Origin of the sequence: Nocardiopsis sp. CNT312 (genome assembly GCF_000515115.1) — a bacterium.
GTDB lineage: Bacteria > Actinomycetota > Actinomycetes > Streptosporangiales > Streptosporangiaceae > Nocardiopsis.
Window position 1 is genome coordinate 113,413 of the sequence record NZ_KI911537.1, and the last position, 54,922, is coordinate 168,334.

Consider the following 54,922-nt stretch of genomic DNA (forward strand, 5'->3'; position numbering starts at 1 on the left):
CCGCAGTACGTTCGCGATCAGTTGTCCTTCGTCTCGGACTGCACGCGCGCCCCGAGGCCGGGGGCGATGTGGTGCCGCCCGGTGTGCCGTGCGCGCTCGGTCCGTCGACCATGGAGGGAATCCTTCGTCATCTCGCGCGATCGGCGCCCGCGCGGGCCACGGGCCTCCCCGGAGGCGTTCCGTCTCTCCTGCGGTCGCGACCCACCCTGAGCCGGGCAAAGCCACGGTCAACACGAGCGCCCGAGCCCATGGGACTCCGGAGACGGGGCTCTACCGGGGGCGGCCCCGGGCTCGGTCAACAGCGCGGCGGTGCCCATGGCCAGCAGCAGCTCGGCCATCGCCTCACGGGGCAGCTCGCCGTGGCTGTGCGGGGTGGAGTTGAGCAACCCGAAGACGGCGTGCACGGCTGCGCGCAGGCGCACGCGTCCAGTGCCGGGCCGCAGCCGTGCGAGTACGTCGACCCACACCTCCACGTAGCCGCGCTGGAGGCGGCGCACCCGGTGCCGGTCGCCCTCGGCGAGGTGGCCGAGTTCGCGGTCGTGCACCGTGATGAGCGCCGGCTCGTCCAGAGCGAAGGCGATGTGCCCGCGCAGCAGGGACTCCAGGGCCTGCTCCGGTGTACCGGAGCAGGCGACCAGTTCTCCGCCCCACCGGGACAGCCGCTCGCTGACGTCCACCAGAACCGCCGCGAGCAGCGCCTCCTTGCCCGCGAAGTGACGGTACAGCGCCGGACCGGAGGTCCCCACGGCCCGGCCGAGTTCGTCGATGGTCGCACCGTGGAAGCCGCGTTCGGCGAAGAGCACGGCGGCGGCCCCGAGGATCGCCGCCCGGCGCTCGGATACCGGTCCGGACACCGTCGCCACCCCCGTTCCCGATCGCACCACGCCGACGCTGGACACCCATGTTAGTAGTTACTAACATCACAGTGGTTAGTGTGCGTTAACACCCTCCCCGAGAGGACGCCATGAGCAGGGCACCCGTGCTCACCTCGGCAGTGGACACCGCCGACCCCGCGTTCACCGCCAACGCGGAGTCCCACCGCGCCCTCGCCCGCCTGTTGCGCGAACGGATCGCGAAAGCCGCGCTGGGCGGACCACAACGGGTACGGACGCGCCACGTCGAACGCGGCAAACTCCTGCCGCGCGACCGCGTCGACCTCCTCCTGGACCCCGGATCCCCCTTCCTGGAGATCGCCCCGCTGGCCGGCTACGGGCTCTACGGCGAGGACGGCCACGACGCGCCCGGCGCCGGGATGATCGCGGGCGTGGGACGCGTGTCGGGCCGCACCGTCGTCGTGGTCGCCAACGACGCCACCGTCAAGGGCGGCAGCTACTACCCCGTGACGGTCAAGAAGCACCTGCGCGCACAGGAGGTGGCCCTGCACAACCACCTCCCGTGCGTCTACCTCGCCGACTCCGGTGGAGCGTTCCTCCCCATGCAGGACGAGGTGTTCCCCGACCGCGAGCACTTCGGCCGCATCTTCTACAACCAGGCCACCCTGTCCCGGCTGGGCATCCCGCAAATCGCGGCGGTCCTGGGATCGTGCACGGCCGGCGGCGCCTACGTCCCCGCCATGAGCGACGAGGCGGTCATCGTGCGCGACCAGGGCACCGTCTTCCTCGGCGGCCCGCCCCTGGTCAGGGCCGCCACCGGCGAAGTCGTCACCGCTGAGGAACTAGGCGGCGGAGACCTGCACTCACGCGTCTCCGGCGTCACCGACCACCTGGCCGACGACGACGCCCATGCCCTGACCATCGTCCGCCGCATCGCCGACACCCTGGGGCCGACCGGCCCGCCCGCCTGGGAGGTGCGCGAACCCCGCCCGCCCAGCATGGACCCCGCCGAGCTCCAGGGGGTGGTGCCCGCCGACACCCGTGTCCCCTACGACGTGCGCGAAGTCGTCGGACGGCTGGTGGACGGCAGCGAGTTCACCGAGTTCAAGGCCGAGTACGGCACCACCCTGGTCACCGGGTTCGCGCACTTGCACGGCCACCCCGTGGGGATCGTCGCCAACAACGGCATCCTGTTCGCCGAGTCCGCGCTCAAGGGCGCCCACTTCATCGAACTGTGCGACCGGCGCTCCGTCCCCCTGGTCTTCCTCCAGAACATCTCCGGGTTCATGGTCGGCCGCGACTACGAGGCCGGAGGCATCGCCAAGCACGGCGCCAAGATGGTCACCGCCGTGGCGTGCGCGCGCGTACCCAAGTTCACCGTGGTCATCGGCGGCTCCTTCGGCGCAGGAAACTACAGCATGTGCGGCCGCGCCTACTCCCCCAGGTTCCTGTGGATGTGGCCGAACGCCCGCGTCTCGGTCATGGGCGGTGAACAGGCCGCCTCGGTGCTGTCCACAGTCCGGCGCGACCGGCTGGCGGCGCGAGGAGAGGCGTGGTCCGATGAAGAGGAGGAGGCGTTCAAGGCGCCCGTCCGTGAGCAGTACGAGCGCCAGGGCGACCCCTACTACTCCACGGCCCGCCTGTGGGACGACGGCGTCATCGACCCCGCCCACACCCGCGACGTGCTCGCCCTGGCCCTGTCCGCCGCCCGCCACGCACCGCTGGAGCCGGTGGGCTACGGCGTCTTCCGGATGTGAGGACCCGACATGACGACGACGACACCCCCGACCCCGGACCGCACGGCGGCCGTCCTGGTGGCCAACCGCGGTGAGATCGCCCTGCGCGTCATGCGCACCCTGCGCCGTATGGGCCTGGGCTCGGTGGCCGTGTACACCGACGCCGACGCCCGCGCCCCGCACACCCTGGCGGCCGACCGGGCGCTGCGCGTCCCCGACTACCTGGACGCCTCAGCGATCACCGCCGCCGCGGTGGAGGGTGGTGCGACGATGGTCCACCCCGGCTACGGATTCCTGTCGGAGAACGCCGCCTTCGCCCGCGCCTGCGCCGACGCCGGACTGGTGTTCGTCGGCCCTCCCCCCGCGGCCATCGACGCCATGGGCGACAAGATCCGCGCCAAGGAGACCGTCACCGGGGCCGGGGTCCCGGTCCTGCCCGGCTTCACCGAGGCGCCCGGGCGCCCCCTCACCGACGCCGAGCTCCTCTCCGCCGCCGAGCGGACCGGCTACCCGCTGCTCGTCAAACCCTCCGCCGGAGGCGGTGGCAAGGGCATGCGCGCCGTCCACTCCCCCGAGGACCTGCCCGCTGCGGCCGCCGCCGCACGCAGGGAGGCCACCGCCGCCTTCGGCGACCCCACCCTGCTGGTGGAGCGCCTCGTCCGGCGACCCCGCCACATCGAGGTCCAGGTCCTGGCCGACACCCACGGCACTACCCTCCACCTGGGCGAACGCGAGTGCAGCCTGCAACGGCGCCACCAGAAGATCGTCGAGGAGGCGCCCTCCCCGCTCTTGAGCGCCGACCAGCGCGCCCTCATGGGCGAGTCCGCCGTGGCCGCCGCCCGCGCCTGCGGCTACACGGGCGCGGGCACGGTGGAGTTCATCGCCGAGGCCGCCGCCGACGGCTCCCTGTCCTTCTCCTTCCTGGAGATGAACACCCGCCTCCAGGTGGAGCACCCCGTCACGGAGGAGGTCGTGGCCATCGACGGGGTGCGCGGTATCGACCTGGTGGAACTGCAACTGCGGGTGGCCCTGGGCGAGCCCCTGCCCTTCGGCCAGGCCGACGTGTCCCTGCGCGGGCACGCGGTGGAGGCACGCGTCTACGCCGAGGACGCCGACCGCGGCTTCCTTCCCAGCGGCGGCCCCGTCCTGTCACTGACCGAGCCCCGCGGCCCGCTGGTGCGCGTGGAGTCGGGGATCGTCGAGGGCGGCGAGGTCACCTCCTCGTTCGACCCCATGCTGGCCAAGGTCGTCACCTGGGGGACCGACCGCGCCCAGGCACTGCTGCGGATGCAGGACGCCCTGTCCGGATACCTGCTGCTGGGGTGCGTCACCAACACCGCGTTCCTGCGCCGCCTGCTGCGCCACCCCCGCGTGGTGTCGGGAGACCTGTCCACCGACCTCGTCGAGACCGACCCGCCCGAGCCCGCCCCGGAGACCGTCCCGCCCGAGGTGTACGCGGCCGCCGCGCTCGACCACCACCTGGATCTGGCTGCTGACGGCCCCGCACCGGCCGACCGGTTCGCCGTCCCGGACAACTGGCGGATCGGCGGCCCCGCCTGGACCCGCTGGCGGCTGCGCGCGCCCCGCCTCGACTCCACGGTCGTGCACGTCCGGCACAGCGGCCCCGGGACGTTCCTGGTCCGAGTGGGGGACGGCCCGCCCGAACCCGCCCGCGCCCACCGCTCCGCCGACGGCACCCGTCTGACCGTGGACCACGGCGGGCGACTGCGCACCTACGCGCGCGCCCACGATCCGGCCACCGCCCACCGGTGGCTCGGCGCGGACGGCACCGCCTGGACCCTCCACGAGGAGCCGGTGGCCGCCGCCCTGCGCTCCGACGCCGACACCGCCGACGGGACCGTGCGCAGCCCCATGCCCGGGACGGTGCTGGCCGTGCCCGTCAGGGTCGGCCAGCGCGTCACCGTCGGCACCCCCGTGGCGGTGGTCGAGGCCATGAAGATGGAGCACTCCGTGCCCTCCCCCGTCGACGGGACCGTCGCGGCCGTCGCGGTCGCACCCGGGGCGTCCGTACCCATGGACGCCCCGCTCGTCACCGTCGAACAGCACGGCGACGGATCCGCCGCGGCCCCGTCCGCGACCACCAGCGAGGAGCACCGGGATTGAACCGTCACGAACTGTCCACCGAGCACGCCGACCTGCGGGCCGCCGTGGAGGAGTTCGCCCGAACCGAGGTGGCACCGGTGATCGGCGACTTCTACGAGCGCGGCGCCTTCCCCTACGGCATCGTCGCCAAGATGGGGCGGATGGGGCTGTTCGGGCTGCCCTTCCCCGAGGAGTACGGCGGGATGGGCGGGGACTACTTCGCGCTGTGCCTGGCCCTGGAGGAGCTGGCGCGGGTGGACTCCTCCGTGGCCATCACCCTGGAGGCCGGGGTGTCGCTGGGGGCGATGCCGATCCACCGGTTCGGCTCGCGGGAACAGAAGGAGGCCTACCTTCCGGCGCTGTGCCGAGGCGAAGCACTGGGGGCGTTCGGCCTGACCGAGCCGGACGGGGGTTCGGACGCGGGCGCCACGAAGACCACCGCGCACGTGGCGGAGGGGCAGTGGGTGATCAACGGGACCAAGGCGTTCATCACCAACTCCGGCACCGACATCACCTCCCTGGTCACCGTCACCGCGGTGACCGGCGAGCGGGAGGGCGGGGGGCCGGAGATCTCCGCCATCCTGGTCCCGGCGGGCACCCCCGGGTTCACGGTCGGGCAGCACTACTCCAAGGTGGGGTGGAACGCCTCCGACACCAACGAGCTGGTGTTCGACGGCTGCCGGGTGCCGGAGGCCAACCTGGTCGGCGAACGCGGGCGGGGGTACGCCCAGTTCCTGCGCATCCTGGACGAGGGGCGCATCGCGATCGCGGCGCTCTCCGTCGGACTGGCCCAGGGGTGCGTGGACGAGAGCGTGCGCTACGCCCGTGAGCGCCGGGCGTTCGGGCACAGCATCGGGGCCTACCAGGCGATCCAGTTCAAGATCGCCGACATGGAGAGCCGCGCGCACACCGCCCGCCTGGCCTACTACGACGCTGCCTCCAGGATGCTGGCGGGCGAGCCGTTCAAGAGACAGGCCGCGATCGCCAAGCTGGTGGCCTCGAACGCGGCGATGGACAACGCGCGCGAGGCCACCCAGGTGTTCGGCGGGTACGGGTTCATGAACGACTTCCCGGTGGGCCGGTTCTACCGGGACGCCAAGATCCTGGAGATCGGCGAGGGCACCAGTGAGGTGCAGCGCATGCTCATCGCCCGCGACCTGGGGCTTCCGGCGTAGGAATCGACGAAAGACGTGAGCGGGACCGGCCCGTGCCCCGGGTGAGGGGCAGGGAACCGCGGACCGGCTTTCCCGGGTGTTCCACGCCGTGGCCGAATCCGGCCCGGCCTGTTCGGTCATCCGGCGAACAAGGGGTGACAACCGGCCCACCGAGGAACACAATGGGTCCGTACGGCCACACCGGGACCCCTGACCACCGGGCCCCTCCCGTTCCGCTGCCAGCGGCCCCGCCACGGGTGCACGGCCGATCCCTGTTCCCCGTCGGAGGAGTACCCGATGGAAGGCGTTCTGTCGGCGATCTCGCTGGCGGCCGTCGTGCTGGCCGCCGCCGCGATCGTGTTCGGCGCACACTTCCCACAGAACCGCGCGGCCTGGCTCCGCGCCTGGGCCCACGAGCACGGCTGGCACTACAGCGAGCACAGAGCAGCGCCGCTCGACGGCTCCCACCTGCCCCAGGCGGCCGGCAGCCGGGGCGGGCGCTCCCGGCACGTGCTCACCGGGAGGCGGGGCGGCCACGAGGTGACCGTCTTCGAGCACACGCACACACGCCCGGCTGCAGCGGCCGGGGACAAGCGCCACCGGCACACCTGCCGGATCGTGGCGGTGCGCACCCCCGGCCCCAACGCCGAGCTGGAGATCCGGCGACGGGACCCGTCACGGTCCGCGGAACCGGGGAGTGGTCTGGACGCCGTGTTCGACAAGACCTTCCACACCAACGGCAGCGACACCGCCTTCACCCGGGCCCTCCTGCGCAGGCGCGTCACGGACTGGCTGCTGGCCGATCCGCGATCCCGCTCACTGCCGGTGCGCTTCTCCGGCGACCACGTCCTCACCTGGACCGCCACGACCCGTCTGGACCCCGAGCGGGCCCTGACCGCCGCCGACTACCTGATCGACCTGGTCGGGCGCGTTCCCCCGGAGGTCTGGACCGGGCGTCCCACCAGCCGCTGACCGGTGGAGCAGGCGGTACCCCCTGTACAGGGCGGTTAAAATCCGCCGTATGAGCGATCCAGACTCCACACACCGCATCTCCCGCGAGGACCTCTTCAAGGACGAGGACGAGGAAACCGCACCGGACCCCAATTCCACCGCCCGCATCTCCCGTGAAGACCTCTTCAAGGACGAGGACGAGGAAACCGCACCGGACCCCGAACCCAACCCCGGCACCTACCGCAAGGGCCTGTTCAGAGACGACTGAGGGCACGGCACCGAGCGCCCGCCCGGAACTCCGGGCCGGAACTCCGGGCGGGCGCTCGCGGTCGGTGTCAGCGGCGCTCGCGCACGGCCGCCACGATCTCGGCGACCGCCTCGTCGACCGGCACCCCGTTGTTCTGGGAGCCGTCGCGGTAGCGGAAGGACACGGCGTTCTTGCCGATGTCGTCGTCGCCGGCCAGCAGCATGAAGGGCACCTTCTGCTTCTGGGCGTTGCGGATCTTCTTCTGCATGCGGTCGTCGCCGGCGTCCACCTCCACGCGGATGCCCTCCGCGCGCAGCTTCGCCTGGACCTCGCGCAGGTAGGGCACGTGCTCGTCGGCGATGGGGATGCCGACCGCCTGCACCGGGGCGAGCCAGGCCGGGAAGGCGCCCGCGTAGTGCTCCAGCAGGACGGCGAAGAACCGCTCGATCGAGCCGAACAGGGCACGGTGGATCATCACCGGCCGCTGACGGGTGCCGTCGGCGGCGGTGTACTCCAGGTCGAACAGCTCGGGCAGGTTGAAGTCCAACTGGATGGTGGACATCTGCCAGGTGCGGCCGATGGCGTCCTTGGCCTGCACCGAGATCTTCGGACCGTAGAAGGCGGCGCCACCCGGGTCCATGACCAGTTCCAGGCCCTGCTTCTCGGCGGCCTGGCGCAGGGTGTCGGTGGCCTCGGACCACACCTCGTCCCCGCCCACGTACTTCTCCGGGTCCTTGGTGGACAGCTCCAGGTAGAAGTCCTCCAGGCCGTAGTCGCGCAGCAGGTCCAACACGAAGGTCAGCAGAGAGTCCAGCTCGTCGGCCATCTGCTCCTTGGTGCAGTAGATGTGCGCGTCGTCCTGGGTGAAGCCGCGGGCGCGGGTGAGGCCGTGCACCACACCCGACTTCTCGTACCGGTACACGGTGCCGAACTCGAACAGGCGCAGCGGCAGCTCGCGGTAGGAGCGTCCGCGCGCGTCGAAGATCAGGTTGTGCATCGGACAGTTCATCGGCTTCAGGTAGTAGTCCTGACCGCCGTCGAGCTGCATGGGGGGGTACATGCCGTCCGCGTACCAGGAGAGGTGCTGGGACTTCTCGAAGAGCGTGCTCTTGGTGGCGTGCGGGGTGTAGACGAACTCGTAGCCGGACTCCTCGTGGCGCTTGCGCGAGTAGTCCTCCATCACTCGGCGGATGACACCGCCCTTGGGGTGGAAGACCGCCAGGCCGGAGCCGATCTCGTCGGGGATGGAGAACAGGTCCAGCTCGGAGCCGAGCTTGCGGTGGTCGCGCTTCTCCGCCTCCTCCAGGAAGGTGAGGTAGGCCTTGAGCGCGTCCTTGGTCTCCCAGGCGGTGCCGTACACGCGCTGGAGCTGCGGGTTGGTCTCCTTGCCGCGCCAGTAGGCCGCGGCGGTGCGCATGAGCTTGAAGGCCGGGACGACCCTGGTGGTGGGCAGGTGCGGGCCGCGGCACAGGTCCTTCCAGCACTGCTCACCGGTGCGCGGGTGGACGTTGTCGTAGATGGTCAGCTCGCCCGCGCCGACCTCGGCGGAGGCGCCCTCGGCGGCGTCGGCCGCGGAGCTGCCCTTGATGTCGATCAGTTCCAGCTTGTAGGGCTCGGTGGCCAGCTCCGCGCGGGCCTCCTCGTCGGTGACGACCCGGCGGTCGAAGCGCTGCCCCTGCTTGATGATCTGCTGCATCCGCTTCTCGATGGCCTTCAGATCGGCGGGGGTGAAGGGCTCGGCGACGTCGAAGTCGTAGTAGAAGCCGTTCTCCACGGGCGGGCCGATGCCCAGCTTGGCTTCGGGGAAGAGCTCCTGGACGGCCTGGGCGAGCACGTGCGCGGTGGAGTGGCGCAGGATCGCCCGCCCCTCCTCGGAGTCGATGGCGATCGGTTCGACGGTGTCGCCGTCGGCCAGTTCCCAGGCGAGGTCGCGCTGATGGCCGTTGACCAGGGCCGCGATGACCGTCCTGCCGTCGGCCTCCAGCGCCTGGCCCGCCGTGGTCGTGGCCGCCACCGCACGCGGGGTTCCGGCGAGGGTGACGTGCAGCTCAGGCGCGGCGGACACGGTGACTCCTAGGGATGCGTGGTTCGTCGGTCGACACCCGTACCCGCCGCTCACGGGGGCGGGAGGGCGTTTCGGGTCCGATGGTATCGGCTGACCGCGCGGGGCGCTCCACGTTGTCCACAGGCCGTCCGGGCCGTGTCCGGGGTCCGCACCGGACGCGGGCACCCGTCACGGAACGGCGTGATTCGGTCGCGGGATTCGGCCGCACAGGGCACAGTGCCGCACACACGGAAACGACGGCCGGCGTCGCTCCGCACACACCCGTGCCGCGGAACGTCGGGGCGGCAGGGGCCATGCGCGGGCGACATGCACAACTCGGCCGGAGAGGATTGATCGCCGCCCCGAGATCGGTGACAATCAGCAGACGTCCGACCGCTGCCCCACAGACCCAATCGCCCACTTGCCTCGACCGAATAATGTGAGCGCATGTCACCGAGCCCTTCCCACGGACCGCCGGCCCCGGAGACATCCCCCAAGCGTGTGCGCGTCCGCCGCTGGCGGAGGATGCGCGCACACCTCCGACTCTTTCGACGCCGTATGCACGCCCACCCGGTGCTGCACCTGCCCTGGCGGATCGGGGTCGGGGTGGTCGGCACACTCGTCATCCTGGCGGGAACGGTCATGCTGGTGACCCCTGGCCCCGGCGCCGCAGGGATCATTCTCGGGCTGCTCATCCTCAGTACCGAGTTCGGCTGGGCCCACCGCCTTTTGCGCCCGACCCGCCGGTGGTTCCGTATCGCCGAGAAGCACGGGGAGCGGTTCAAGAACGACCTCCTGCGGCGCTACCGCAAGCGGCGCACGACGGGCGCCAAGCCCTCCGCCGCCGAATAGGCACCCCGCACGGGCGAGGACCGGCTCTCGTGTCGTCTCCCAGGAACCCGACCGCACACCCCGCCAACGGACCCGTGCCACGAAGCGCGACGGTCACCAGGACGAGCGGCACACCGGGGGCTCGGGGGGGGCGCCCACGACAACACAAAGGACGACCCGGCAAGGCGGCCGAAGGCCCCCGAGCAGGGTCGTCCTCAGTCCGTGGGCGATACTGGACTCGAACCAGTGACCTCGTCGGTGTGAACGACGCGCTCTAGCCAACTGAGCTAATCGCCCGGACCTGCTGCTTCCGGCTCTCCCGAGCCGGACAACAGAGACTCTAGCGCATGTTCGGGGGTGCTCGGAGCACTCATCGCCCGCCGCCCTCAAGACATGTGACGTAGATCACAGAACAACGCTGACATGTTCTCTTCAATGCCACAACCCGACACCGAAACACCGGCCCAACGCAGGGTTCCCGCACCCCGCCGCACCCTGGGGGACACCTCTTCATTACTCTGGCGTGACGTGGGCCACCCGGGGTTGGGAAATCTTTTGTTTCTCCTGGTCATTACAGTGACGAAGGACCGGGATGCCGTGATGCGGCGCGCTGACCCCCAACGGGCAGCACCACCACCGGTCCCACCCGACCAAGAAAGTCCCCGTACTCACGTCATAGTCCGCGGACGGCCTCGTTGGAGCGAGTGAGACGGCAACCGACCCGTGCCGCGCGCACCAGGGCCGGACGAGAAAAGGTTTGGCGAACATGAACAGTAGCGACACCACTGCCACCGCCGAGCTGGGCCTGCGGCTCGTGGTCCCCGAACGCGCCTCGGTGCCCCTGGCCGCGCGCGCCGACTACAGCGCGAACGACCCGTACGCGGTCCGCGTGGCCTTCCACACCGGCGAGGAGGACCCGGTCGAGTGGATCTTCGCGCGCGAACTGCTCACGGTCGGCATCGTCCGCGCCGTGGGCGAGGGCGACGTGCGTGTGTGGCCCTCCAAGGACGAGCACGGCGAGCGCACCGTGAGCATCGCCCTCTCCTCCCCCTTCGGCCAGGCGGAGTTCGACACCCAGGTGTCCCCGCTCGCCGAGTTCCTCCACCGCACCTACGAGATCGTGCCCGCGGGCCAGGAGCCGTCCTTCGTGGACCTGGACGAGGAGATCCAGCAGCACCTCGCCTCCTGACCGCTCACGCCCGCTACGGGTGCGGGGGCCGCGTTACTCCACGCGGCCCCCGCACCCGTACGCGCGCCTGTCAGGGATCGATCAGCTCGGCGGAGCGCTCCGCGAACACCGCCATCGCCTTCCTCGTGACGGGTCCGGCCTCCGGGGAGACCCGGCGGCCATCGATGCGCAGGATCGGCTGGACGTCGCGCCCGGTGGAGGTCAGGAACGCCTCGGAGCACTCGGGGAGCCGGCCCATGGGGACGTCCTCCTCCTCTCCGCCGAACCACTCCAGGACGAGCTCGCGGGTGATGCCCGCCAACGGCCCGGCCGACAGCGGCGGCGTGAGGAGCCTGCCGTCCGCCACCACGAACACGTTGCTGCCGGTCCCCTCGCACAGGTTCCCGCTCACGTTGGCGAAGAGCGCCTCGGAGGCGCCCCGCTCGGCGGCGTAGGCGAGCGCGCGGACGTTGCCCGCGTACGAGGTGGTCTTGAGACCGGCGAGCGCGTCGAACTCGTTGCGCTTCCACGGCACCACGGAGACGTCGGCCGACGGCTTGACCTCGGGGAAGGGGCTGATCGCCACGATGGCCGTCTGCTCCCCCGGAGCGCGGTCGGAGCCGAGGGGCCCGGTCCCGTCGGTGACGGTGATCCGCACCCTGGCGTCGACGACGTCGGCGTTGGCCGCCAGGGCCCGTCCGACACCGTCGGCGACCAGTTCCAGGTCCGGCTCGTCCATACCCAGCCCGGCGGCGGATCGGGCGAGCCTGCGCAGATGGCGGGTGAGCGCGAACGGGCGGCCCTCCCTGGCCCGCACCGTCTCGAACACGCCGTCCCCGACCGTGATCCCGTGATCGAACACGGAGATGCGTGCCTGGTCCGCTTCGACGACGGATCCGCTCCCGAACCCGGCTCCGGCGATCCACACCCTCATGCCCAACCCCCAGCTCTCGAACGCGCTGCCCGGTGCGGCGACTCACGAACGATCCTCCCACCGTCGCACCGGGTCGGGGAAGGAGCCCGCCCTCTACCGCCGAAGACGGCGGCTTGGCAATACCCCTGTCCAACTCCGGCCGCGGCACGGCCTCCGACACACGACCCCCGTGGCATCACTACTGGTCACGGATCTCCCCTTCCACCCGTACAGCAAAGCCACCTGGAGAAGGGCACAGACAGATAAGTTACGAATGACTATCATCTGGGCAACGCTTATGCGGGGCCACCTACTCACCCCGGCCCCCACCGGAACCACCGACGCCGCAGAGCACGCCTTCCCGTCACGCCCGAACGACGACAGAGCGAAGAGAGCCATGACTTCAACGAGCACCACACGCGGAGAACTCGGCTGGCTGCTGGACGACCTCCTCACGCGCGCCCCCGGCACTCAGCACGCCATCGTCCTCTCCACCGACGGACTCCTCATGGCCGCCTCCAGCGGCCTGGACCACCCTGCCGCCGAGCACCTGTCCGCGATCGCGTCGGGGCTGCACAGCCTGGCGGGCGGAGCCAGCAAACAGTTCTCCGCTGGCAACATCCGCCAGAGCATCATCGAGATGGACCGGGCCTTCCTCTTCGTGGCCGCGGCGGGCGAGGGGGCCTGCATGGCCCTGATGTCGGACTCCGACAGCGACGTGGGCCTGATCGCCTACGAGATGAACAAGGTGATCGAGAGAGTCGGCCAGTACCTCTCCGCGCCGCCACGGCCCGACATGCCCTCCAGCCCCGCTCACCTGGAGGGCTGAGTCGGTCGGTGTGAACACGGGAGGCGGGGCCCGCGGGGCACGCTCCGCTGAACGCTCGGCTCCGTGGAAGGTGTGGGCGGGTGACGCACAGGTGAAGGGCGACCGATTTCGCGCTCGGCCAGGAATCCGCTAGAGTTCTCAACGCAGCGAGCAGGACCCCCGGAAACAGCCGGAGGCCCGCAGGACTCGCCGCGCGGACGTGGCTCAGCTGGTAGAGCATCACCTTGCCAAGGTGAGGGTCGCGGGTTCGAATCCCGTCGTCCGCTCGGAGAACGGCGCGGCGCACCGGTTCGGTGCGCCGTGCCGATTCGGGACAAACACCCGATCACATGCGGACGTGGCTCAGCTGGTAGAGCATCACCTTGCCAAGGTGAGGGTCGCGGGTTCGAATCCCGTCGTCCGCTCGAAGAGGCCCGCACGGGCCGCAGGCCGGTCCCGCTCGCACTGAACGGGAGAAGGTCGCCGGGCGGTTAGCTCAGTTGGTTAGAGCGCTACCTTGACACGGTAGAGGTCACAGGTTCGAATCCTGTATCGCCCACGGAATCTGGAAGACCCTGCTCGGGCCCTGTGCCCCTCGCCGGGTCTTCCGCCGTGTCTAGCGGGGAAGCCCCCGAGACACCCCCTCTGGCCAAGGGCCCCTTCATCGACGAGCTTGAACAGAACGCTCGTTTGCATCGCGGGGCCGCGCCTCGTGGACTGCAGTCGGTCTGCCCAGGATCCACTCGGCGAGACGGCCCCGCTCGCGCGTGAACGCACCCACCGGGTTGCCTCGCCGCATCTGCTGGGAAGGGCCCCGGACGGCCCCCTCGCCGAGGCATTGCTTGGTTGCCCCCGCAACCACGGGCAGTGAGCGGTCCGCAGTGACACGTGGGTCGACGCATTGACGTTGAAAAAGCCCTTACTTGCGCTGCGCGAATGATCATGGGACGGCAGTGCCACAGTTGATGGTCACTGCCAGCACTCCACGGCACACGCCCCCGGGTGCCCGCCCGAACCGCACGTCACCCCCGCGCCCTTCTCCCACCGCAGGATGCCGGACACGCCCCGTACTCGCTCACGGGCCGGGGCGGCGAACCCCATCGAGGCCCCGTTCGGGCGCGAGGGCTGGTACTACCTGTTCGTCTCCTTCGACCTGTGCTGCCAGGGGCCGACAGCACCTACCGCGCCACGGTCGGCCGGTCCGGGAGCGCTATCGGCCCCTGCCACAACCGCAGCGGCACCGGCATGACGCGGGGCAGGGGCAGGGGCAGGGGCACCGAGATCCTGGTCTGCCACGGCCCCGGCCACCAGGACCTCTTCGCTTACCACTACTACGCCGACGACGGCACGGCCCCTCTGGGTACCCACCGGCTCGGCTGGGAGTCCGCGGGAGGGCCCTACGTGCGCTGACCCGCCATGGCCGGGGGTACGGCGGTGGCACGGCCGCACCCCCGGGGCGCCTATGGCGCGCCCTCCGGACCGGAAGCGGGCTCCGGCTCCCGGTCGGAGCGGCCGCCGAGGAGCCACAGCCCTCCCGCGACCGCCGCCGCGCACAGGGGCATCGCCGCCCACCAGGGCAGGCCGAGCCCCACGGGCAGCAGGCCCAGGACGATCGCGACCGCCGCCACGAAGAGCGCGTAGGGCAACTGGGTGCGCACGTGGTCGACCACGTCGCACCGGGAGGCCAGCGACGAGATCACCGTGGTGTCGGAGATGGGGGAGCAGTGGTCACCCCACACCGCTCCCGCGAGGACGGTGGAGACCGACGCGAACAGCAGGGGGTGGCCCTCCGGACCGGCCAGGCCCCGGGCCTCCAGCACCGCCCACGCCAGGGGGACCGCCAACGGCGTCAGGACGCCCATGGTCCCCCAACTGGTGCCGGTGGCGAAGGCCACGGCGGCAGCGACCACGAACAGCAGGGTCGGCAGGAGAAAGGGCGGCAGTACCCCGCCGAGTGCTCCGGCGATGAAGTCAGCCGTGCCCAGCAGGGCCGTGATGTCGGACAGGGACCAGGCCAGCGTCAGGATGACGATCACGTACATCACGGACGTGACTCCCTGGAACCAGGCGTCGACGACCTCCCCCAGAGTCAGGATGCGCTGGGCGGCGCTCATGGCCCACGCCGCGGCCAGCGCCAGGAGCGAGCCCCACAGCAGGGAGGAGAAGGCGTCCCCGCTGCCGACACGCATCACGAACGAGTCACCCTGGCCAGTGGTGAGCAGTCCGGTGACCGTCGTGGCGACCAGGACGAGGATCGGCACGAGCGCGTTGAGGAGCCTGCGGGGCGTCTCCGTCGCCGGTTCCAGCGCGTCGGCACCTCCGGCACCCAGGTGCGAGCCCTCCCGCAGGACCGCGCCGGTGGTGCGGGCCCGGCGCTCGGCCGCGAGCATCGGGCCGAAGTCGCGGCCGGTCAGGGCGACCGCGAAGACGAACACGACCGCCAGAACCGGGTAGAAGGCGTACTTCAGGGACTCGACGAAGACGGCGAACCCGCCCATCGCCAGGCCGGTCCCGGCGACGGACTCGTCGATGAGGGCCACGTGGAACCCGATCCATGTGGACAGCAGCGCGAGGGTGGCCACCGGCGCGGCCGTGGAGTCGACGATGTAGGCGAGTTTCTCGCGGGAGACGCGCAGCCGGTCCAGGACGGGGCGCATCGTGTTGCCGACCACCAGGGTGTTAGCGTAGTCGTCGAAGAAGACGGCCAGCCCCAGGCCGCCGGTGACGGCCTGGCCCCGGCGGGGGGTGGAGGCCCACCGGGTCACGGCGCGGACGATCCCGTCGGTGCCGCCGTTCTTGCGGATGACACCGACCAGCCCGCCGATCATCAGGGTGAAGAGGACGATCGTGATGCGGTCGGCACGGGCGAGCGCACCCACGACATAGATCCCCGCGGAGTCGAGCAGGGACAGGGCCAGCCCCGCCGGGGACAGTCCTTCGAGGAGCCAGGCCCCCAGCCAGACACCGGCGAACAGCGCGGGCAGGACCTGGCGTGTGGTGAGCGCCAGGCCGATGGCCAGGACGGGCGGCAGGACCGACCACCAGCCCCCCGGCTCCAGGTCCCCCGGTTCCCGGAGGGTTCCGGCGGGGACGCTGCCCGCCGCGAAGGCGCCCAGGAGGGCCACACCCGCGACGGCGGCCAGCACGGCGGCGGAAGTGCGGCGGCGTGCGCGGTGACCGGTGCCGTCCGTGGTCGGTCTGCTCTGTGCCATCGCCGTTCCTTCCGGGCGGGGGACCCCACATCGGAAGTGTGCTGGTGCGCACCGGGCCTTACCCGACAGAAAATCCGAGCTTTGCCTGATTTGCGAGGAATGTTGGGAGAGCGCTGACCACCGTTGTCGGATGATGAACGCAACGGTGCGCGTATCCGCGCGTCCGCACTGTGACATCCGAGGTTCCGCCCACGGTCCCGGACCGGTGAGGGTCCGGCCCGGGCGGCCGCTAGGGGGCACGACACCATGCGCAAGACATCAGCGAACGGTTGGCAGTTCTTCGTCGCGACACTGCTGATCGTCATCGGCGTCATCAACATCGGCCAGGGGCTCGTCGCCCTCGTGACTCCGGAGTTCTACATCGCCACCGAGGCGAACATGCTCTTCCTGGAGTACGGGGCCTGGGGTGCCCTGCTGGCCCTGTGGGGGGCGGTCCTGGTCATCGCGGGCTTCTCCGTACTGTCCGGCAGCACGTGGGCCCGGGTGTTCGGCGTGGTGCTCGCCGCGTTGAACATCATCGCCCAACTGGTCTTCCTGTTCGCCATGCCGCTGTGGTCGCTGGTGGTGATCGCCGTCAACGTCCTAGTGATCTACGGCATGACGGCGGGCTGGCCGTCCAAGGCGGAGCTGAGGGATCAGGAGGCCCGGGAAGCGGAGGCCTCCTACCGGGCCGGTTACCGGGCCGCCCACGAGAAGCCCCACGAGGAGAAGGCACGTACGGAGAAGGGGCGCCACGCCGCGGAGAAGGCCGGGGGCGAGACCCGCGAGCATGAGCAGCCGACCAGCTGACCGTTCACCGCGTCGGTGCCCGGCCGGGGAGCGCTCTCCGGCCGGGCACCGACGCTTCGCGGGCTCAGTGCTTGCGCGGACGCAGGTGCGAGGCCACGGCCAACCTGTTGTAGAGGTTGATCATCGCGATCGCCGCCATCAGCGCGGCGACCTGCTCGTCGGAGAAGTGCTCGGCGACCGCGTCGTAGACCTCCTCGCTCACCCCGCCCTCCCCCATCCGCGTCATCTCGTCTGTGAGCGCGAGGACGGCCCGCTCCGCGTCGGTGAAGATCGCGCCCGCCTCGTGCCAGGTCGCCACCTGGAAGAGGCGCTGGCGGCTCTCCCCCTCCTTGAGCGCCTTCTCCGTGTGCAGGTCAACGCAGAAGGCGCAGCCGTTGAGGATCGAAGAACGCAGTTTCAGCAGTTCCAGGAGCGTGCCATCCAGGTGGTCGGCGACGACCTTGTCGATCTCGTCGAGTTTCCCGTACACCTCGGGAAGCTTCTTGGCCCAGATCACGCGTGCTCCGGCCATGGGTCCCCCTTCGTCCGCCGCCACTCCTCGTAGTGGCCGTTCGACACCACCATGGCACGACCGCCCGCCCGAAGTCCTCTCAACGGCGCTCCCGGGCCCGCTCTCCGGACACAGGGCTCAGACCCGGGCCCGGCGCTCCTGTGAACCCTATCCGGCGCTGGTCGCCCGGACCCGCTCGAAGACGCGGGCGAGCCCGTCCAGGAAGGCCTCCAGGGCCAGGTCGAAGCTGGCCTGGTCGATCTCAGCAGCGTGCTCGGACAACCGGTGCGCCTGGGACAGGTTGGGGTAGCGGTCGCGGTAGACCCACACGTCGTCGGCGAAGCCGCGCGCGAAGGACTGGGTGGCGGCACCCACCACGAGGTACTTGGCCGAGGCTCCGATCATCGTGGCGTAGCGTGGGGGCCATCCCGCCCGGACGAGGGCGCCCTGGACGACGTCGGCGCGGCGCAGCGCCTCGTCGCGCCGGCCGGGACCGGCCGCCACGACGGGGACGAGGTTGGGGTGCTCGGCCAGGGCGGCGCGGTAGGAGCGGGCCCACGAGCCGATTCCCTCGCGCCAGTCGCCGCCGTCGAACCCGGAGACGTCGATGCGCGAGGTCACCTCGTCGGCCACCTCGCCGAGCAGCTCCTCCTTGGTCCGGTAGTGGCTGTAGAGGGAGGCCGCCTGCACGTCGAGTTCCTGGGCGAGTTTGCGCATGGACAGCCACTCCAGGCCCTCGCGGTCGATGAGGGCCAGAGCGGCGGCGCGGATAGCGGGCTTGCTCAGGATCGGCGTTCTGGGTCGGGCCACTGACGGGGTTCCCTTCTCGGTTCAGCGGCGGACGGTCCGATCCGTCCCTTCCGGGCTGATCATCGCACGTTCGCGCACGGTCGGGGCCGTTCTTTCGAGTGGACGCGGGCTTGCGGGCCTGAGGGGGGACACCGCACCCTCAAATAACCGAACGTCGTCAGGTTACGGGGAGCGGCCGTGATCGACTTCCCGCTGACCGACGAGCAGCGCGCCGTCCGCAGCTGGGTACGCACCTTCGTGGAGCGCGAGCTCATGCCACTGGAGAATGAGGTCCTGCGCCGTGAGCGCGAGGGGCACGTTCCGGGCCTCACCGCGGAGGAGACCACGGGCCTGCGTGAACTGGCCCGCAAGTCCGACTTCTGGGGCGTGGACACCCCCGAGGAGTACGGCGGCATGGGCCTGGGCCCCTCTCCGTCGCCCTCGTCGAGACCGGGCTCGGCCGCACCTTCGCCAGTTTCAGGTTCGGCGGCAGCGCCGACAACATCCTCTTCCACGCCAACGAGGAGCAGAAGGAGCGGTACCTGCTCCCCACCATCAACGGTGACCGCCACTCCTGCTTCGCCATCACCGAGCCCGGTGCCGGGTCGGACGCCAAGGCCCTCCGCACCCGCGCGGTCCGCGACGGCGACGCGTGGGTCATCAACGGTGAGAAGACCTTCATCACCGGCGGCGAGCAGGCCGACTTCACCATGGTCTTCGCCGTCACCGACCAGGAGAAGGGCGCCGACGGGGGCGTGACCTGCTTCCCGGTCGACCACGACATGGGATGGACCTCCGAATCAGCAGCGGGCACGAGAACGGAGCCCGTGCCGCGCGCCGGGGAGCACGCCACGGGCCCCGTTCTCGTGCGGCCCCGGTGTCAGGCGACGTCGACCAGGTCGACGACGAACACCAGGGTCTCCCCCGGCTTGATGGCCGGGGTCGGGCTCTGGTCTCCGTAGGCCAGGTGCGGCGGGATGACCAGCTTGCGGCGGCCACCCACGCGCATACCCATGACCCCCTGGTCCCAGCCCGGGATGACCATGCCCGCGCCCAGGCGGAAGTTCAGCGGGGTGCCGCGGTTCCAACTGGCGTCGAACTCCTCACCGGTGGAGTGGGAGACTCCGACGTAGTGGACGCCGACGTTGCTGCCGTGCCCGGCCTGGGCGCCCTCCCCGATGGTGAGGTCCGTGACCTCCAGGTCCGCCGGCGGCGGGCCGCCCGGGAAGTCGATCTCGGGACGCTCAAGGGCCATGGTGGTTCCCCTCGTGTTGTCGGAGCTTCGTCGAAGGGCCAGCGTATCGGCGCCGGGCAGGGCCCGTGGCGCGGAGAGGCCCCGGAGGTGCCGCGCCCCGTCGCGGAACGGTCCTCTCACAGGGCGCCGACGGTCGCCGCGACCACGTGGCCGCGCCCCTCGACCTTGACCGGCCCGCTGCCGGCGGGGATGAACACCGACTCCCCGCGCACCAGGGTGAGGCCGTGGCCGACCTCAGCGACCATCTCCACCCGGCCGTCCAGGACCAGCACCACCGAGGGCCCCTCCCCCGGCAGGTACGCGGCGACGCGCCCGGGCCCGATCTCGTGGAGCGTGAACTCGGGCGCCTCCGGGCGGAACTCGCGGCGCCCGTCCAAGCGGCGTGGGCCGGTGTAGGGGACCGGCAGGACCGAGAAGTCCACCACGTCCAGCAGTTCGGGCACGTCCACGTGCTTGTGGGTGAGCCCGGCACGGAGCACGTTGTCGGAACTGGCCATGACCTCGACGGCCGTTCCGCGCAGGTAGGCGTGCAGGTTGCCCGCCGGCAGGAACAGGGCCTGGCCGGGCCGGAGGGTGACCCGGTTGAGCAGCAGGGCCGCCACGGCGCCCGGGTCGCCCGGGTAGCGGTCGGCCAGGTCGGTGACGATGCCCGTGTGCGCGCCGCGCCCACCGCAGGCCGACCACTCGGCGACGAACTCGGCGAGCAGTCGTCCGCGCTCCGGCACGGGCAGTCTGAGCAGGCGGGTCAGCGCCGAGCGCAGGGCCTCGTGGGTGTCGGACACCGCCAGGTCCCGTCTCAGCAGTCCGGCCAGCTCGCCCTCCAGGCCCTCCAGGTCCCGTCGGGCCGCGGCGGGCTCGCGGAACCCGCACAGCGCCTCGAAGGGATCCAGGGCCAGGAGGAGTTCGGGCTTGTGGTGGGGGTCGCGGTAGTTGCGGTGCGGGGCGCCAACGGGGATGCCCGCCCGTTCCTCGGCCTCGAAACCCGAGCGGGCACGGGCGGTGTCCGGGTGCACCTGGAGCGACAGGGGCGCGTCGGCGGCCAGGAACTTCAGCAGGAAGGGGAGCCGGGCGCCGAAGCGTTCGACGGTGCGGGGGCCGAGTACGCCGTGGGGGTCGTCGGCGATGAACCGGGGCAGGGGGACGGGCCCCCCGTCCGGGTGCACGGTGCTGGGCGCGCCGTGGTGGGCTCCCAGCCACAGTTCGGCCTGGGGGGTGCCATCGGGCTCGGTGCCCAGGAGCCTGGGGATCGCGGTCCGGGCACCCCAGGCGTACGGCCGTACCTGGTTGGTGAGCCTGAGCATCCGCTCCGCCTTCCCATGTGCGTGTCCTCACCCCGCGGACACCCCGGCGGGGTGACATCCAGTGTCGCGGAACACGGTGCCGAGGTCGATACGGCCCACCCCCGCGTCCGGAGTGGTACACACCCCACCGTGCCAGGCGGGCGGATATCCAACGCTCCCGGGACTGGGAAGCGGCGATGAAGTTACCGACGGCCAAACCATGACCGGGAACCCACGGACCAGTACCGGGACGTCACCAAACGGAGAGCGACACACCCGTATCCGTGGTCATTCCCCAGACCGAGCCGCGGACACGCGCGGGCGGCGCACCCGGTCGGACTCCTCGATGAGGCGGTCGCACATCCGCTGGAGCATCTCCGGCTCGGGCTGGGACAGCCCGGCGATCGACGCCAGGTAGAGCCCGTCGCCCGCCCGGAGGATGATCTCGGCGAGCACCGGGTCGGTGAGCTCCTCCCTGAGCAGTGCGCCCCAGTGCTCGAAGAGGTGCCGCACGAGCGAGTCGGCCTCCTCCGAGAGCTCCTCCTGACTCCGCAGGGAGGCGATGACCGCCCAGTACAGTTCGCGCTCCTCGGAGCTGCTCGGCAGTGACGTGCGCAGGAAGACCCGGACCACGCCCTCGTCCCCGGTGAGGGCCTCCTCGAACTGGTCCTCGGCGAGGGCGCCCAGACGGTCGATCAAGCCGGTGAACATCGCCTTCTTGGACGGGAAGTGGTAGAGCAGGCCGCCCTTGGAGACCGCGGCGGCGTGGGCGACCGCCTCCAGGGTGACTCCGGAGTAGCCCTGGTGGACGAGGATGTCCTGGAGGGCGTCGAGGATCCGGTCCCGGGTGCTGGATGTACTCACGATTGCGACTTTACCGGCTGGACGGTACTGTACCGTCTGGACGGTTCACCAGAGTCCCGAAACATCCCGGTCGACCGCCGTCCCCGCGGCCCGCGCCATGGCGCCGCCCGCGCAGACGCACCTTCGAAAGTCACGAGGAAAGATGAGTTCCGCCAACACGCTCGCGGGCCCCCGCGAGTGGACCGCGCTCGCCGTCCTGGTCCTGCCCGTCGTCCTGATCTCGGTCGACATGACCGTGCTCGGGTTCGCCGTGCCCGCACTCAGCGAGGACCTCGACCCCACGTCCGGGCAACTGCTGTGGATCGTCGACGTCTACGGCTTCGTCCTGGCCGGGCTGCTGGTCACCATGGGTGCGCTGGGCGACCGCATCGGCCGCCGCCGACTGCTCATGATGGGCTCCGCCGCCTTCGGCGCCGCCTCGCTGGTGGCGGCGTTCGCTCCCAGCGCCGAGGTGCTCATCATCGCCCGGGCGCTGCTCGGCGTCGCGGGGGCCTCCCTGATGCCCTCAACCCTGTCGCTGCTGCGCAACACCTTCCTCGACGACCGCCAGCGCCTGCTGGCCATCGCGGTCTGGGCCTCCGGCTTCTCCGCCGGAGCCGCACTCGGCCCGATCCTGGGCGGCTGGCTGCTCGAACACTTCTCCTGGGGATCGGTCTTCCTCGTCAACCTGCCCGTGATGGCCGTGCTCCTGGTGGCCCTGCCTCTGCTGGTGCGCGAGTCGCGCGACCCCTCCCCCGGCCGCCTGGACCCGCTCAGCGTCGTGCTGTCGCTGGCGACCATGCTGCCCGCCGTCTACGCGATCAAGGAGTTGGCCGCGCACGACCCCTCCCTGACCGCGTTCGGCCTGCTCGCAGCCGGGCTGACCGCGGGAGCGGTGTTCGTCCGGCGGCAGCGGGCCCTGCCCGACCCGCTGATCGACGTGAACCTGTTCCGCTCCCGCACCTTCAGCGTGGCCGTGGCCACCAACCTGGTGATGGTGTTCTCCCTGGTCGCGTCGCTGTTCTTCCTGACGCAGTATCTGCAACTGGTCCTGGACCTCTCACCCATGCGCGCCGGGTTCGTGCTGGTGCCCGGGCTGGTGGTCTCGGTGGTGGCCAGCTTCGTCGCGGTCCGCCTGTCCCGGCGGCTCAGCCTGGCCGCCGTGGTCGGCGGCTCCCTGACCGTGACCTCCTCCGGGTTCGCCCTACTGGTGCTGGCCTCCCCCGGCGCCCCCGCCGCCGGGGCGCTCATCGTGGCGGCGGGGTTCGCACTGGTCGCCCTGGGCTCGGGTCTGGCCGAGACCCTCACCAACGGCGCGATCATGTCGGCGGCCCCGCCGGAGCGCGCAGGCGCGGCCTCGGCCATCTCCGAGACCGCCTACGAACTGGGCGGGGCCCTCGGTGTGGCCGTGCTGGGCAGTGTGCTGACCGCGTCCTACCGCGCCGACCTGGCCGCCGTCGACGGGGTCCCGCAGAGCGCGGTGGAGCGCGCCCGGGAGACGCTGGGCGGTGCCACACAGACCGCCGCGGAGCTGGGCGGCACGGAGGGTGCCGACCTCATGGCGGCGGCGCAGTCCGCGTTCACCACCGGGATGCACCTCACCAGCGCCATCGCGGCGGTGGTCGTACTGGCGTCCGCCGTTCAGGCGTGGCTGCTGCTGCGCGGCCAGGCGGGCCCCGCGCAGGCCCCCGGGACTCAGAACAGCCGGACCAGCTCCACCTCGGAGCCGTCCCACCCGGGCGGCACCACCGCGTAGGCGTCGGCCCGCGCCGGTTCGCGCAGGCTGCCCGGCCGGTCCCGGCCCGCGGGTCGGGCACCGTCGGCCCCCACGCACACGGCGACCAGACGGGTGTCCCGGTGGTGGGGACGCACGTCGCCCGCGAGGGGCACCCGCTCTGCGACCCGGGCCGGGTCCGGGCGTCCGGCCATACCGGTAAGCAGCGGGACCAGGAGCGTGAGCGCGGCCACCAGGGCGGCCCCCGGATGGCCCGGCAGGCCCACCAGAACGGTGGGGCCGGCCGACGCAAGAACCTGGGGGTGGCCCGGACGGCAGGCGACCCCGTCCACGACGGTCTCGGCCCCGATCTCCCCCAGGACCGCGCGGAAGTGGTCGGCGGGCCCCTGGGAGGAGGATCCGCACACCGCGACCACGTCGGCCTCGGCCCCGGTGACACACTCCCGGAGCATGCGGCGATCGTCGCCCAGATGGCGGACCCGCCCCACCTCCGCACCCGCCCAGCCCACGATGCCGGGCAGCATCGGACCGATGGCGTCGCGGACGGTGCCCTCACCCGGCAGCCCGCTCGGGGCAACCTCGTCCCCGGTGACGACCACGTCCACCCGGGGGCGCACCACCGGCAGGGACTCATGGCCCAGGCTCGCGGCCAGGCCGAGCACGGCGGGCGTGACCTCGGCGCCCCGTGCGAGCACCGTCTCCCCCGGCGCGGTCTCCTCGCCCTCCCAGCGCACATGCCGCCCCGCGTCGATGTGTCCTTCGACACCCCCGGCTCCGGTGACCGCGTGCTCGTAGGGCAGGACCGCCTCCGCCCCCTTGGGCACACGCGCACCCGTGGCGATCTCCACTGCCTCTCCCGGGCGCAGCCCCGGATGGACGGCCGAAGCGCCGGCCAGATGGGCGCCCACCAACCGCCACGGCCCCGCGCCCGCCACCGCGTACCCGTCCATAGCGGCGGCATCGAAGGCCGGAAGGCCCACCAGGGCACGCAGGTCAGCGCCGAGGACGGCCCCCAGGGCCCGCTCCAGCGGCACCTCCCTGGGCCCGGGGGCACGCTCCCCGCCGAGTCGGCGCGCGACCGCGCGCGCCTCCGCCCACGTTCGGCCCATGCCACTCCCCCTCGTCTTGCGCCTCCACCCATTGTCCCCCGGGCGGCCCCGCCACCCCCATTCCGCCGGGCCCAGCGAGGCGGTCCCGATTTCGATTTGCGGTCTGCGGGCTTTCCGCTAGAGTTCTTACCAGCGGCACGGCAGGGTCACGCAGGTGAGACCCGGGCCGAGCGGCGCGGACGTGGCTCAGCTGGTAGAGCATCACCTTGCCAAGGTGAGGGTCGCGGGTTCGAATCCCGTCGTCCGCTCGGAGGAGGCGCGGGGCGTCATCACGTCCCACGTGTGCTCGGTGGAGTGGCCGAGAGGCGAGGCAGCGGCCTGCAAAGCCGTCTACACGGGTTCAAATCCCGTCTCCACCTCCCCGTTTTTCCCTCGGGGCGGTTAGCTCAGTTGGTTAGAGCGCTACCTTGACACGGTAGAGGTCACAGGTTCGAATCCTGTATCGCCCACGGACTCTGGACGGCCCTGCCCGGAAGCCTTCGGCCCCGGGCAGGGCCGTCCGCCGTGTTTGCCGGGGCCTGTGTCAGGGGGTGCGGACGCCGACGCCGAACAGGCCGAGGTACCGACCGGTTCCCCGCCGGAGACGGTGCTCGGCGTCACCGACGCGTGGACGGCCCTGTTCGGGACGGTCGGCTTCGAACTCTTCGGCCAGTACGGCCGGGTCGTCGAGGCGCGCGAGGAGCACCTGGACCACCGGGCGCGCCTGACCGCGCACGCCGTCGGCCTCCCCGGCACCTGGCCCCGGGGCCGGCCTCGGCTTGAACCTCACGCGGCGTCAGGTCCTAGCTTGACCGGCATGACCCACACCTTTCCCGCCTTCGAGGTCGGCCCCGTTCCCGCTCCCGGTACCGACGCCACACCGCCGGAGCCGTTCCGCGGGATCTACGCCATGCCGATGTTCACCACGCTCCCCGCCCCGGACCTGGCCCTGTCAGCCGACTTCTGGATCCGCGGGCTCGGCTTCCTCGACCTGTTCTCCGTCCCCGGGCAGATCACGCACCTGCGCCGCTGGACCTTCCAGGACGTCCTGCTGGTCCCAGGCGAGCGGCCGGACCGGACACCGCCGGTGAGCGTCAGCTTCGCCTGCGTCCTGAACCAGATCGAGGAGATCGCCGCCGTCTGCGAGGAGCTGCGGCCGGGATGCACCGCGGGGCCCCGGCGGACACCGTGGAACACGGTGGACCTGGAGGTGACCACGCCCGAGAACGCACGGGTGGTCATGACGGCGGCCCGCCCCCACACACCGGGCAGCGCTGAGGCCGAGCACCTGCGCTCCATCGGCATCACGCCCCCCGGGGAGTGACCGCGGCCGGCAGCGGGTCCCACGGTGCGCCCTGCACACTGGGAGGCATGACGACCCGTGGATCCCGCCGAAGCGATTCGGACGACGGCCTCACCGTGGGGGCCGTCGCCTCCCGCTTCGGCGTCACGGTACGCGCCCTCCACCACTGGGACGCGGTCGGCCTCGTCCTTCCGTCCCTGCGCAGCACCGGCGGCCACCGCCTCTACACTGCCTCGGACCTCGCCCGCCTCCGCCGTGTCCTCCTCTACCGGGAACTGGACGTCCCCCTGCACGAGATCGGCCCGCTTCTGGAGGCGCCGGCCGAGGAGGCGGCCGCGTCACTGCTGCGCCAGCGCGACCGGCTCCGCGAACGCACCGAACGCCTGCGGCGCAAGACAGGCGATCTGGAGCGGCTGATCGAGGCCCGACGGTCCGGACCGCTGCTGTCGGAGCGGGAACAGGCGGAGGTCTTCGGTGAGCGCTGGCGGCCGTCCTGGAACGCCGGAGCACGTGAGCGCTGGGGCGGCACCGAGCAGTGGGCGCAGTACGCCGAACGGGCCGCACAGCGCGGCGCCGGGGACTGGAAGGAGGTTTCCGAGGCCGTCGAGGAGGTCCACGCCAAGCTCACCGAGGCCCACCGTGCGAGTACGGTCCCCGGGAGTGAGCGGGCGGACGCGCTGGCAGAGGAGCACCGGGCCGCGATCAGCGCCTACTTCGACTGCACACACGCGATGCACGTGTGCATCGCCCGCCTGTACACCACGGACCCCGGGTTCACCGCCTTCCTCGACGCCGTCGAGGGCGGGCTGGCCACCTGGCTGCGCGAGGTCGTCGAGGCCAACGCCCGGTCCCACGGCGTCTGCCCCGAGACGGCGTCCTGGGACTGACGGCCCGCCGGTCGGCGCCTGCGGAACGCGTCCTTCGGCTACGCGGGCCGCAAGCCGATCCCCACCTCCTGGTCGGCCGGCATCGCACCCGGCGAGCACGTCGGACTGGTCGGCCCGTCCGGGTCGGGCAAGAGCAGGGTCATCGCCCTCGCGGCCCGGCTGCGGGATCCCGCGTCGGGCACCGCCGAACGCCTCGCGGCGGACGCCACCGGCGTCTCCGTGGCCGACCTCGACGAGGCCTGCCTGCGCGGAGCCGTCGCGCCGGTCAACCAGGAGGCCGCCCTCTTCCACGGCACCGTCCGCGACAACCTGTCGCGCGGCTGCCCGCCCCGCTCGGACGCCGGGCTGACCGCAGCACTCGAACGCGTTGGTGCCAGTGACTGGATCGGTCTCGACGACGGGCTCGGCGAGGGCGGGCAGCGGCTCTCCGGCGGGCGGCGGGCACGCCTGGCCCTGGCCCGCGCCCTGGTCCGCCGACCGCGGATCCTGCTCGTCGACGAGGTCACGGCCAGCCTCGACCCCGCCACCGAACGGGCGGTCTCGGAGGCCATCGCGGGTTTCCGCTGCACCGTCCTCATCGCCTCCCACCGCGCGGAGACCCTCGCCCGCCTCGAACGGCTCATCGACGTGACCGAACCAGTCTCCGCTCCCCGGAGGCCGGGGGTCTGGACCGCCCGCCCTCCGCCGCACCCCTCGCCCCTCGCCCCTCGCCCCTCGCCCCTCGCCGGACGGACCGACGCATAACCCAGGAATGAAAACGGTTATCATTGCTGTTCTAGAGCCCGTCCGCCGAGGAGGCACGCATGGCACGCAACGACGTCCGGCCCATCATCAAGCTCAAGTCCACCGCGGGAACGGGGACCACCTACGTGACCCGCAAGAACCGGCGCAACACACCCGACCGCCTGGTCCTGCGCAAGTACGACCCCAAGCTCCGCCGCCACGTCGAGTTCCGCGAGGAACGCTGACCCCGGCCGAGCACCACACCACGAGAGGGCCCTCATGAAACACGGAATCCATCCCGAGTACCGGTACGTCGTCTTCCGGGACCGGGCCGCCGACTTCGCCTTCCTCACTCGGTCGACCATGAACAGCGACAAGACGATCGAGTGGGAGGACGGCCGGACCTATCCGGTCGTCGACGTCGAGATCTCCAGCGCCAGCCACCCCTTCTACACCGGCAACGCCCGTGTGGTGGACACCGCGGGCCGGGTGGAGCGCTTCAACCGCCGCTACCAGCGCACATAACGCACAGCGGGACGGGGCGCACACGCTCCGTCCCTGGAAGGGAACCCACGATGGCCGTACCCAAGCGCAGGATGTCGCGCGCCAACACCCGCACCCGCCGCTCCCAGTGGAAGGCGCAGACCCCCGACCTGGTCACCGTGCACCTGCGGGGCCGCGAGTACCGCGTCCCCCGCAACCTCGTGCGCGCCTATGAGCGCGGATACCTGTCACCGCCGGAGTAGGCGCCCCGCCTACTCGCAGGACGGGCGGCCCGGGACGGTGCCGCCCGTCCCCCGCTCCTCGTGCCCCCGGCCGCTCCACTCCTGGAGGTGGGGCGCCTCGCCGCCGATCACGGTAGAGGGGCCGTGGCCGGTGTGCACGACCGTCTCCGGCGGCAGCGTCAGCAACCGGTCGCGGATCGAGGCGATGATCGTCGGGAAGTCAGGGAAGGACCGCCCCGTCGCACCCGACCCGCCCTGGAAGAGCGTGTCCCCGGAGAACACCGCGCCCAGGCCGGGCGCGTACGAGCACACCGCTCCGGGGCTGTGCCCGGGCATGTGCAGCACCCTCAGCTCGGTCCCGCCCACCGCCGCCAGGATCGCGTCGGCGTCGTGCGCGGCGTCGATGACCACCGCCTCGGTGCCGCCGCCCACGACCCAGACGTTGTTGTCCACCTCCCGACTGCCACCGTCCAGGGTGAACAGGCCGGAGGTGGCCAGGTGCTCGATGCGCGCACCGCTCACAGGACCACCACCGAGCGCAGGACGTCGCCGCGGTGCATGCGCTCGAAGGCCGCCTCCACGTCCCCGATACCGATCGTCTCGGAGACGAACGCGTCCAGGTCCAGGCGGCCCTGGAGGTAGAGGTCGGTGAACACGGGGAAGTCCCGCGAGGGCAGGCAGTCGCCGTACCAGGAGGACTTCAGCGCCCCGCCTCGCCCGAAGACCTCCAGCAGCGGCAGCTCCAGCCGCGTCTCGGGGGCGGGCACGCCCACCAGGACCACGGTTCCAGCCAGGTCGCGGGCGTAGAAGGCCTGTTCGTAGGTCTTGGGGGTGCCCACGGCGTCGATGACCACGTCGGCACCGAACCCGTCGGTGAGCTCGCGCACGGCGGCGACCGTGTCGGCCTTGGCGGCGTTCACGGTGTGCGTGGCGCCCAGCTTCATGGCCGTGTCGAGTTTGCGCTTCTCCAGGTCGACGGCGATGATCCGCGCGGCCCCCGCCAGGCGTGCCCCGGCCACGGCCGCGGAGCCCACGCCGCCGCAGCCGATGACGGCGACCGACTCGCCGCGCCCCACCCGCCCGGTGTTGAGGGCGGCACCCAGCCCGGCCATCACGCCGCAGCCGAGCAGACCGACGGCCTCGGGGCGGGCGGCGTGGTCGACCTTGGTGCACTGCCCGGCGGCCACCAGGGTCTTGTCGGCGAAGGCGCCGATCCCCAGGGCGGGGGTGAGCTCGGTGCCGTCGGCCAGGGTCATCCGCTGCCGGGCGTTGTGGGTGTCGAAGCAGTACTGGGGGCGCCCTCGGCGGCAGGCGCGGCACTGGCCGCACACGGCCCTCCAGTTGAGGACGACGAAGTCGCCGGGCTCGATCCCGGTCACCCCCTCGCCGACCGATTCCACGCTCCCGGCGGCCTCGTGGCCGAGCAGGAAGGGGAACTCGTCGTTGACGCCGCCCTCCCGGTAGTGCAGGTCGGTGTGGCACACCCCGCACGCCCACACCTTCACCACGGCCTCTCCCGGGCCGGGGGCGGGGACCAGCACGGTCTCGACCGAGACCGGCTCCCCCTCGGCTCTGGCGACCACCGCGCGTACACGCTGCATGTCCGCTCTCCCCTCCTCCGGAGGGAGACGTACCCGGGAACAGGGCGGTGACCAGGCGTGACCGCCGTGACGACGGGGCAAAGAAACACCCAGTGGATCCCCTGCCGACGCGTGCCCCGCGTCCGGAACGCCGAACTCCCGCGCTGGATCCCACCAGGTTTCGGGAAACCCTGTTTCCGCTGGTGAACCACTGGAAAGCCCTGCTGTGGACACAGCACACCACACCGAACCGGGGAGAGGCATGTCCGAGAACAAGGTGGTCCTGGAGCGGGCCGCCCAGGAGTTCGCCGACGCCAACGCCGTTCCGCCCTTCATCCACCAGATCCCCCCAGAGCAGGGCCGGGAGATCCTGGAGGAGGTCCAGAACGGCGAAGGCGTGCCCAAGCCCGAGATCACCGATGAGTGGATCACCGTGGAGGGCGGACCCACCGGCCAGGTGCCCCTGCGGATCATGCGCCCGGCCGGGGCCACCGGAACACTTCCGGTGATCCTCTACGTCCACGGCGCCGGCTGGGTGTTCGGCAGCGCGCACACCCACGACCGCCTGACCCGGGAGCTGGCGGTGCGCACCGGCGCCGCCGTGGTCTTCCCCGAGTACGACCGTGCGCCCGAGGCCAAGTACCCCACCGCGATCGAGCAGAACTATGCGGCCGCCCGGTGGACCGTCGAACACGGCTCGGAGAAGGACCTGGACGGGACCCGCATGGCGGTGTGCGGGGACTCGGTGGGCGGCACCATGGCCACGGTGCTGGCGCTGATGGCCAAGGAGCGGGGGGACGTGGAGCTCAGGGGGCAGGCACTGCTGTACCCGGTGACCGACGCCGCCTTCGATACCGGCTCCTACCGCGAGTTCGCCACCGGGTACTTCCTGACCCGAGAGGGCATGATGTGGTTCTGGGACCAGTACACGGCCGACCCCGAAGACCGGGCGGAGATCTACGCGTCCCCGCTGCGGGCCCCGAGGGAGAAGTTGCGCGGGCTGCCGCCTGCGATCGTGCTCAGCTGTGAGGCCGACGTGCTGCGCGACGAGGGCGAGGCGTACGCGCGCAGGCTGCGGGAGGCCGGTGTCCCGGTGACGGCGGTCCGCTTCCAGGGCATGATCCACGACTTCATGATGGTCGACAGCATGCGCGGCACCCAGGCCAACCAGGCCGCCCTGTTGCTGGCCTCGAACTTCCTGGCCGAGGTGCTGGGCACCCGGTCGACGGTGCCCCGGCAACAGGCCGGGCAGCGCTCGGCGACCGGCGTGCGCTAGCCGCGCCGACGCGGAGGGGTCGGGGCCGTCGCCAACACCGTCGTGCCCGGCCGCGGCCCCGCACCGGTGCCGCGCGCACGCAAGCGCCCCCGCGACCGGCCCTGAAAAGGCGCCCCGGGCGGGGACGGCCCGCACGGGGCCGGGACCGCGGCCGACATCGCGCCGCTGGTGGCCTTCCCGGTCTCCGACGAGTCGTCGTTCGCCACCGGCGCGGAGATCCGCGTGGGCGGCGGCCGCGGCTGCACCGAGGCAGGCCCCCGGCGCCCTGCGGGGCGGGGGGCTCGGCGGCACCCGGACAGGAGGCGGGTGAACGGGGAGTGAACACGGGGCCGACAGCGGTTCGGCGGCGACCTGCGGCGTCGTCGGATCGTCGCCCGGGACTCGTCCCCGGGTCGGCTGCGCTGGACACACCGTTCAGAGCGGCCCGAGAGCGTGGGGGTGTCGGAAACGACCACCGCCTCCACGAAGGGACCCGACCATGCCCCTCCCCGACCGCTCCCCCGTTCTCGCCCCGGCCACCGCCGCCCTCCTCGCCCTCGGGCTGAGCGCCTGCGCATCGGGCGTTCCGAGCGCCGCGACGGACGGCGCCGACCTGTCCCCCTCCTCCGAGTGCACCGCCGAGGAGGGGGCGCTGCGGGTCTACCTCAACCCGTGGGGACCCACCCTCAGCGACCGCTTCACCCAGGACACCGGCATCGAGACCGAGATCGCCGACCTGGGCGGGGGCGAGATCCTCGCCCGCATCGCCGCCGAGGCCAACAACCCGCAATGGGACGTGGTCGTCCTCGACGGCCACGGCAGCCTGGAGGCGCTGCGGGAGCAGGACCGGCTGCTCGCCGGGCACACGCTGGAGAACACCGGCAACCTGGACAGCGACGGCCAGGAGCTGCTCCCGGAGGACAACGCCTGGGTCCCGGTCAGCCGGCACGCGGCCGCGGTCATCGCCTACAACACCGACCGCCTCGACCCCCAGGAGGCACCCACCCGCTGGGAGGACCTCGCCGACCCCGCCTACGCCCCGCTCGGTATCGCCGACCCCGCCGTCGCGGCGCCCGCCTACCCGATCGTCTCCTGGTTCTACCAGGAGCTGGGGGACGCCGGAGCCGAGGAGTTCTTCGGCACGCTGGCCGACCACGGGCTCAACACCTACGAGAAGAACGGCCCCGTCGGCCAGGCGCTCGCCTCCGGGGAGGTCCCGGTCGCCGCGCTCCAGGAACAGAACGTCTACGGGCTGATCGACTCCGGCGAGCCCGTCGACTTCGTGTGGCCGGAGGAAGGCGCCCCGGGTGTGGTGCGGTCCGCCGCCATCAGCGCGCAGACCCCGCGCCCCTGCGCGGCTCAGAAGCTCGTCGACTGGCTGCTGACCCCGGAGACCATGGGCCACCTCATGGCCGAGGGCGGCGACGACGGGATCATCACCCCGTTCGTGTCCGGAACGGACACCTCCAGCCTGCCCGAGGCCCGGCCCGAGGACGGCCGCCTCCTGCTCACCGACGCCTCCTTCGCCGCCGAGAACGAGGCCGACATCAAGAACTGGTTCGCCGACCGGATGGCCCAGTGACGATGGCCGCCCTCCTCCACCGCCCGGGCGGGGCCAGCCGTCGGCCACGGCGCACCGCACCCGAGAACATCCTCGGGTGGCTCGTCCTGGCGGTCCTGTCCGTCCTCGTCGGCCTGCCGCTGCTGCTCGTCCTCGCCCAGGGCGTCGCCCCGGGCCTGGGCCTGGCCCCCGACTGGAGCCTGCGGCCCGAACTGCTGGGCGAGATCCTCCGGCGCCCACTGTGGCAGGCGAGCCTGGTGAACTCGCTCACCCTGGCCACCGGGGCGATGGTGCTCGGCGGCGTCCTGGGCACCGGCCTGGCCCTGCTGCGCCACACGGTGTCCTTCCCCGGAGCCCGCCTGCTGGACGCGGCGGCGTGGGCACTGCTGGTGAGCCCCTCCTTCGTGCTCGCCCAGGGCTGGGTGCTCTTCGCCTCGCCGAGCGGCGTGGCGGTGAGCACCCTGGGGCTGGACGTGTCGCACCTGGTCTTCTCCCCGGGCGGGCTCATCGTCATCATGGGCCTGATCAAGTACCCCTTCGCCTACCTGGCCGCCTCGGCGGCCCTGCACTGGGACGACGGCTCCTACCGGCAGGCGGCCGCCCTGTCCGGCGCGCGCCCCTGGACGGTCCTGCGCACGGTACGGGTCCCGCTGCTCACCCCGGCCGTGGTCTCCGGCGCCGTCCTGGTCTTCGTCGACGTCCTGGGCGACTTCGGCCTGCCCGCGGCGCTCTCGGCGGCCTACCACTACCCGACACTGCCGTACTCGATCTACGCCTCGGTCCGCCAGAGCCCGGTCAGCTTCGCCCTCGGCGGTGTCCTGTCCTTCTACCTGGTCCTCATCATCGCCGCGGCGCTGCTGGTGTACTTCCGGGCGCTGCGCAGTTCACGCTACGACTTCCTCACCGGGCGGGCACGGCGGACGGAGCCGCCGCCCGCCCGGTGGCCGTGGCTGTGGAGCGGAGTGACCGGCCTCGTCCTGCTGGTCGCCTTCGGTCTGCCGCTGGGCACCTCGCTCCAGGTGTCCCTCAGCCGGACCCTGCACGGCGGCCCGGTGCCCGGCAACCTCACCCTGGAGCACTACGCGGAGGTTCTCAGCTCCGGTTCGAGGATGCTGGAGGGCATGGGCCACTCCCTGTCGGTCGCGCTCGGCGCCGCGGTCCTCACCACGGTCCTCGGGTTCCTCGTCGGGGTGGTGCTCACCTTCACGCGCTTCCGGGCCCGGTTCCTCATCGACATGGCCGGGACCGTGGCACTGGCGGTGCCCGGCATCGTCCTGGCCGTCGGCTACATCTTCCTGTGGAACCAGCCGGTCCTGGCCTCCGCCGGCCTGGCCCTGTACGGGCAGCCGGTGCTGCTCGTACTCGCCGGAACCGCCGCGGCGCTGCCCGTGGCCGTACGCCTGCAACTGGGCGCCCTCGCCCAGGTCCCGGACAGCCTGCTGAGCGCGGCCGGGCTGAGCGGCGCACGCCTGGCCACCAGGCTGCGCACGGTCCTGGTCCCCCTGGTCGCCCCGGCACTGGTCTCGGCCTTCGCCGCCGTGCTCGCCTCCGGGATCTTCGACCTGGCGGCGGCCACCATGCTCGCACCGCCCAGCTACACCACCCTGCCCGTCGAGATCCTGCTCGAATACGACCGGGGCCGGTACGGCTACGCCACGGCCGGCGCCGTCCTCAGCTCCCTGCTCGTGCTGGCCCTCGCCGCGGCCTCCACGATCCTCGGCCGCCGGCTCCTCGGCGGCGCCCAACCCTCCGGGAGGAGAACATGACCGACCAACGGCACACCGCGCCGCTCCTGCTGCGCGGACTCGGTATGCGCTACGGGGGCGGGCCCCGGGTTCTGCACGGCATCGACACGGAAGTGGCCGCGGGCAGCACGCTCGCGGTACTGGGGCCCTCCGGGTGCGGCAAGTCGACCCTGCTGCGGCTGGTCGCCGGGCTCGAACTCCCCGGTGAGGGGGAGGTGCTCCTCGGCGACCGGGTGCTCTCGGACCCCGGCGCGGCTGTGCCGCCCGAACTCCGCGGCATGGGCATGGTGTTCCAGGACTACGCGCTGTGGCCGCACTTGCGAGTGCGGGACGTCATCGGCTACGGGCTGCGCCACGGGGTCCACCGGACCACCGCCGCCGAGCGCGGGAGCCGGGTGGCCGAACTCGTGGAGTTCCTGCACCTGGAGGGCCTGGAGGATCGGCGCCCCGCCGAGCTCTCGGGCGGCCAGCAGCAGAGGGTGGCGATCGCCCGCGCCCTGGCCACCCGCCCCCGGCTGCTGCTCTTCGACGAACCGCTGTCCAACCTGGACTCCCAGCTGCGCGGGGAGATGCGCGAGGAGCTCGCGGTCCTGCTGCGCCGCCTGGGCACCACCGCCCTCTACGTCACCCACGACGTGAGCGAGGCGCTCGCCCTGGCCGACCGCGTCCTGGTGCTCCACGAGGGCCGCGCGGTCCAGGAGGCGCCCCCCGAGGAGGTGTTCGGCCGTCCCGCCAGCGGCTGGGTGGCGAGCCTGGCCGGGTTCTCCTCGCGCATCGCCCCTGACGCCCTCGCCGTCGAGGACGGCCGGGGGGTGGCCGCCGTGGCGGGAGGGCGGCTGGTCGGCCGCTACTGCGGCGAGGACGCCGCGGGCGGTTCCGAGGCGGCGGTGTACCTGCACCCGGACGCGGTGCGGCTCGGCGAGGGGCCGGAGGCGCTGCGCGGAACCGTCGTCTCCAGCGTCTTCGAGGGGCGCCACCACAGGCTTCGGGTACGCCTGGGAGCGGCGGGAACGGTCCTGCTGCACTCGGCGTCGCCGCACCGGCCCGGTGACGCGGTCTCCCTGAGCGTGGCAGCGGACGGGGCGGTGATGTTCGGCCGGACCCAGACGTCACTAGGATCGACCCGTGCAGCACAGAAGCAGACCCCCGGCCCCCAAGAGCGGCATCGTGATGCTCTTCACCGGTGAGGGCTGGGGCAAGAGCTCCGCCGCCCTGGGCTACGCGGTGCGCGCCGCCGGCCACGGCTGGCCGACCACGGTCGTCCAGTTCGTCAAGGGGGCCGCCTGGAACGCCGCGGAGGCGGCGGTGGGCACGGCGGCCGGGATCCGCTGGCCCGTCTTCGCCCCCGGACTCACCTGGGCCTCGGAGGACCCGCGGGCGCTGTGCGACCGGGCCTGGGCCGCCGCGCTGGAGGCCCTGGACTCCGACCACCCGGGGCTCGTCGTCCTCGACGAGATCACCCACGCGGTCGAGCACGGCTGGCTGGACGCCGAGACCGTGGCCGAGCGGATCCGGAGCCGACACCCCCTCACGAGCGCCATTCTCACCGGTCGCGACGCCCCCGCCCCGCTGTATGCGACGGCGGACACGGTCACCGGCTTCACGCTCGTCAAGCACGAGCAGAAGAAGGGCATTCTCAACCCCTGAACCGGGGGCGCTGCCGCCCCCGATCGAACCGTAGGAGAGCCCCGGCACCGCCGGGGCTCCACCGAGCATGCGATGAGGACATCGTGGACACACCCCTGGCCGCCGCGGGCGGCCTCGTCACCCGACCGGGCGACTCCGGACCGGAGTTCGCGGTCATCCACCGGCCCCGGCACGGCGACTGGTCCTTCCCCAAGGGCAAGCGCGACCCGGGCGAGGCCCTGGAGCAGACCGCCCTGCGCGAGGTGTGGGAGGAAACGGCTCTGCGCTGCCGACTGGGCCGGCCTCTCGGCTCCGCCTCCTACCCCGGAAAGATCGTGCACTACTGGGCCATGACCGTGGAGGAGGCGGGTGCCTTCGAGCCCGGCGAGGAGGTCGACGCGGTCCGCTGGGTGCCGGCCGCCGAGGCGGCGGCACTGCTCAGCCACGAGCAGGACCGGGAACTGCTCGCCGCCTTTCTGGACGGGGCCTGAGGTGTGTCTCACGGCGAAGGTCGGCTTCGGCCTTCGCCGTGAGACGAAGGCGGGCTACGCCGCGCCGGTCCGGCGGGCGCGCCAGCCCAGGAGGGCGTCGACGGCCAGGAACAGCAGCAGCGACACCCCCAGCATGGGCACCGCCCAGCCGAACAGCGCGAGCACGGCCACCACCGCGATCCTCAGCGGCAGGGACAGCTCTCCGAAGGAGCCGCGCGGATAGGGGCGGCCCACGCCCAGAGCCCGGGTTCGGGTGGGGCGGCGCTGCCACCACATCCGGTAGCCCAGGAACAGCACGGCGAGCAGTCCGGCGATGAGGGCGCTCAGCACGAGCTGGTTGGGCAGCCCGAACAGCAGCCCCATGTGGGCGGAGATCCCCCAGCTCGTGAGCTTGGCCATGACCGGGTAGTCGTCGAAGCGCAGGACGTCGACGATCTCGGCGGTGGCCGGGTCGATCGCCGCCGAGTCCGCACCCGTGGGCCAGCTCAGGTCGACCTGCTTGACCAGGTAGGAGGAGCCCGGTTCCGCGGGCGGCACCACCTCGACCGGCCCGTCCAGGTCGGCCTCGCGTGCGGTGGCCAGCACGGCGTCGACCCCCGCGTCAGCGGTGGAGGCGGCGGAGGTGGCGGATTCGGGCAGCTCGGTGGAGACCGAGGGGGTGGTCCAGTCCAGCCGCTGGCGCAGGTCGCCGATGTTGGCACCCGCGTACTGCGACCAGGTCATGCCGGTCGCCGACAGGAACAGCAGGCCGACGAGGATCCACAGCCCGGTGGCCCCGTGCACCGACAGCGACCGGGGACGGCCCTTCCTCGCACCCGAACCGGGGATCAGCAGGCGGCGCGCGCCGCCGCGCACGCGCCGGTTGCGCGACACCCAGAGGGCGAGGCCGCCCAGGGCGACCGCCCACATCCAGCTCGCGGCGAACTCGCTGTACAAGCGCCCGGCGTCGCCCAGGTGCAGGTTGCGGTGCATGTTGCTGATCCACGCCCGAGCGGGGAGGGCGCCGCTGCTGCCGTAGGTCTGCATCACCCCGAGCACCTCGCCGTCGTGGGGGTCGACGAAGACGGTGTTGCGGTAGCTGGCGTTGGGCTCCTCCGGGGCGTCGAACAGCACCCGTGTGGAGTCCTCGCCGGTGGTGGCGGGGCGCACCGCGCCGAGTTCGGCGCCGGGGAGTTCGGCCTGGGCGATGCGCACCTGCTCGCTGAGCGGGAGCGTCTGGCCGGAGGGCTCGACGCGCAGTTGGTCGGCGTAGAGCGCCTGCTCGATCTGGGGCGTCCACACGTAGAGCAGCCCGGTGACGGCGGCGATCAGGATGAACGGGGCGACGAAGACGCCCGCGTAGAAGTGCAGCCGCAGCACCAGGGATCGGAGGGCACTCCACTGGTTCCCCTGCTTCGGGGAGGTCGTTCTCTCAGAAGTCGTGTCCGTTTCCTGTGTCATGGGGGGTTCTCCTTGGGTCTGGTGCGTCCACACCGATGACCTCGGCATTGATCGTAGTGGGATGAACGCACAGAGTAAGAGTACGTTCCTGCCTTGAGAGTCGCCTCAGGAGGGCCGCTGGTTCCGGACACAGGGAACTTTCAGAACACCACACCCACGGAACCGCGTTCGGGTGTGGTGTGGAGCGTGGGATGGAGGAGGTCGGTAGGGGCGGTTCTCACCGGCGAACGGGGCGACCCGCTCGGCGGCGGGGAAACCCAGGGTGGCCGCGGCGCGGTTGCGGGTGTCGCGGACCGGTACCTGGTCCGTCAGGTGTCGCAATTCAACGCGATGAGCGGTGTTCTCCGAGTACGCCGCCACGGCCAGGGCCGGTGTTTCCCCGGGCAGCAGGTGCGCCGCCCACCGCCCCCTGTCGATGTGGCGGATCAGCGTCTTGACCCGGTCGGTCCTGACGCGGTCAGGGAGTCCTTTGAGGGCGGAGAACGGAAAGACCACCGTCACGAACGGATCGTTCCTCCCGATCAACGACGCATAGCGTGAGACCCGCAGCTGTGCCGGACGTTCGTCCTCGGACGCGGACGCCGTGGGATGACCCGGCGTGCGTACTCGACCGACTGGACGAGTCCGTGCACCAGGTCGCAGACGGCCTTCTCCTCCAGCGCTCCGGCCGACCTCGTCCACTGCGGGATCCGCAAACCGGTCGCGACCGGTTTGCGAACTCGCACCCGTCTGCCCCGCCCGGTCAGCGCGCGATCCGGTTGTTCGGCCTTCGCGCGCTTCGGGGTGTGCACCCCGGTCCCCCAACGGGACACCGAGGCCCCGGAGGAACCGACCCGGTAAGCGAGTTCACCCTGACTCAAAATTCCCGCCCAGGAAACAAACCATCAAACCCCGGCCGGGGTACCCCGACACGCCGAAGGCCGGCCCGACCTTCACGGTCGGGCCGGCCTCACGGGCTCGCGCGGCGATCAGACCAGGTCGAACCGGTCGGCCTCCATGATCTTCACCCAGGCGGCGACGAAGTCGTCGACGAACTTGCCCTCGGCGTCGTCGGAGGCGTACACCTCGGCCAGGGCGCGCAGCTCCGAGTTGGAGCCGAACAGCAGGTCGACGCGGCTGCCGGTCCACTTGACGGCACCGGAAGCGTCCTTGGCCACGAAGGTCTCCGAGGTCTCGGAGGTGTCTCCGGCCGGGGTCCAGGTGGTGCCGAGGTCGAGCAGGTTGACGAAGAAGTCGTTGGTCAGCCGCTCGGGGGTCTCGGTGAGGACACCGGTGGTGGAGTTGTCGTAGTTGGCGCCCAGCACGCGCAGGCCGCCGACCAGGACGGTCATCTCCGGGGCGCTCACACCCAGCAGGTTGGCCCTGTCGATGAGCAGGTACTCGGCGGGGAGTCGGTTGCCCTTGCCGTAGTAGTTGCGGAAGCCGTCGGCGACGGGCTCCAGGTAGGCGAAGTTTCCGGCGTCGGTGTGCTCCTCGCCCGCGTCCACGCGGCCGGGGGTGAAGGGCACGGTGACCTCGCGGCCCGCGGCCTTGGTGGCCCGCTCCACGCCCACGCCGCCGGCGAGGACGATGAGGTCGGCCAGGGAGACCTTCCTCTCGGAGGAGGCGTTGAAGTCGGCGGCGATGCCCTCCAGCGTGCCGAGCACGGTGCGCAGCTCGGCCGGGTTGTTGACCTCCCAGTCGATCTGGGGGGCCAGGCGGACACGGGCGCCGTTGGCGCCGCCGCGCTTGTCGCTGTCGCGGTAGGTGGCGGCGGAGGCCCAGGCGGTGGAGACCAGCTGGGAGATGGTCAGACCGGACTCGGCGACCTTGGCCTTGAGCGTGGCGACCTCGGCGTCGCCGATGGTCTCACCCTCCCGCGCGGGCAGCGGGTCCTGCCAGATGAGGTCCTCCTGCGGGACCTCGGGGCCCAGGTAGCGGACCTTGGGGCCCATGTCGCGGTGGGTCAGCTTGAACCAGGCGCGGGCGAACGCGTCGGCGAACTCCTGCGGGTTCTCGTAGAAGCGGCGCGAGATGGGCTCGTAGACCGGGTCGAAGCGCAGCGACAGGTCGGTGGTGAGCATGGTCGGCTTGTGCTTCTTGCCGGCCTCGTGGGCGTCCGGGATGATCTCCGGGGCGTCCTTGGCGATCCACTGGTGGGCACCGCCGGGGCTCTGCGTGAGTTCGTACTCGAACTCGAACAGGTTCTTGAAGAAACCGTGGCTCCACTCGGCGGGCGTGGTGGTCCAGATGACCTCCAGGCCGGAGGTGATGGTGTCGTTGCCCTTGCCGGTGCCGTGGTTGTTCTTCCAGCCCAGGCCCTGCTGCTCCAGGCCGGCGGCCTCGGGGTCGGCCTCCAGGTTGCTGTCGGGGGCCGCACCGTGGGTCTTGCCGAACGTGTGGCCGCCAGCGATGAGGGCGACGGTCTCCTCGTCGTCCATGCCCATGCGGCCGAAGGTCTCGCGGATGTCGCGAGCGGCCAGCAGCGGGTCCGGGTTGCCGTTGGGGCCCTCGGGGTTGACGTAGATGAGGCCCATCTGGACGGCGGCCAGCGGCTTCTCCAGGTCGCGGTCGCCGCTGTAGCGCTGGTCGTCGAGCCAGGTGGTCTCGGGGCCCCAGTAGACGTCCTCGTCGGGCTCCCACACGTCCTCGCGACCGCCGCCGAAGCCGTAGGTCGGCAAGCCCATGGACTCCAGGGCCACGTTGCCGGCGAGGATCATCAGGTCGGCCCAGGAGAGGTTCTGGCCGTACTTCTTCTTGACCGGCCAGAGCAGACGGCGGGCCTTGTCGAGGTTGACGTTGTCGGGCCAGCTGTTGAGCGGGGCGAAGCGCTGCTGTCCGGCGCTGCCGCCGCCGCGGCCGTCGTGGGAGCGGTAGGTGCCGGCGCTGTGCCAGGCCATGCGGATGATGAGCGGCCCGTAGTGCCCGAAGTCGGCCGGCCACCAGTCCTGGGAGGTGGTGAGGACCTCGGTGATGTCGGCCTTCACCGCGTCCAGGTCCAGGGCCCTGAACGCCTCGGCGTAGTCGAAGCCCTCGCCGAGCGGGTTGGCCACGGCCGGGTTCTTGGCCAGGATCTTCAGGTTGAGCTTGTTGGGCCACCAGCCACGGTTGCCGCCGCCCTCGGTGGGGTGGGGAGCGCGGCCGTGGGCGACCGGGCAGCCTCCGGTGGCGGTTGCTTCGTGGTTTTCAGACATCGATGTCCTTCCGAGCCAGGGAGGAAGTGAACACAGGGAAGCGGGCGCGGGCGGTGTCAGGAACCGTCCGCGCCGGAGCAGTCGGGGCACAGGCCCCAGTAGACGACCTCGGCCTCCTCGATCGTGAAGCCTCGGTCGTTGGACGCGGTCAGGCACGGTGCGTGGCCGATGGCGCAGTCGACATCGGCGATGGCCTCACACGACCGGCACACCACGTGGTGGTGGTTGTCGCCCACGCGCGTCTCGTAGCGGGCCACAGAGCCCTGTGGCTGGATACGCCGTACCAGACCCGCGTTGGTCAGTGCTTTGAGCACGTCGTACACGGCCTGGTGGGAGACCGCCCCGATACTGCCGCGCACGGCGCCGATGATCGACTCGGTGTCGGCATGCGGGTGTTCGTGCACGGCGGACAGCACAGCCATCCGGGGACTGGTCACCCGCAGCGATGACTCGCGCAGCATGCGCTCGAAATCCAAGGGTGTCGGCATGCCCCGAAGTTTGTCCGCTTTTCTTGAACAAGTCAAATGATGTGATGGAACCAGTCAAACAACATAGTAGATCAGTAGTGGCAGGCCAGGACCGAATCCCCCTGTCCTCCAAGGGCTCCGGAGCCCTACTCTGGTCCCTGAACGAGACGGAAGGCACCCATGTCGCACACCCCACCCGCCCCCATCGACACCTCCCAGCCCCACTCCGCGCGCGTCTACGACTACTGGCTCGGCGGCAAGGACAACTACCCCGCCGACCGGGCGATGGGCGACCAGATCCTGTCGGTCCTGCCGATGATCGGCGAGATGGCGATCCAGAACCGCGCCTTCCTCAAGCGCACGGTCCGCTACCTGGCCCAGGAGGTGGGCATCCGCCAGTTCCTGGACATCGGCACCGGCCTGCCCACCGCGGAGAACACCCACGAGGTGGCCCAGGCGGTCGCCCCCGAGTCCCGCATCGTCTACGTCGACAACGACCCGCTGGTGCTCGCCCACGCCCGTGCTCTGCTCACCAGCAGCCCCGAGGGCCGCACCGCCTACATCGACGCAGACCTGCGCGAGCCGGAGAAGATCCTGGCCGAGGCCGAGACGGTCCTCGACCTGGAGCAACCGATCGGGCTCATCCTGCTGGGGGTGCTGTTCCACTTCGCCGACGACGAGGTGTTCACGATCGTGCGCACCCTGGTCGACGCCCTGCCCCCGGGCAGCCACGTGGTGCTCACCCACGCCACCAACGCCGCCACCGGCGAGGCCATGGAGGAATCGGTGCGCATGTGGAACGCGTCCTCCCCCGCCCCCATCATGCTGCGCACCCCGGAGCAGATCGGGGGCTTCATGGAGGGCCTGGAACCGGTCGAGCCCGGACTGGTCTCGATCACCCAGTGGCGGCCCGCCCCCGCCGAGATCGGGGAGCCCAAGTTCATGGACGAGTTCGGGGTGGTGGCCCGCAAGGCCTGATCCACCGGGCTTCACGCGCTTCCGGGCCGGGCTTGGACAGCCCGGCCCTCGGTGTTCCCAGGGCCACTCACGGAGCGCACTCCGTGACACGGAACACTTTTGCGGCCGCCGCCCGTGCTCAGGAAGGCCGACGTGGCCCCCACCTGGCAGCCCGCAGCAGCAGACAGCGAGAAGGAGAACCGTGTGCGCGTGGAACTCGGCGGACCCGAGTGCATCGCCTCGGGGCAGTGCGCGGCCATCGCTCCCGACGTCTTCGAGCAGCGCGACGAGGACGGTGGGGCCGTCGTCCCGGAGGAGCATCCGCCCCAGGACCAGCCGCCCCGCCGTGTCATCGCTTCGTGCACGCGGAGAGGGCCGACGGGTTCAGCGCGCCCTCTCGCCGTGGACGGTGTCGACCACGTGCTCGGCGATGGCCATGGACGAGGTGGCTGCCGGGGAGGGTGCGTTGCGGACCGTCGTCACACGTCCGAGCCGGTGGATTCGGAAGTCGTCGACGAGGGAGCCGTCGCGGTCCAGTGCCTGGGCGCGCACACCGGCACCCCCGGGGACGACGTCGTCGAGCGTGACCTCGGGGACGTACTCGTACGCCGATCTCATATAGGCGCGTCGGGAGAAGGACCCCCGCATCTCCTTGACCCCGGTGCGCCAGTGCCGCATCCCCATGGCCCAGAAACCGGGCCAGGAGAGGTAGTCGACCACGTCCCGCGGGCGTATGTCGGAGAGCCGGTAGCCCTCCCGGGCGAAGGCGAGGACGGCGTTGGGTCCGACCTCCACGTCCCCCGACACCCGGCGGGTGAAGTGCACGCCGAGGAAGGGGTAGCGGGGGTCGGGGACGGGGTAGATGAGCCCGCGCACCATGTGGGTGCGTTCGGGGCGCAGCAGCATGTACTCGCCCCGGAAGGGGACGATCCTGGGGCCGGGCCCGTCCCCGGCCATGCGGGCGACCCGGTCGGTGTGCAGCCCCCCGGCGACGATCAGCTCGCCCACGGCCACGGCCTGGCCGCCCGCGAGGATCCGCAGCCCGTCCGGTGCCTCCTCGATCCGGGTGACCGGCGCGTTGAGGCGGACCTCGCCGCCCGCGTCGGCGAGGTCGGCGGCGAAGGCCTCGGCGACGCGCGTGTAGTCGGTGATGGCGGTGCGCGGAGAGTGCAGGGCGACCCTCCCGGCCGCGTGCGGTTCGATGTCGCGGATCTCCTCGGGCCCCACCCGCCGCAGGCCGGGGACGGCGTTGGTGCCGGCCCTGGCGTAGATGTCGTCAAGCCGCGCCGCCTCGCCGCCGTCCAGCGCGACGACGAGTTTTCCGCACTCGTCGTAGGGCAGGCCTCGGTCGGCGCAGTAGTCGCGCAGCATGTCCCGGCCGCGGGTGCACAGGCGGGCCTTGAGGCTGTCGGGCCTGTAGTACAGGCCGGCGTGGACGACCCCGGAGTTGTGGCCGGTCTGGTGGGCGGCCACCCTGTTCTCCTTCTCCAAGACCACGACCCGGGTGCCCGGGCGCCTGAGCGTGATCTCGCGGCCGATCGCGAGCCCGACGATGCCCGCGCCGACGATGCCGACGACCTCGTCAGCCATGGTGGTTCTCCGTCTTCCCACGTGTACACGATCCGCCTCACCGGCCAAGGCCGACCACGCCGATCCTGGCACGGCGCGCGAGGGCGGCGTCTCCGGGCCCCTCGGCCACGATGACGCGCACGTTCACCGAGACGGGCGTAACAGTGGAGCACCTGTCCCCCGAAGACCAGAGGGGCAAGGACCAGTCAACGCGGCCGGGGCCGGAGATCGGCCCACCGGTCCACTGCCTGTTCCAAGTCAAGGGCCGCTACCTCCTCAGGAGGCATACCCGCGGTGCGGATCAGACGTTCGGCCAGCCCATCCGGGACCGGCTCTCTGCGAGGAGCCGGGGCCGCAGCCGCTGTTCCTCGTGGGAAGCCGAGCCGCTCGATGGCAACGGCAAGTCTCCAGGCAACGACATCGCCCCTGGAGACCCCACGAACCCGCCGGGCGGCTTCCGCATAGACCTGCGCCTCGGCTCGTGCTCCCACGGCCCGGACCTCACAGATCCCCACATGTTTGCCATCGGCCACCCGGTACACCATCCGCCAGCTATTGCGCCCGACAGCCAGCTTGCGGAACCCGGTGAGCTCACCCCCAGTGGATATCCCGCGTCGGGGTTCCGTTCCACGAGCACGAACCTTCGAAACGACGTCAGGCCCGAGACGCCGCAGGTCGTCGACCGCCCCCGGCAGCGGGTCCGGGGGTGTCCCACCGCTCCGGGAAGCCCCGGTAGCGGTTCTGAGCCCGCTCATCGGCCAGTCCCTGCTCACCGCCGCGGGCGGCGGGACCGCCACGCACGGCATCTCCTGGATGCTCGTGGGCGTGGGACTGGCCGGTGCCGTGGCCCTCTGGTTCACCGGGGAGGCCCGCAGCCGCGACCTCTCCGGCATCGACCAGGAGACCGCGACGGCCGGAGGGTCCCAGACGTGCCGGGCCGCTCCGGGGCGCACGTCCCCGGAAGGGCCCGGCACCCGCTCCCGCCCCCGCAGCCCACGGGGACGGCGGGTCAGCGCGGACGCGCGCTCGGGTTGCGTTCACTGGCGGCGGCGAGGTCGGCCTCGATCCTGCGCGCGGTCTCCCTCAGTTCGGGCAGGACCTCCTCGCGCAGGGAGTCCAGGCTCCGGTGGGCGGCGTGCGCGGCCACGTTCATCGCCGCGGCGACCCGCCCGTCCCGGTCGCGGACCGGGACGGCGACGGAGCGCAGGCCCTCCTCCAGTTCCTGGTCGACCAGGGCGTACCCCTGGCGGCGGACCTCCGCCAGGGGCGTGGAGGGCCCGGTCGAGGGGTGCTCGGCGAGCAGAACGCGGCCCATCGAGGTGGGGCGGGCCGGCAGGCGGGTGCCCACCCCCAGGTCCACGCCGATGATGCGGGTGGTCGCCACCCGCGCCACGTAGCGGATGTGCTCGCCGTCGAGCACGGAGACGGAAGCCGAGTCGTGCACCCTTTCCACCAGGTCGGCCAGGTGGGGGCGGGCGATCTGCTCGAACGTGAGCCGCGACAGGGGGACGTACCCCAGTTCCAGGACGCGCGGCAGCGGGGAGAACCGGCGCCCGTCGCTCTCGGCGACGTAGCCGAGCCGGGTCAGCGCGAGCAGCGAGCGGCGGACGGTGGCCCGGGCCAGACCGGTGGCCTCGGCGGCCTCGCTCAGGGTGAGTCCGGCGGGAGCCCGCAGGCAGGCCAGGACCTCCAGGCCGCGGGCGAGCGACTGGAGGAAGTCGGCGCCCAGCTCCTCCTTGGCCCGGCGCAGCGCGTCGGCGCGCGCGGGGTCGGGCACCGGCCGCTCGTGTGCGCGGCCGTCCTCGGTCAGCGCCCGTCCGACGGTGTCGGCGCAGGCGCGCAGGCGGTCGAGCGCGTACCCGGTGAGGCTGGCGGCGGTGTGGCGGCTGGTGTGGCTGACCACGCTGACCGCGCACGGGGACCGGCCGTCGCGTCCGCGCACCGGCACGGCGACGGCGACCAGGCCCGATTCGACGAGCTGGTCGTCGACGGCCAGGCCCGATCCGGCGGTGCGGGCGACCCGGTCGGACAGTTCCCGAGCGGCCTCCTCGGCGGTCTGCGGGGGCGCGGGAGGCAGGGCGGGGTAGGCAGCCCAGGTCCGGCCGCCCTCGGTCTCCCGCACGCGTTCACGCCAGATCCGCCAGGTGTCCTCGTCCCAGTCCGCAGCGAAGATCGCGCCCGGGGCGCAGCGCTCGGCGGGCAGCACGTCGCCGACGTGGAAGGTGACGGCCATGGCCCGGCGCCGGGGGCACTGGAGGACGAAACGCACCCCGTCGCCGTCGGGGACGCACACCGAGACCGACTCGTCGAGCGCGTCGGCCAGGGCGCGGGCGGGGGCCGCGGCGGCGTGGGAGACCGGGTCGGCGGCCAGGTAGGCGTTGCCGAGTTCGAGCAGGCGGGGTGCGAGGACGACGTCGCTCTCCTCGGCCCTGAGGTATCCGAGCCGCGCCAGGGTGCGGGTGACGCGGTCGAGGGTGGCCCGGGCCAGGCCGGTGGCGCGCACGAGGTCGCCGCGGCGCATGCGCGCCGAGGGGGCCGCCGCCAGGGCACCCAGCACCGCCAGGCCCCGTTTCAGAGTGGTCACGGACTCCCCGGCGGGCTTGGGAGTCGTGGTCTCGGCGACCGGCATGGGACCTCCACAGTTCCTCGTTCGGGGGAACGCTACCGGGGCTTGACACGTGCGGTGTCCTCACGCGAAACTCAAAGCGTTCATAAATGAACTTTAGTTCACTAAGCGAACACTCGCCAGGCGGAGAGTCGACGGGCAGCGTTCCGGAAGGATGGAAGCGGATGGACAAAGTGGTGGCCACGACCGCCGAGGCGGTAGCGGACGTCCACGACGGGGCGTCCCTCGCGGTCGGCGGTTTCGGCGTCAGCGGCGTCCCGACCGTCGTCATCCACGCCCTGTTCGACAAGGGCGTCCGCGGCCTCTCCGTCGTCTCCAACAACTGCGGCGCGATCGGCACGGGCCTGGCGGTCCTGCTCGACGCGGGCCGGATCAGCCGGGTTACCGGCAGCTACATCGGAGCCAACAAGGAGTTCGCCCGGCAGTACCTGGGCGGCGAGATCGAACTCGAACTCATCCCCCAGGGCACGCTCGCCGAGCGGCTGCGCGCCGGCGGCAGCGGCATCCCCGCCTTCTACACCCCCGCCGGCGTCGGCACACAGGTCGCCGACGGCGGGCTCCCCTGGCGCTACGACGGACAGGGCGGCGTGGCCGTCTCCTCCCCGCCCAAGGAGGTCCGCGAGTTCGACGGCACCGCCTACGTCCTGGAGCGCGCCATCAACACCGACTTCGGTCTGGTGCGCGCCGCCAGGGGCGACCGGCACGGCAACCTCGTCTTCAACAAGGCGGCCCGCAACTTCAACCCCCTCGCCGCCATGGCCGGGCGTGTCACCATCGCCGAGGTGGAGGAACTGGTCGAACCTGGGGAGATCGACCCGGACCACGTGCACGTGCCCGGCGTGTTCGTCCAGCGGGTCGTCGAACTCACGCCCGAGCAGGCGTGCGACAAGCAGATCGAGAAGCGCACCGTGACGGAGGCGAGTTCCTGATGGCCTGGACCCGAGAGCAGATCGCCGCGCGCGCCGCCCTCGAACTGCGCGACGGCGAGTACGTCAACCTGGGCATCGGCCTGCCGACCCTGATCCCCAACCACCTGCCGCCGGGCGTGGAGGTAACCCTGGAGTCGGAGAACGGCATCCTGGGCACCGGCCGCTACCCGCATGAGGACGAGGTCGACCCCGACCTCGTCAACGCGGGCAAGGAGACCGTCACCGTCCTGCCCGGCGCCTCCTTCTTCGACTCCGCCCTGTCGTTCGGGATGATCCGCGGCGGTCACATCGACACCGCCGTACTCGGCGCCATGCAGGTCTCCGCCCGCGGCGACCTCGCCAACTGGGCCGTCCCCGGAAAGATGATCACCGGGATCGGCGGGGCCATGGACCTGGTGCACGGTGCCCGCCGCGTCATCGTCACCATGGCGCACACCGCCAAGGACGGCTCTCCCAAGATCCTGGAGGAGTGCGCGCTGCCGCTCACCGGCAAGGGCTGCGTCGACCGGATCATCACCGACCTGTGCGTCCTGGACGTCACCGGCGACGGCCTCGCACTCGTCGAGCTGGCCCCCGGCACCACCGCCGACGAGGTGGCCGCCAGGACCGGTGCCAAGGTCCGCGCCGAGGCCGCCGTCTGAACGCCAGACACCCGGGGCCCGCCCCCACGTCCCAGCCGCACCTTCCGGAGAACCCCAGATGAGCGCACTACCGCCGGACCTGTCGCAGTCCGGGATCGACGCCGAGGTGGCCAAGGCCCAGGCGTCCGCCACCACCGAGCACCACCCGCCGCGCGACTTCCCGCCCTACCGCAGCAGCGCGCTGCGCCACCCGAAGCACCCGCCGATCCCGCTGCGCGACCCCGAGGCGGTCGAGCTGAGCGGGCCGGCGTTCGGCACCACCGACATCGGCCCCCTGGACCAGGACCTGACCCGCCACCACACCGGCGAGCCCCTGGGTGAGCGGATCACCGTCGCCGGACACGTCCTGGACCGCCGGGGACGGCCGGTCCGCCGACAGCTCGTGGAGCTCTGGCAGGCCAACGCCGCGGGCCGCTACGCCCACCAGCGCGACCAGCACCCCGCCCCGCTGGACCCCAACTTCACCGGGTTCGGCCGCTGCCTGACCGACGACGAGGGCCGCTACTCCTTCACCACGATCCGCCCGGGTGCCTACCCGTGGCGCAACCACACCAACGCCTGGCGTCCCGCCCACATCCACTTCTCGCTGTTCGGCGAGGCGTTCACCCAGCGCCTGGTGACCCAGATGTACTTCCCCGGCGACCCGCTGTTCCCGTTCGACCCGATCCTCCAGGCGGTGACGGAGCAGAGCGCCCGCGACCGCCTGGTCGCCACCTACGACCACGACCTGTCCGTACCCGAGTGGTCGCTGGGCTACCGCTGGGACATCGTCCTGGACGGTCCGGCCGCCACGTGGTTCGAGGACGAGGAAGAGGGCCATCGATGACCTACTCCTACGAGCTCCCGCCGACGCCCTCGCACACCGTCGGGCCGTTCTTCGGCTACGCCCTGCCCTTCCCCGAAGGCGGCGACCTGGCGCCCGCCCACCACCCCGACACGCTCACGCTGCGCGGCCGCGTCCTCGACGGCGCGGGCGACCCGGTGCCGGACGCCTTCGTGGAGATCTGGCAGCCCGGACCGGACGGCTCGCGCACCGGAGCACCCGGTTCGATGCGCCGCGACCCCGTGACCGGGCAGGGCGCCGGCCGCAACGGCGTGGACTTCACCGGTTTCGGACGGATCTCCACCGACGCCGACGGCCAGTGGGCGGTGCACACGCTGCCGCCCGGGGGCGTGCCCTACGTGTGCCTGGCGGTCTTCGCCCGCGGCCTGATGCACCACCTGCACACCCGCGCCTACCTGGCCGACGACCCCGCCGACGCGCTGCTGTCCTCCCTGCCCGAGCAGCGGCGCGCCACCCTGATCGCCGAACCGGTGCCCGGGGCCCACCGCACCTACCGGTTCGACATCCGCCTCCAGGGCGAGGGGGAGACCGTCTTCCTGGAGACGGCGTGAGCCCGGACGCGCCCGCCGCCGACGCACTCGACACCGGCCTGCTCGACCCCGGGCGGGCCGGTTCGGCCGTCGAGGCCGCCACCGGCGACACCGCGTTCCTCGCGGCGCTGCTGGAGGCGGAGGCCGCCCTCACCCTGGCCCAGGCCGACCTGGGTCTGGCCCCCGGTGAGGCCGCGCGGGCGGTGGCCGAAGCCGCCGACCCCGCCCGCTTCGACGCACGCGATCTGGCACTGCGCGCCCGGGGCGGCGGCAACCCCGTCATCCCGCTGGTCGCCGACCTGACGGCGGCGGTGGCCGCCGAGCACGCGCCCTACGTCCACCGGGGGGCGACCAGCCAGGACATCATGGACACCGCGGCGATGCTGGTGGCCAAGCGTGCCCTGGAACCGGTCCTGGCAGACCTGGCCTCCACCGTCCGCGCCCTGGCCGACCTGGCCGCGCGGCACCGCGCCACCCCGATGGCGGGGCGCACCCTGACCCAGCAGGCCGTACCGACGACGTTCGGGCTCAAGGCCGCGGGCTGGCGCTCGCTGGCCGCCGCCGCCGAGCGCCGCCTCGCCGCGGCCCGTGCCACGCTCCCCGTCCAGCTCGGCGGCGCGGCCGGGACCATGGCGGCCTTCGTCGAGTACGCCGACGGGGACCCCGGAACCGGGCCGATGCTGCTCACCGCCTACGCCCGCCGGACCGGCCTGGCCGAGCCCCGGCTGCCCTGGCACGTGCTGCGTGCCCCGGTCGCCGACCTGGGGACGGCGCTGGCCTTCACGGCCGGGGCCCTCGGCAAGGTCGCCGCCGACGTGCTGGTGCTCTCGCGCACCGAGATCGGCGAGGTCGCCGAGGGCTCGGGCGGCGGCTCCTCGGCGATGCCGCACAAGTCCAACCCGGTGCGGGCCACGCTCATCGCAGCCGCCGCCCGCCGCCTGCCCGCGCTGGCCTCGGTACTACTGTCCGCGCTGGCCTGCGAGGACGAGCGTCCCGCGGGGGCCTGGCACGCCGAGTGGCAGACCCTGCGCGAAGCGCTGCGCGTGGCGGGCGGGGCCGCGCGTGAGGCCGCCGAACTCACGGCGGGCCTACGGGTGGACCCCGAGCGGATGGCCCGCAACCTGGCGCTGACCGGCGGTCGCGTCACCGCCGAGCGGATCACCTCCGCGCTGTCCCCGGTGGTGGGGCGCGGCCGGGCCAAGGAACTACTCGCCGAGGCCTCACGGGACGCCGCCGAGGAGGGGCTCCCCCTCGCCGAGGCGCTGAGCCGCCTGCCGGAGCTGTCGGAGCTGTCCCGGGGGGACCTGGACGGGCTCACCGACCCGGCCGCCTACCTGGGTTCGGCCCCCGCGCTGGTCGACCGCGCCCTCGCACCCGAGGGGCCCCGGGACCGGTGACGGCCGTCCCCTGCGCACACCGCCCACCCCGAGCACTGGACGAAGGACCGCCATGACCGAGCTCCACCACCGCCTCGACGGCCCCGAGGCCGCCGCCCCGCTGATCCTCGGCCCCTCCCTGGGCACCTCCCTGTCCGTGTGGGACCCGCAGCTGCGCGCTCTGGCCCGCGACCACCGCGTGCTCCGCTACGACCTGCCCGGACACGGCGGCTCCCCCGCCGGTGCCGCCGCGGCCGGGGCCACCGTCGCCGACCTGGCACGGCTCGTCCTGGACCTGGCCGACGCCCAGGGCTGGGAGAGATTCCACTACGCGGGGGTGTCCCTGGGCGGGGCGATCGGCGCCCACCTGGCGGCGCACCACCCCGACCGGGTGGCGTCACTGGCCCTGGTCTGCTCCTCCGCCCGCTTCGGCCGGCCCGACGCGTGGCGGGAGCGGGCCGAACAGGTACGCGGCCAGGGCCTGGCCGCCCTAGTCGAGGGGGCGCCGGGCCGCTGGTTCGCCGACCCCGGCACCGCCGACGGCCCGGTGGGCGAGGCGCTGCTGGCCGACCTGGCCGCGACCGCCCCCGAGGGATACGCCGCGTGCTGCGACGCCCTGGCCTCCTACGACCTGCGCGGCGATCTGGGCCGGATCAGCGCCCCCACCCTCGTGGTCTCGGGCCGCGAGGACGCGCCCACCCCGCCCTCCCACGGGCGCGAACTCGCCGACGGCATCCCGGGGGCGGCGCTCACCGAGATCCCCGGCGCGGGCCACCTGGCGCAGGCCGACCGGCCCGAGGAGGTCACCGCCGCGCTGCTGGGCCACCTCTCACCCGGCACCGACGGGGCGCGGCACGCGGCCGGGATGGGGGTGCGGCGGGCGGTACTCGGCGACGCCCACGTGGACCGGGCGATCGCGCGCACCACGCCCTTCACCGCCCGCTTCCAGGACTTCATCACCCGCTACGCCTGGGGGGAGGTCTGGACCAGCCCGGGCCTGGACCGGCGCACCCGAAGCTGCATCACCCTGACCGCCATGATCGCGCTCGGGCACCACGACGAGTTCGCCATGCACGTCAGGGCCGCGGTCAACAACGGCCTGACCGACGACGAGATCGCCGAGGTGGTCCTGCACTCGGCGATCTACTGCGGTGTGCCCGCCGCCAACTCCGCCTTCGCCATCGCCCAGCGCGTACTCACCGACCTCAAGGACTGAACCATGACCGTTCCCCAGCACACGACCGTCGCCGTCATCGGGGCGGGCCCGGCCGGGCTGCTCCTGGCCCGGCTCCTGGAGCGCTCCGGTATCGACTGCGCCGTCCTGGAGAGCCGGGACCGCGCCTACGTGGAGCAGCGCCAGCGCGCCGGGATCCTGGAGCAGGGCACGGTGGACGCCCTGCGCGAGGCGGGTGCGGCCGCGCGGCTCGAAGCCGAGGGCATCCCGCACGAGGGGATCGAACTGGGTTTCGCCGGGCGGCGCCACCGCGTGGACTTCCCGTCCCTGACGGGCGGGCGGCGGGTGTGGGTCTACGCCCAGACCGAGGTGGTCAAGGACCTCATCGCCCTGCGCCTGGAGAGCGGCCTGCCGATGCTGTTCGAGGCACCCGTGCACGCGGTGGAGGGCTTCGACGCCGACCTGTGCGCAGTGCGCTACACCCACGGGGGCGAGGAGCGGACCCTGACCGCCGACTACGTGGTGGGCTGCGACGGCTTCCACGGGGTGGCGCGCACGGCGGTCCCCGAGGGGGCGAGCCGCACGTTCGAGCGGACCTACCCCTACTCCTGGCTGGGCATTCTGGCCGACGCCGCGCCCGCCTACGAGGAGCTGATCTACGCGCACTCCGAGCGCGGCTTCGCCCTGGCGAGCATGCGCACACCGACCGTGAGCCGCCTCTACCTCCAGGTGCCCAACGGGGAGGAGCCCGGGAACTGGTCGGACGAGCGGATCTGGGACGAGCTGGACCACCGCCTGGGCGCGGACGCCTCGTGGCGGCTCAACCGGGGGCCGATCACCTCCAAGGCGGTACTGCCGATGCGCAGTTCGGTGACCGAGCCGATGCGCCACGGCCGCCTGTTCCTGGCGGGCGACTCGGCACACATCGTGCCGCCCACGGGCGCGAAGGGGCTGAACCTGGCCGCCTCGGACGTGACCATGCTGGCGCGGGCCTTCACCCGCCTGCACACCACGGGTTCGGCGGAGCTGCTGGAGGCCTACTCCGACACCTGCCTGAAGCGGGTGTGGCGCGCCGAGCACTTCTCCTACTTCATGACCACCACCCTGCACACCGACCCAGGGCAGTCGGGGTTCGAGACGCGGTTGCAGCTGTCGCAACTGGAGCGGATCACCGCTTCGGCCTTCGCCGCGGGCGAACTGGCGGAGAACTACACCGGTCTGCCGATCGACTGACGCCGACACCAGGTTTGATCCGGGCAGAGAGCGGCTAGGGGAGCATGGGAGGACACAAGAGGACAAAAGGGAGGAATCATGGCAATCTCCATCTCTGACCTGATGACCAGCCCCGCCCGCACCACCGGCAAGGACACGACCCTGCGCGAGGCGTCCCAGATCATGCGGGACGGCGACGTCGGCGACGTGATCGTCACCGACAGCCAGGGCTCGCTGTTCGGAATCCTCACCGACCGGGACATCATCATGCGCTGCCTGGCCACCGGTGGCGACCCCGACACCCAGACCGCGGGCGCCACCTGCACCGAGCACGTCAGCACCGTGCCGCCGCAGTGCCGGGTCTCCGAGGCCGTGGACCTGATGCGCTCCCAGGCCGTGCGCCGCCTGCCGGTGACCGACGGCGACGACATCGTGGGGATCATCTCGATCGGCGACCTGGCCCGGGCCGTGGACGAGCACTCCGCGCTGGCCGACGTCAGCTCCGCGAACCCCAACCACTGAACACCCGTGTTCCCGGCGCCCGAGCGCGCCGGGAACACCGGACACGGCGGCGGCCCCGCCGCGGAGCGTCCGCGGGGGGACACTCCGAACCCGGTCGGGGCGCGCCGCCCCTTCGGCTCCACGGAAGCGGGGCGAACGCGTATCTTCGTCAGTGCCCACCGCGACCGAGAACCCTCGGGCGACGGGCACCGAACGCACGTCCACCCGACCGAAGGAGGCCTCTTCCGTGGCCAAGCCACCCTCCCCCTACGACTTTCTGCCCCAACTGCCGTCGTTCACGCTGACCAGTGCTGACGTGGCCGACGGCCAGACCCTCGCCAAGCCCCAGGTGAGCGGGATCCTGGGTGCCGGGGGCGAGGACGTCTCGCCACACCTGTCCTGGAGCGGCTTCCCTGAGCAGACGCGGAGCTTCACCGTGAGCTGCTTCGACCCCGACGCACCCACCGCGAGCGGGTTCTGGCACTGGTCGGTGGTCAACATCCCCGCCGACGTGACCGAACTGGCGACCGGCGCCGGCGACGGCTCCGGCCTCCCGGAGTCGGCCGTCACGCTGCGCGCCGACGCCGGGGGCAACCGCTACGTCGGCGCGGCCCCGCCCGCCGGGCACGGGCCCCACCGGTACATGTTCGCCGTCCACGCGGTGAGCGTGCCGAGCCTGCCCGTGGACGAGTCGAGCACCCCCGCCTTCATGGGCTTCAACCTGTTCTTCAAGGCCATCGCGCGCGCCGTGATCACCCCGGTCTACGAACAGCACTAGGGACCGGTGCTCCGCTGCCGCCCACCCCGGAACCGGACGGCAGCGGAGCACGCTCAAGACGCCGGAAGGTTCACTTAGCAACCGATTCCGGCCAATTCGACCGTTCGACACCATGAGGGCCGCGCGGCCCCTTACTCTCAGCCTGAACACCGGGGGAGGCGCCCCCGTCCTCGTGGAAGGAAACGGCCATGCCAGAGCAGTCGCCGGCGAAGCCGACGGTCGTGGTGACCACGGCCGGGTCGGCACCGACCCCCGGCACCATCCTCCACCTGCGCGGATCGGGCTTCCGGGTGGTGGCCACCGACATGGACCCCGCCGCCCCCGGACTGTACCTGTCGGACCGCGGGTACCTGGTGCCCGGCGGCGCCAGCGACGCCTTCCTGCCCCGCATGCGCGACCTGTGCGCGCGGGAGGGAGCGGTGGCGGTCGTGCCGCTCGTGGACGAGGAACTGGTGCCCATCGCGGCTCTGGCCGAGGACGGGGTGTGCGTGCTCCTGCCGCGGCCGGAGTTCGTGCGCACCTGTCTGGACAAGGCCGTCC

Annotated in this window: 52 protein-coding genes, 7 tRNA genes and 3 pseudogenes (2 of these 62 running past the window's edge); 42 read left to right on the forward strand and 20 right to left on the reverse strand. The window is 72.1% G+C overall.

The annotated features are described in order from the left end of the window. Positions 1-112 (reverse strand): annotated as a pseudogene (locus tag B042_RS26755) (SDR family NAD(P)-dependent oxidoreductase); its annotated part reaches 257 nt to the left of the window's first position; the annotation flags it as partial. A 115-nt stretch (positions 113-227) separates the two neighbouring features. After that, positions 228-881, reverse strand: coding sequence for a TetR/AcrR family transcriptional regulator (locus B042_RS23895; protein WP_231494148.1), 654 nt, complete (start codon positions 879-881; stop codon positions 228-230). An 83-nt stretch (positions 882-964) separates the two neighbouring features. Between B042_RS23895 and B042_RS0119360 the strand changes: the two genes are divergently transcribed. From B042_RS0119360 to B042_RS23900, 5 genes are all read left to right on the forward strand, one after another. Further along, on the forward strand, positions 965-2,590 hold the full coding sequence (locus B042_RS0119360) for a carboxyl transferase domain-containing protein (RefSeq protein WP_369797732.1): 1,626 nt from the start codon (positions 965-967) through the stop codon (positions 2,588-2,590). Positions 2,591-2,599: 9 nt separating this feature from the next. Next, complete coding sequence (locus B042_RS0119365) at positions 2,600-4,693, forward strand: biotin carboxylase N-terminal domain-containing protein (protein ID WP_028649737.1); 2,094 nt, start codon at positions 2,600-2,602, stop codon at positions 4,691-4,693. Further along, the gene (locus B042_RS0119370) at positions 4,690-5,847 is read left to right on the forward strand and encodes an acyl-CoA dehydrogenase family protein (protein WP_028649738.1); all 1,158 of its coding nucleotides are present in this window, start codon (positions 4,690-4,692) and stop codon (positions 5,845-5,847) included. Before B042_RS0119365 ends, B042_RS0119370 begins: the two co-directional genes overlap by 4 nt. A gap of 276 nt (positions 5,848-6,123) precedes the next feature. After that, complete coding sequence (locus B042_RS0119375; RefSeq protein WP_028649739.1) at positions 6,124-6,798, forward strand: hypothetical protein; 675 nt, start codon at positions 6,124-6,126, stop codon at positions 6,796-6,798. Between the two features lie 49 nt (positions 6,799-6,847). Next, the gene (locus tag B042_RS23900) at positions 6,848-7,045 is read left to right on the forward strand and encodes a hypothetical protein (RefSeq protein WP_036555636.1); all 198 of its coding nucleotides are present in this window, start codon (positions 6,848-6,850) and stop codon (positions 7,043-7,045) included. A 67-nt stretch (positions 7,046-7,112) separates the two neighbouring features. Here the strand turns inward: B042_RS23900 and thrS are convergent, their stop codons facing one another. Further along, positions 7,113-9,089, reverse strand: a complete 1,977-nt coding sequence (gene thrS, locus B042_RS0119385) for a threonine--tRNA ligase (RefSeq protein ID WP_028649740.1) — start codon at positions 9,087-9,089, stop codon at positions 7,113-7,115. Positions 9,090-9,626: 537 nt separating this feature from the next. On the opposite strand from thrS, the gene B042_RS0119390 reads away from it, so the two are divergent. Beyond that, positions 9,627-9,920, forward strand: a complete 294-nt coding sequence (locus B042_RS0119390; protein ID WP_036555638.1) for a PGPGW domain-containing protein — start codon at positions 9,627-9,629, stop codon at positions 9,918-9,920. 202 nt (positions 9,921-10,122) lie between these two features. Here the strand turns inward: B042_RS0119390 and B042_RS0119395 are convergent. Beyond that, a tRNA-Val gene (locus tag B042_RS0119395) sits at positions 10,123-10,196 on the reverse strand. A 469-nt stretch (positions 10,197-10,665) separates the two neighbouring features. Here B042_RS0119395 and B042_RS0119400 point away from each other — a divergent pair. After that, positions 10,666-11,088 carry an SsgA family sporulation/cell division regulator gene (locus B042_RS0119400; RefSeq protein WP_028649742.1) on the forward strand — a complete coding sequence of 141 codons (423 nt, stop codon included), beginning with the start codon at positions 10,666-10,668 and terminating at the stop codon, positions 11,086-11,088. A gap of 70 nt (positions 11,089-11,158) precedes the next feature. On the opposite strand, the gene B042_RS0119405 is transcribed toward B042_RS0119400, so the two are convergent. Then, a complete protein-coding gene (locus B042_RS0119405; RefSeq protein WP_028649743.1) occupies positions 11,159-12,001 on the reverse strand; it encodes an aminotransferase class IV in 843 nt (280 codons plus the stop codon). A gap of 376 nt (positions 12,002-12,377) precedes the next feature. Between B042_RS0119405 and B042_RS0119410 the strand changes: the two genes are divergently transcribed. From B042_RS0119410 to B042_RS26260, 5 genes are all read left to right on the forward strand, one after another. Next, entirely contained in the window at positions 12,378-12,809 is a 432-nt protein-coding gene (locus tag B042_RS0119410) for a roadblock/LC7 domain-containing protein (RefSeq protein ID WP_028649744.1), read from the forward strand. A gap of 193 nt (positions 12,810-13,002) precedes the next feature. Continuing rightward, positions 13,003-13,075 (forward strand) — tRNA-Gly (locus B042_RS0119415). Positions 13,076-13,140: 65 nt separating this feature from the next. Beyond that, positions 13,141-13,213, forward strand: a tRNA-Gly gene (locus B042_RS0119420). 60 nt (positions 13,214-13,273) lie between these two features. Continuing rightward, positions 13,274-13,347, forward strand: a tRNA-Val gene (locus B042_RS0119425). A gap of 596 nt (positions 13,348-13,943) precedes the next feature. After that, positions 13,944-14,198 (forward strand): hypothetical protein, encoded by a 255-nt coding sequence (locus tag B042_RS26260; protein WP_028649745.1) that lies wholly within the window; start codon positions 13,944-13,946, stop codon positions 14,196-14,198. A 50-nt stretch (positions 14,199-14,248) separates the two neighbouring features. Here the strand turns inward: B042_RS26260 and B042_RS23910 are convergent, their stop codons facing one another. After that, positions 14,249-16,000 carry a Na+/H+ antiporter NhaC family protein gene (locus B042_RS23910; protein ID WP_051415803.1) on the reverse strand — a complete coding sequence of 584 codons (1,752 nt, stop codon included), beginning with the start codon at positions 15,998-16,000 and terminating at the stop codon, positions 14,249-14,251. 246 nt (positions 16,001-16,246) lie between these two features. On the opposite strand from B042_RS23910, the gene B042_RS0119440 reads away from it, so the two are divergent. Next, positions 16,247-16,789, forward strand: coding sequence for a hypothetical protein (locus B042_RS0119440; protein ID WP_028649746.1), 543 nt, complete (start codon positions 16,247-16,249; stop codon positions 16,787-16,789). A gap of 64 nt (positions 16,790-16,853) precedes the next feature. On the opposite strand, the gene B042_RS0119445 is transcribed toward B042_RS0119440, so the two are convergent. Together B042_RS0119445 and B042_RS0119450 are read right to left on the reverse strand one after the other, a co-directional pair. Beyond that, complete coding sequence (locus B042_RS0119445) at positions 16,854-17,300, reverse strand: carboxymuconolactone decarboxylase family protein (RefSeq protein ID WP_028649747.1); 447 nt, start codon at positions 17,298-17,300, stop codon at positions 16,854-16,856. A gap of 147 nt (positions 17,301-17,447) precedes the next feature. Then, positions 17,448-18,089: a TetR/AcrR family transcriptional regulator gene (locus tag B042_RS0119450; RefSeq protein ID WP_028649748.1), complete on the reverse strand. Its 642-nt coding sequence runs from the start codon at positions 18,087-18,089 to the stop codon at positions 17,448-17,450. A gap of 177 nt (positions 18,090-18,266) precedes the next feature. Here B042_RS0119450 and B042_RS25390 point away from each other — a divergent pair. Continuing rightward, positions 18,267-18,868: pseudogene (locus B042_RS25390) on the forward strand (acyl-CoA dehydrogenase family protein); the annotation flags it as partial. Positions 18,869-18,948: 80 nt separating this feature from the next. On the opposite strand, the gene B042_RS0119460 reads toward B042_RS25390, so the two are convergent. The 3 genes from B042_RS0119460 to B042_RS0119470 form a co-directional block, all read right to left on the reverse strand. Further along, the gene (locus B042_RS0119460; protein WP_028649749.1) at positions 18,949-19,323 is read right to left on the reverse strand and encodes an FKBP-type peptidyl-prolyl cis-trans isomerase; all 375 of its coding nucleotides are present in this window, start codon (positions 19,321-19,323) and stop codon (positions 18,949-18,951) included. 116 nt (positions 19,324-19,439) lie between these two features. Next, positions 19,440-20,624, reverse strand: coding sequence for a mannose-6-phosphate isomerase, class I (gene manA / locus B042_RS0119465; RefSeq protein ID WP_028649750.1), 1,185 nt, complete (start codon positions 20,622-20,624; stop codon positions 19,440-19,442). Positions 20,625-20,891: 267 nt separating this feature from the next. After that, positions 20,892-21,467 carry a TetR/AcrR family transcriptional regulator gene (locus tag B042_RS0119470; RefSeq protein ID WP_028649751.1) on the reverse strand — a complete coding sequence of 192 codons (576 nt, stop codon included), beginning with the start codon at positions 21,465-21,467 and terminating at the stop codon, positions 20,892-20,894. A gap of 142 nt (positions 21,468-21,609) precedes the next feature. On the opposite strand from B042_RS0119470, the gene B042_RS23915 reads away from it, so the two are divergent. Next, on the forward strand, positions 21,610-23,202 hold the full coding sequence (locus tag B042_RS23915) for an MFS transporter (RefSeq protein WP_051415805.1): 1,593 nt from the start codon (positions 21,610-21,612) through the stop codon (positions 23,200-23,202). Here the strand turns inward: B042_RS23915 and B042_RS0119480 are convergent. Next, entirely contained in the window at positions 23,142-24,290 is a 1,149-nt protein-coding gene (locus B042_RS0119480) for a molybdopterin molybdotransferase MoeA (RefSeq protein WP_028649752.1), read from the reverse strand. The genes B042_RS23915 and B042_RS0119480 overlap by 61 nt on opposite strands. A gap of 175 nt (positions 24,291-24,465) precedes the next feature. On the opposite strand from B042_RS0119480, the gene B042_RS0119485 reads away from it, so the two are divergent. The 3 genes from B042_RS0119485 to B042_RS0119495 all read left to right on the forward strand — a co-directional run bounded on the left by B042_RS0119485 (position 24,466) and on the right by B042_RS0119495 (position 24,739). Then, positions 24,466-24,538, forward strand: a tRNA-Gly gene (locus B042_RS0119485). A 40-nt stretch (positions 24,539-24,578) separates the two neighbouring features. Then, positions 24,579-24,649: transfer RNA gene (locus tag B042_RS0119490), tRNA-Cys, on the forward strand. A 16-nt stretch (positions 24,650-24,665) separates the two neighbouring features. Then, positions 24,666-24,739: transfer RNA gene (locus tag B042_RS0119495), tRNA-Val, on the forward strand. Between the two features lie 74 nt (positions 24,740-24,813). Here B042_RS0119495 and B042_RS25940 read toward each other — a convergent pair. After that, positions 24,814-25,005 carry a hypothetical protein gene (locus B042_RS25940; protein WP_028649753.1) on the reverse strand — a complete coding sequence of 64 codons (192 nt, stop codon included), beginning with the start codon at positions 25,003-25,005 and terminating at the stop codon, positions 24,814-24,816. Between the two features lie 81 nt (positions 25,006-25,086). Between B042_RS25940 and B042_RS0119505 the strand changes: the two genes are divergently transcribed. The 6 genes from B042_RS0119505 to rpmF all read left to right on the forward strand — a co-directional run bounded on the left by B042_RS0119505 (position 25,087) and on the right by rpmF (position 27,928). Continuing rightward, positions 25,087-25,593, forward strand: a complete 507-nt coding sequence (locus B042_RS0119505) for a glycosyl transferase (RefSeq protein WP_028649754.1) — start codon at positions 25,087-25,089, stop codon at positions 25,591-25,593. A gap of 47 nt (positions 25,594-25,640) precedes the next feature. Then, the gene (locus tag B042_RS0119510) at positions 25,641-26,459 is read left to right on the forward strand and encodes a MerR family transcriptional regulator (RefSeq protein WP_028649755.1); all 819 of its coding nucleotides are present in this window, start codon (positions 25,641-25,643) and stop codon (positions 26,457-26,459) included. A gap of 105 nt (positions 26,460-26,564) precedes the next feature. Continuing rightward, entirely contained in the window at positions 26,565-27,203 is a 639-nt protein-coding gene (locus B042_RS23920) for an ABC transporter ATP-binding protein (protein WP_231494154.1), read from the forward strand. A gap of 59 nt (positions 27,204-27,262) precedes the next feature. Beyond that, the gene (gene rpmG, locus B042_RS0119525; protein WP_028649757.1) at positions 27,263-27,427 is read left to right on the forward strand and encodes a 50S ribosomal protein L33; all 165 of its coding nucleotides are present in this window, start codon (positions 27,263-27,265) and stop codon (positions 27,425-27,427) included. A 34-nt stretch (positions 27,428-27,461) separates the two neighbouring features. Further along, on the forward strand, positions 27,462-27,707 hold the full coding sequence (locus B042_RS0119530; protein WP_028649758.1) for a type B 50S ribosomal protein L31: 246 nt from the start codon (positions 27,462-27,464) through the stop codon (positions 27,705-27,707). A 50-nt stretch (positions 27,708-27,757) separates the two neighbouring features. Continuing rightward, positions 27,758-27,928 carry a 50S ribosomal protein L32 gene (gene rpmF / locus B042_RS0119535; protein WP_028649759.1) on the forward strand — a complete coding sequence of 57 codons (171 nt, stop codon included), beginning with the start codon at positions 27,758-27,760 and terminating at the stop codon, positions 27,926-27,928. Between the two features lie 9 nt (positions 27,929-27,937). On the opposite strand, the gene B042_RS23925 is transcribed toward rpmF, so the two are convergent. Further along, positions 27,938-28,429: an MBL fold metallo-hydrolase gene (locus B042_RS23925; RefSeq protein ID WP_051415807.1), complete on the reverse strand. Its 492-nt coding sequence runs from the start codon at positions 28,427-28,429 to the stop codon at positions 27,938-27,940. After that, positions 28,426-29,508, reverse strand: a complete 1,083-nt coding sequence (locus B042_RS0119545; RefSeq protein WP_028649760.1) for an S-(hydroxymethyl)mycothiol dehydrogenase — start codon at positions 29,506-29,508, stop codon at positions 28,426-28,428. Before B042_RS0119545 ends, B042_RS23925 begins: the two co-directional genes overlap by 4 nt. 241 nt (positions 29,509-29,749) lie before the next feature. On the opposite strand from B042_RS0119545, the gene B042_RS0119550 reads away from it, so the two are divergent. The 6 genes from B042_RS0119550 to B042_RS26265 all read left to right on the forward strand — a co-directional run bounded on the left by B042_RS0119550 (position 29,750) and on the right by B042_RS26265 (position 36,165). After that, the gene (locus B042_RS0119550) at positions 29,750-30,763 is read left to right on the forward strand and encodes an alpha/beta hydrolase (protein WP_028649761.1); all 1,014 of its coding nucleotides are present in this window, start codon (positions 29,750-29,752) and stop codon (positions 30,761-30,763) included. A gap of 478 nt (positions 30,764-31,241) precedes the next feature. Beyond that, positions 31,242-32,324 (forward strand): ABC transporter substrate-binding protein, encoded by a 1,083-nt coding sequence (locus B042_RS23930; protein ID WP_051415809.1) that lies wholly within the window; start codon positions 31,242-31,244, stop codon positions 32,322-32,324. Between the two features lie 2 nt (positions 32,325-32,326). After that, on the forward strand, positions 32,327-34,069 hold the full coding sequence (locus B042_RS23935) for an iron ABC transporter permease (RefSeq protein WP_051415811.1): 1,743 nt from the start codon (positions 32,327-32,329) through the stop codon (positions 34,067-34,069). Continuing rightward, complete coding sequence (locus tag B042_RS23940) at positions 34,066-35,235, forward strand: ABC transporter ATP-binding protein (RefSeq protein ID WP_081748893.1); 1,170 nt, start codon at positions 34,066-34,068, stop codon at positions 35,233-35,235. Before B042_RS23935 ends, B042_RS23940 begins: the two co-directional genes overlap by 4 nt. Next, complete coding sequence (locus tag B042_RS23945; protein WP_036555644.1) at positions 35,219-35,695, forward strand: cob(I)yrinic acid a,c-diamide adenosyltransferase; 477 nt, start codon at positions 35,219-35,221, stop codon at positions 35,693-35,695. The genes B042_RS23940 and B042_RS23945 overlap by 17 nt, the downstream gene beginning before the upstream one ends. A gap of 83 nt (positions 35,696-35,778) precedes the next feature. After that, positions 35,779-36,165 carry an NUDIX hydrolase gene (locus B042_RS26265; RefSeq protein WP_051415813.1) on the forward strand — a complete coding sequence of 129 codons (387 nt, stop codon included), beginning with the start codon at positions 35,779-35,781 and terminating at the stop codon, positions 36,163-36,165. A gap of 54 nt (positions 36,166-36,219) precedes the next feature. On the opposite strand, the gene B042_RS0119580 is transcribed toward B042_RS26265, so the two are convergent. The 3 genes from B042_RS0119580 to B042_RS0119595 all read right to left on the reverse strand — a co-directional run bounded on the left by B042_RS0119580 (position 36,220) and on the right by B042_RS0119595 (position 41,266). Then, on the reverse strand, positions 36,220-37,605 hold the full coding sequence (locus B042_RS0119580) for a PepSY domain-containing protein (RefSeq protein WP_028649763.1): 1,386 nt from the start codon (positions 37,603-37,605) through the stop codon (positions 36,220-36,222). 968 nt (positions 37,606-38,573) lie between these two features. Further along, complete coding sequence (gene katG, locus B042_RS0119590) at positions 38,574-40,778, reverse strand: catalase/peroxidase HPI (RefSeq protein ID WP_028649764.1); 2,205 nt, start codon at positions 40,776-40,778, stop codon at positions 38,574-38,576. Between the two features lie 56 nt (positions 40,779-40,834). Then, entirely contained in the window at positions 40,835-41,266 is a 432-nt protein-coding gene (locus B042_RS0119595; protein ID WP_028649765.1) for a Fur family transcriptional regulator, read from the reverse strand. 159 nt (positions 41,267-41,425) lie between these two features. On the opposite strand from B042_RS0119595, the gene B042_RS0119600 reads away from it, so the two are divergent. Both B042_RS0119600 and B042_RS27155 read left to right on the forward strand, forming a co-directional pair. Beyond that, positions 41,426-42,223, forward strand: coding sequence for an SAM-dependent methyltransferase (locus tag B042_RS0119600; protein WP_028649766.1), 798 nt, complete (start codon positions 41,426-41,428; stop codon positions 42,221-42,223). Positions 42,224-42,412: 189 nt separating this feature from the next. Then, positions 42,413-42,517: pseudogene (locus B042_RS27155) on the forward strand (ferredoxin); the annotation flags it as partial. 69 nt (positions 42,518-42,586) lie between these two features. On the opposite strand, the gene lhgO reads toward B042_RS27155, so the two are convergent. Both lhgO and B042_RS27160 read right to left on the reverse strand, forming a co-directional pair. Then, positions 42,587-43,792 carry an L-2-hydroxyglutarate oxidase gene (gene lhgO / locus B042_RS0119605; RefSeq protein ID WP_028649767.1) on the reverse strand — a complete coding sequence of 402 codons (1,206 nt, stop codon included), beginning with the start codon at positions 43,790-43,792 and terminating at the stop codon, positions 42,587-42,589. Between the two features lie 988 nt (positions 43,793-44,780). Further along, a complete protein-coding gene (locus tag B042_RS27160; RefSeq protein WP_028649768.1) occupies positions 44,781-46,400 on the reverse strand; it encodes an IclR family transcriptional regulator C-terminal domain-containing protein in 1,620 nt (539 codons plus the stop codon). A 161-nt stretch (positions 46,401-46,561) separates the two neighbouring features. On the opposite strand from B042_RS27160, the gene B042_RS0119615 reads away from it, so the two are divergent. The 10 genes from B042_RS0119615 to B042_RS23960 all read left to right on the forward strand — a co-directional run. Next, positions 46,562-47,326: a CoA transferase subunit A gene (locus tag B042_RS0119615; RefSeq protein ID WP_028649769.1), complete on the forward strand. Its 765-nt coding sequence runs from the start codon at positions 46,562-46,564 to the stop codon at positions 47,324-47,326. Then, the gene (locus B042_RS0119620; protein WP_028649770.1) at positions 47,326-47,967 is read left to right on the forward strand and encodes a CoA transferase subunit B; all 642 of its coding nucleotides are present in this window, start codon (positions 47,326-47,328) and stop codon (positions 47,965-47,967) included. The genes B042_RS0119615 and B042_RS0119620 overlap by 1 nt, the downstream gene beginning before the upstream one ends. Positions 47,968-48,025: 58 nt before the next feature. Continuing rightward, positions 48,026-48,793 carry a protocatechuate 3,4-dioxygenase subunit beta gene (gene pcaH / locus B042_RS23955; protein ID WP_036555646.1) on the forward strand — a complete coding sequence of 256 codons (768 nt, stop codon included), beginning with the start codon at positions 48,026-48,028 and terminating at the stop codon, positions 48,791-48,793. Continuing rightward, complete coding sequence (pcaG, locus tag B042_RS0119630; RefSeq protein ID WP_028649771.1) at positions 48,790-49,362, forward strand: protocatechuate 3,4-dioxygenase subunit alpha; 573 nt, start codon at positions 48,790-48,792, stop codon at positions 49,360-49,362. Before pcaH ends, pcaG begins: the two co-directional genes overlap by 4 nt. Further along, positions 49,359-50,738, forward strand: coding sequence for a 3-carboxy-cis,cis-muconate cycloisomerase (pcaB, locus tag B042_RS0119635; protein ID WP_028649772.1), 1,380 nt, complete (start codon positions 49,359-49,361; stop codon positions 50,736-50,738). Before pcaG ends, pcaB begins: the two co-directional genes overlap by 4 nt. Before the next feature lie 52 nt (positions 50,739-50,790). Further along, positions 50,791-51,933, forward strand: a complete 1,143-nt coding sequence (pcaD, locus tag B042_RS0119640; protein WP_028649773.1) for a 3-oxoadipate enol-lactonase — start codon at positions 50,791-50,793, stop codon at positions 51,931-51,933. Positions 51,934-51,936: 3 nt separating this feature from the next. Then, positions 51,937-53,124: a 4-hydroxybenzoate 3-monooxygenase gene (locus tag B042_RS0119645; RefSeq protein ID WP_028649774.1), complete on the forward strand. Its 1,188-nt coding sequence runs from the start codon at positions 51,937-51,939 to the stop codon at positions 53,122-53,124. A 78-nt stretch (positions 53,125-53,202) separates the two neighbouring features. Further along, entirely contained in the window at positions 53,203-53,625 is a 423-nt protein-coding gene (locus B042_RS0119650) for a CBS domain-containing protein (protein WP_028649775.1), read from the forward strand. Positions 53,626-53,851: 226 nt separating this feature from the next. After that, complete coding sequence (locus B042_RS0119655) at positions 53,852-54,382, forward strand: YbhB/YbcL family Raf kinase inhibitor-like protein (RefSeq protein ID WP_028649776.1); 531 nt, start codon at positions 53,852-53,854, stop codon at positions 54,380-54,382. Positions 54,383-54,603: 221 nt separating this feature from the next. Beyond that, on the forward strand, positions 54,604-54,922 hold the 5' end (the start) of the coding sequence (locus B042_RS23960; RefSeq protein ID WP_051415839.1) for an ATP-grasp domain-containing protein. It continues 707 nt past the right edge of the window; the window shows 319 of its 1,026 coding nt (coding positions 1-319); its start codon is at positions 54,604-54,606; its stop codon lies off the right edge, out of view.

Excerpts from the sequence above, each read along its gene's own strand:
- pcaH (WP_036555646.1), top strand. The coding sequence starts at position 48,026 with ATGAGCGCACTACCGCCGGACCTGTCGCAGTCCGGGATCGACGCCGAG.
- B042_RS0119600 (WP_028649766.1), top strand. The coding sequence starts at position 41,426 with ATGTCGCACACCCCACCCGCCCCCATCGACACCTCCCAGCCCCACTCC.
- B042_RS23910 (WP_051415803.1), bottom strand. The coding sequence starts at position 16,000 with ATGGCACAGAGCAGACCGACCACGGACGGCACCGGTCACCGCGCACGC.
- B042_RS0119445 (WP_028649747.1), bottom strand. The coding sequence starts at position 17,300 with ATGGCCGGAGCACGCGTGATCTGGGCCAAGAAGCTTCCCGAGGTGTAC.
- B042_RS0119615 (WP_028649769.1), top strand. The coding sequence starts at position 46,562 with ATGGACAAAGTGGTGGCCACGACCGCCGAGGCGGTAGCGGACGTCCAC.
- B042_RS23945 (WP_036555644.1), top strand. The coding sequence starts at position 35,219 with ATGCTCTTCACCGGTGAGGGCTGGGGCAAGAGCTCCGCCGCCCTGGGC.
- pcaD (WP_028649773.1), top strand. The coding sequence starts at position 50,791 with ATGACCGAGCTCCACCACCGCCTCGACGGCCCCGAGGCCGCCGCCCCG.
- lhgO (WP_028649767.1), bottom strand. The coding sequence starts at position 43,792 with ATGGCTGACGAGGTCGTCGGCATCGTCGGCGCGGGCATCGTCGGGCTC.
- katG (WP_028649764.1), bottom strand. The coding sequence starts at position 40,778 with ATGTCTGAAAACCACGAAGCAACCGCCACCGGAGGCTGCCCGGTCGCC.
- B042_RS0119410 (WP_028649744.1), top strand. The coding sequence starts at position 12,378 with ATGACTTCAACGAGCACCACACGCGGAGAACTCGGCTGGCTGCTGGAC.
- B042_RS0119580 (WP_028649763.1), bottom strand. The coding sequence starts at position 37,605 with ATGACACAGGAAACGGACACGACTTCTGAGAGAACGACCTCCCCGAAG.
- B042_RS23915 (WP_051415805.1), top strand. The coding sequence starts at position 21,610 with ATGAGTTCCGCCAACACGCTCGCGGGCCCCCGCGAGTGGACCGCGCTC.
- B042_RS0119365 (WP_028649737.1), top strand. The coding sequence starts at position 2,600 with ATGACGACGACGACACCCCCGACCCCGGACCGCACGGCGGCCGTCCTG.
- B042_RS0119550 (WP_028649761.1), top strand. The coding sequence starts at position 29,750 with ATGTCCGAGAACAAGGTGGTCCTGGAGCGGGCCGCCCAGGAGTTCGCC.
- B042_RS0119375 (WP_028649739.1), top strand. The coding sequence starts at position 6,124 with ATGGAAGGCGTTCTGTCGGCGATCTCGCTGGCGGCCGTCGTGCTGGCC.
- B042_RS27160 (WP_028649768.1), bottom strand. The coding sequence starts at position 46,400 with ATGCCGGTCGCCGAGACCACGACTCCCAAGCCCGCCGGGGAGTCCGTG.
- B042_RS0119650 (WP_028649775.1), top strand. The coding sequence starts at position 53,203 with ATGGCAATCTCCATCTCTGACCTGATGACCAGCCCCGCCCGCACCACC.
- B042_RS23930 (WP_051415809.1), top strand. The coding sequence starts at position 31,242 with ATGCCCCTCCCCGACCGCTCCCCCGTTCTCGCCCCGGCCACCGCCGCC.
- B042_RS0119505 (WP_028649754.1), top strand. The coding sequence starts at position 25,087 with ATGACCCACACCTTTCCCGCCTTCGAGGTCGGCCCCGTTCCCGCTCCC.
- B042_RS0119390 (WP_036555638.1), top strand. The coding sequence starts at position 9,627 with ATGCACGCCCACCCGGTGCTGCACCTGCCCTGGCGGATCGGGGTCGGG.
- B042_RS23940 (WP_081748893.1), top strand. The coding sequence starts at position 34,066 with ATGACCGACCAACGGCACACCGCGCCGCTCCTGCTGCGCGGACTCGGT.
- B042_RS0119595 (WP_028649765.1), bottom strand. The coding sequence starts at position 41,266 with ATGCCGACACCCTTGGATTTCGAGCGCATGCTGCGCGAGTCATCGCTG.
- pcaG (WP_028649771.1), top strand. The coding sequence starts at position 48,790 with ATGACCTACTCCTACGAGCTCCCGCCGACGCCCTCGCACACCGTCGGG.
- manA (WP_028649750.1), bottom strand. The coding sequence starts at position 20,624 with ATGCTCAGGCTCACCAACCAGGTACGGCCGTACGCCTGGGGTGCCCGG.
- rpmG (WP_028649757.1), top strand. The coding sequence starts at position 27,263 with ATGGCACGCAACGACGTCCGGCCCATCATCAAGCTCAAGTCCACCGCG.
- B042_RS0119440 (WP_028649746.1), top strand. The coding sequence starts at position 16,247 with ATGCGCAAGACATCAGCGAACGGTTGGCAGTTCTTCGTCGCGACACTG.
- B042_RS0119400 (WP_028649742.1), top strand. The coding sequence starts at position 10,666 with ATGAACAGTAGCGACACCACTGCCACCGCCGAGCTGGGCCTGCGGCTC.
- B042_RS0119405 (WP_028649743.1), bottom strand. The coding sequence starts at position 12,001 with ATGAGGGTGTGGATCGCCGGAGCCGGGTTCGGGAGCGGATCCGTCGTC.
- B042_RS23935 (WP_051415811.1), top strand. The coding sequence starts at position 32,327 with ATGGCCGCCCTCCTCCACCGCCCGGGCGGGGCCAGCCGTCGGCCACGG.
- B042_RS0119480 (WP_028649752.1), bottom strand. The coding sequence starts at position 24,290 with ATGGGCCGAACGTGGGCGGAGGCGCGCGCGGTCGCGCGCCGACTCGGC.
- B042_RS0119620 (WP_028649770.1), top strand. The coding sequence starts at position 47,326 with ATGGCCTGGACCCGAGAGCAGATCGCCGCGCGCGCCGCCCTCGAACTG.
- B042_RS0119530 (WP_028649758.1), top strand. The coding sequence starts at position 27,462 with ATGAAACACGGAATCCATCCCGAGTACCGGTACGTCGTCTTCCGGGAC.
- B042_RS0119645 (WP_028649774.1), top strand. The coding sequence starts at position 51,937 with ATGACCGTTCCCCAGCACACGACCGTCGCCGTCATCGGGGCGGGCCCG.
- rpmF (WP_028649759.1), top strand. The coding sequence starts at position 27,758 with ATGGCCGTACCCAAGCGCAGGATGTCGCGCGCCAACACCCGCACCCGC.
- B042_RS0119510 (WP_028649755.1), top strand. The coding sequence starts at position 25,641 with ATGACGACCCGTGGATCCCGCCGAAGCGATTCGGACGACGGCCTCACC.
- B042_RS0119545 (WP_028649760.1), bottom strand. The coding sequence starts at position 29,508 with ATGCAGCGTGTACGCGCGGTGGTCGCCAGAGCCGAGGGGGAGCCGGTC.
- B042_RS0119360 (WP_369797732.1), top strand. The coding sequence starts at position 965 with ATGAGCAGGGCACCCGTGCTCACCTCGGCAGTGGACACCGCCGACCCC.
- B042_RS0119460 (WP_028649749.1), bottom strand. The coding sequence starts at position 19,323 with ATGGCCCTTGAGCGTCCCGAGATCGACTTCCCGGGCGGCCCGCCGCCG.
- B042_RS23900 (WP_036555636.1), top strand. The coding sequence starts at position 6,848 with ATGAGCGATCCAGACTCCACACACCGCATCTCCCGCGAGGACCTCTTC.